This window comes from Arcobacter sp. AHV-9/2010 (assembly GCF_004116575.1).
GTDB lineage: Bacteria > Campylobacterota > Campylobacteria > Campylobacterales > Arcobacteraceae > Aliarcobacter > Aliarcobacter skirrowii.
In genome coordinates this window covers 288,357-337,004 of record NZ_PDKH01000003.1, presented here as the reverse complement: position 1 = coordinate 337,004, position 48,648 = coordinate 288,357, and the positions used below count along the sequence as shown (strand labels likewise).

General features: G+C 28.4%; 45 protein-coding genes (1 of these 45 cut by a window edge). 25 read left to right on the top strand and 20 right to left on the bottom strand.

What is annotated here, in order from left to right; genetic code table 11:
* Positions 1-574: 574 nt before the first annotated feature.
* The 7 genes from CRU94_RS07275 to mreC are packed head-to-tail and all read left to right on the top strand — an operon-like array spanning position 575 to position 7,026.
* On the top strand, positions 575-1,648 hold the full coding sequence (locus CRU94_RS07275; RefSeq protein ID WP_129106113.1) for an epoxyqueuosine reductase QueH: 1,074 nt from the start codon (positions 575-577) through the stop codon (positions 1,646-1,648).
* A complete protein-coding gene (gene lpxB / locus CRU94_RS07270) occupies positions 1,645-2,688 on the top strand; it encodes a lipid-A-disaccharide synthase (RefSeq protein ID WP_129106112.1) in 1,044 nt (347 codons plus the stop codon). Before CRU94_RS07275 ends, lpxB begins: the two co-directional genes overlap by 4 nt.
* Before the next feature lie 50 nt (positions 2,689-2,738).
* Positions 2,739-3,182 carry a 3-hydroxyacyl-ACP dehydratase FabZ gene (gene fabZ, locus CRU94_RS07265; RefSeq protein ID WP_129106111.1) on the top strand — a complete coding sequence of 148 codons (444 nt, stop codon included), beginning with the start codon at positions 2,739-2,741 and terminating at the stop codon, positions 3,180-3,182.
* An 11-nt stretch (positions 3,183-3,193) separates the two neighbouring features.
* Positions 3,194-3,997 (top strand): acyl-ACP--UDP-N-acetylglucosamine O-acyltransferase, encoded by an 804-nt coding sequence (lpxA, locus tag CRU94_RS07260; RefSeq protein WP_129106110.1) that lies wholly within the window; start codon positions 3,194-3,196, stop codon positions 3,995-3,997.
* Positions 3,990-5,213, top strand: a complete 1,224-nt coding sequence (gene clpX, locus CRU94_RS07255; protein ID WP_129106109.1) for an ATP-dependent Clp protease ATP-binding subunit ClpX — start codon at positions 3,990-3,992, stop codon at positions 5,211-5,213. Before lpxA ends, clpX begins: the two co-directional genes overlap by 8 nt.
* A 3-nt stretch (positions 5,214-5,216) precedes the next feature.
* Positions 5,217-6,254 (top strand): rod shape-determining protein, encoded by a 1,038-nt coding sequence (locus CRU94_RS07250; protein WP_129106108.1) that lies wholly within the window; start codon positions 5,217-5,219, stop codon positions 6,252-6,254.
* 7 nt (positions 6,255-6,261) lie between these two features.
* On the top strand, positions 6,262-7,026 hold the full coding sequence (gene mreC / locus CRU94_RS07245) for a rod shape-determining protein MreC (RefSeq protein ID WP_129106107.1): 765 nt from the start codon (positions 6,262-6,264) through the stop codon (positions 7,024-7,026).
* On the opposite strand, the gene ribE is transcribed toward mreC, so the two are convergent.
* Positions 7,023-7,631, bottom strand: a complete 609-nt coding sequence (gene ribE / locus CRU94_RS07240; protein ID WP_129106106.1) for a riboflavin synthase — start codon at positions 7,629-7,631, stop codon at positions 7,023-7,025. The genes mreC and ribE overlap by 4 nt on opposite strands.
* Positions 7,632-7,737: 106 nt before the next feature.
* Here ribE and mnmG point away from each other — a divergent pair, with 106 nt between their 5' ends.
* The gene (gene mnmG / locus CRU94_RS07235) at positions 7,738-9,606 is read left to right on the top strand and encodes a tRNA uridine-5-carboxymethylaminomethyl(34) synthesis enzyme MnmG (protein WP_129106105.1); all 1,869 of its coding nucleotides are present in this window, start codon (positions 7,738-7,740) and stop codon (positions 9,604-9,606) included.
* Positions 9,607-9,620: 14 nt separating this feature from the next.
* Here the strand turns inward: mnmG and CRU94_RS07230 are convergent, their stop codons facing one another.
* The 13 genes from CRU94_RS07230 to CRU94_RS07170 form a co-directional block, all read right to left on the bottom strand.
* Positions 9,621-10,346: an AMIN domain-containing protein gene (locus CRU94_RS07230; protein ID WP_129106104.1), complete on the bottom strand. Its 726-nt coding sequence runs from the start codon at positions 10,344-10,346 to the stop codon at positions 9,621-9,623.
* Complete coding sequence (locus CRU94_RS07225) at positions 10,343-10,585, bottom strand: FtsB family cell division protein (protein ID WP_129106103.1); 243 nt, start codon at positions 10,583-10,585, stop codon at positions 10,343-10,345. The genes CRU94_RS07230 and CRU94_RS07225 overlap by 4 nt, the downstream gene beginning before the upstream one ends.
* Positions 10,585-11,865, bottom strand: coding sequence for a phosphopyruvate hydratase (eno, locus tag CRU94_RS07220; RefSeq protein ID WP_129106102.1), 1,281 nt, complete (start codon positions 11,863-11,865; stop codon positions 10,585-10,587). The genes CRU94_RS07225 and eno overlap by 1 nt, the downstream gene beginning before the upstream one ends.
* Before the next feature lie 106 nt (positions 11,866-11,971).
* A complete protein-coding gene (locus tag CRU94_RS07215; protein ID WP_129106101.1) occupies positions 11,972-12,841 on the bottom strand; it encodes a biotin synthase in 870 nt (289 codons plus the stop codon).
* A complete protein-coding gene (locus CRU94_RS07210; RefSeq protein ID WP_129106100.1) occupies positions 12,831-13,343 on the bottom strand; it encodes a YfcE family phosphodiesterase in 513 nt (170 codons plus the stop codon). The genes CRU94_RS07215 and CRU94_RS07210 overlap by 11 nt, the downstream gene beginning before the upstream one ends.
* The gene (gene topA / locus CRU94_RS07205) at positions 13,344-15,677 is read right to left on the bottom strand and encodes a type I DNA topoisomerase (protein ID WP_129106099.1); all 2,334 of its coding nucleotides are present in this window, start codon (positions 15,675-15,677) and stop codon (positions 13,344-13,346) included. It abuts the gene before it with no gap.
* Between the two features lie 85 nt (positions 15,678-15,762).
* Positions 15,763-16,548 carry a UDP-N-acetylmuramate dehydrogenase gene (locus CRU94_RS07200; protein WP_129106098.1) on the bottom strand — a complete coding sequence of 262 codons (786 nt, stop codon included), beginning with the start codon at positions 16,546-16,548 and terminating at the stop codon, positions 15,763-15,765.
* Positions 16,548-17,423 carry a menaquinone biosynthesis family protein gene (locus tag CRU94_RS07195; protein WP_129106097.1) on the bottom strand — a complete coding sequence of 292 codons (876 nt, stop codon included), beginning with the start codon at positions 17,421-17,423 and terminating at the stop codon, positions 16,548-16,550. The genes CRU94_RS07200 and CRU94_RS07195 overlap by 1 nt, the downstream gene beginning before the upstream one ends.
* Positions 17,423-18,199 (bottom strand): hypothetical protein, encoded by a 777-nt coding sequence (locus tag CRU94_RS07190; protein ID WP_129106096.1) that lies wholly within the window; start codon positions 18,197-18,199, stop codon positions 17,423-17,425. The genes CRU94_RS07195 and CRU94_RS07190 overlap by 1 nt, the downstream gene beginning before the upstream one ends.
* Before the next feature lie 12 nt (positions 18,200-18,211).
* Entirely contained in the window at positions 18,212-19,375 is a 1,164-nt protein-coding gene (locus CRU94_RS07185; RefSeq protein WP_129106095.1) for a restriction endonuclease, read from the bottom strand.
* Positions 19,372-19,749, bottom strand: a complete 378-nt coding sequence (locus CRU94_RS07180; RefSeq protein WP_129106094.1) for a hypothetical protein — start codon at positions 19,747-19,749, stop codon at positions 19,372-19,374. Before CRU94_RS07180 ends, CRU94_RS07185 begins: the two co-directional genes overlap by 4 nt.
* Positions 19,750-19,785: 36 nt before the next feature.
* On the bottom strand, positions 19,786-22,311 hold the full coding sequence (locus CRU94_RS07175) for a DNA cytosine methyltransferase (RefSeq protein ID WP_129106093.1): 2,526 nt from the start codon (positions 22,309-22,311) through the stop codon (positions 19,786-19,788).
* Positions 22,312-22,323: 12 nt separating this feature from the next.
* Positions 22,324-24,057, bottom strand: coding sequence for an ATP-binding protein (locus CRU94_RS07170; protein WP_129106092.1), 1,734 nt, complete (start codon positions 24,055-24,057; stop codon positions 22,324-22,326).
* A 112-nt stretch (positions 24,058-24,169) separates the two neighbouring features.
* Here CRU94_RS07170 and CRU94_RS07165 point away from each other — a divergent pair, with 112 nt between their 5' ends.
* Both CRU94_RS07165 and dauA read left to right on the top strand, forming a co-directional pair.
* On the top strand, positions 24,170-24,778 hold the full coding sequence (locus tag CRU94_RS07165) for a tetratricopeptide repeat protein (protein ID WP_129106091.1): 609 nt from the start codon (positions 24,170-24,172) through the stop codon (positions 24,776-24,778).
* Positions 24,779-24,781: 3 nt separating this feature from the next.
* Positions 24,782-26,404: a C4-dicarboxylic acid transporter DauA gene (dauA, locus tag CRU94_RS07160; protein ID WP_258237423.1), complete on the top strand. Its 1,623-nt coding sequence runs from the start codon at positions 24,782-24,784 to the stop codon at positions 26,402-26,404.
* Between the two features lie 11 nt (positions 26,405-26,415).
* On the opposite strand, the gene nfo is transcribed toward dauA, so the two are convergent.
* Complete coding sequence (gene nfo, locus CRU94_RS07155) at positions 26,416-27,261, bottom strand: deoxyribonuclease IV (protein WP_129106090.1); 846 nt, start codon at positions 27,259-27,261, stop codon at positions 26,416-26,418.
* 108 nt (positions 27,262-27,369) lie between these two features.
* Here nfo and CRU94_RS07150 point away from each other — a divergent pair, with 108 nt between their 5' ends.
* Positions 27,370-28,716, top strand: a complete 1,347-nt coding sequence (locus CRU94_RS07150) for a sodium-dependent transporter (protein ID WP_129106089.1) — start codon at positions 27,370-27,372, stop codon at positions 28,714-28,716.
* A 36-nt stretch (positions 28,717-28,752) separates the two neighbouring features.
* On the opposite strand, the gene recA is transcribed toward CRU94_RS07150, so the two are convergent.
* Both recA and CRU94_RS07140 read right to left on the bottom strand, forming a co-directional pair.
* Entirely contained in the window at positions 28,753-29,802 is a 1,050-nt protein-coding gene (recA, locus tag CRU94_RS07145; protein WP_109065703.1) for a recombinase RecA, read from the bottom strand.
* A gap of 95 nt (positions 29,803-29,897) precedes the next feature.
* On the bottom strand, positions 29,898-30,086 hold the full coding sequence (locus CRU94_RS07140) for a hypothetical protein (RefSeq protein WP_066162194.1): 189 nt from the start codon (positions 30,084-30,086) through the stop codon (positions 29,898-29,900).
* A gap of 109 nt (positions 30,087-30,195) precedes the next feature.
* Between CRU94_RS07140 and pseB the strand changes: the two genes are divergently transcribed.
* The 9 genes from pseB to CRU94_RS07095 are packed head-to-tail and all read left to right on the top strand — an operon-like array spanning position 30,196 to position 38,848.
* Positions 30,196-31,188 carry a UDP-N-acetylglucosamine 4,6-dehydratase (inverting) gene (gene pseB, locus CRU94_RS07135; protein ID WP_129106088.1) on the top strand — a complete coding sequence of 331 codons (993 nt, stop codon included), beginning with the start codon at positions 30,196-30,198 and terminating at the stop codon, positions 31,186-31,188.
* Complete coding sequence (gene pseC, locus CRU94_RS07130) at positions 31,185-32,315, top strand: UDP-4-amino-4,6-dideoxy-N-acetyl-beta-L-altrosamine transaminase (RefSeq protein WP_129106087.1); 1,131 nt, start codon at positions 31,185-31,187, stop codon at positions 32,313-32,315. Before pseB ends, pseC begins: the two co-directional genes overlap by 4 nt.
* The gene (gene pseF, locus CRU94_RS07125) at positions 32,308-33,003 is read left to right on the top strand and encodes a pseudaminic acid cytidylyltransferase (RefSeq protein WP_129106086.1); all 696 of its coding nucleotides are present in this window, start codon (positions 32,308-32,310) and stop codon (positions 33,001-33,003) included. Before pseC ends, pseF begins: the two co-directional genes overlap by 8 nt.
* The gene (gene pseG, locus CRU94_RS07120; protein WP_129106085.1) at positions 33,003-33,920 is read left to right on the top strand and encodes a UDP-2,4-diacetamido-2,4,6-trideoxy-beta-L-altropyranose hydrolase; all 918 of its coding nucleotides are present in this window, start codon (positions 33,003-33,005) and stop codon (positions 33,918-33,920) included. The genes pseF and pseG overlap by 1 nt, the downstream gene beginning before the upstream one ends.
* Entirely contained in the window at positions 33,920-34,615 is a 696-nt protein-coding gene (locus tag CRU94_RS07115; RefSeq protein ID WP_129106084.1) for a methionyl-tRNA formyltransferase, read from the top strand. Before pseG ends, CRU94_RS07115 begins: the two co-directional genes overlap by 1 nt.
* Positions 34,608-35,288, top strand: coding sequence for a PIG-L deacetylase family protein (locus CRU94_RS07110; RefSeq protein WP_129106083.1), 681 nt, complete (start codon positions 34,608-34,610; stop codon positions 35,286-35,288). The genes CRU94_RS07115 and CRU94_RS07110 overlap by 8 nt, the downstream gene beginning before the upstream one ends.
* A complete protein-coding gene (gene pseH, locus CRU94_RS07105) occupies positions 35,285-35,785 on the top strand; it encodes a UDP-4-amino-4,6-dideoxy-N-acetyl-beta-L-altrosamine N-acetyltransferase (protein ID WP_129106082.1) in 501 nt (166 codons plus the stop codon). The genes CRU94_RS07110 and pseH overlap by 4 nt, the downstream gene beginning before the upstream one ends.
* Positions 35,782-36,825: a pseudaminic acid synthase gene (pseI, locus tag CRU94_RS07100; RefSeq protein WP_129106081.1), complete on the top strand. Its 1,044-nt coding sequence runs from the start codon at positions 35,782-35,784 to the stop codon at positions 36,823-36,825. Before pseH ends, pseI begins: the two co-directional genes overlap by 4 nt.
* On the top strand, positions 36,818-38,848 hold the full coding sequence (locus CRU94_RS07095) for a 6-hydroxymethylpterin diphosphokinase MptE-like protein (protein WP_129106080.1): 2,031 nt from the start codon (positions 36,818-36,820) through the stop codon (positions 38,846-38,848). Before pseI ends, CRU94_RS07095 begins: the two co-directional genes overlap by 8 nt.
* 45 nt (positions 38,849-38,893) lie before the next feature.
* On the opposite strand, the gene CRU94_RS07090 is transcribed toward CRU94_RS07095, so the two are convergent.
* From CRU94_RS07090 to trmA, 3 genes are all read right to left on the bottom strand, one after another.
* The gene (locus CRU94_RS07090; RefSeq protein ID WP_129106079.1) at positions 38,894-39,817 is read right to left on the bottom strand and encodes a flagellin; all 924 of its coding nucleotides are present in this window, start codon (positions 39,815-39,817) and stop codon (positions 38,894-38,896) included.
* 157 nt (positions 39,818-39,974) lie between these two features.
* Positions 39,975-40,898, bottom strand: coding sequence for a flagellin (locus CRU94_RS07085; RefSeq protein ID WP_129106078.1), 924 nt, complete (start codon positions 40,896-40,898; stop codon positions 39,975-39,977).
* Positions 40,899-41,093: 195 nt separating this feature from the next.
* Entirely contained in the window at positions 41,094-42,230 is a 1,137-nt protein-coding gene (trmA, locus tag CRU94_RS07080) for a tRNA (uridine(54)-C5)-methyltransferase TrmA (RefSeq protein ID WP_129106077.1), read from the bottom strand.
* Between the two features lie 87 nt (positions 42,231-42,317).
* On the opposite strand from trmA, the gene CRU94_RS07075 reads away from it, so the two are divergent.
* The 5 genes in view from CRU94_RS07075 to CRU94_RS07055 are tightly spaced (at most 49 nt apart) and all read left to right on the top strand, a layout consistent with a single transcriptional unit that may run on beyond the window.
* Positions 42,318-43,913 carry a helicase-related protein gene (locus CRU94_RS07075; RefSeq protein WP_129106076.1) on the top strand — a complete coding sequence of 532 codons (1,596 nt, stop codon included), beginning with the start codon at positions 42,318-42,320 and terminating at the stop codon, positions 43,911-43,913.
* Positions 43,914-43,962: 49 nt separating this feature from the next.
* Positions 43,963-45,897 (top strand): ankyrin repeat domain-containing protein, encoded by a 1,935-nt coding sequence (locus tag CRU94_RS07070; RefSeq protein ID WP_129106075.1) that lies wholly within the window; start codon positions 43,963-43,965, stop codon positions 45,895-45,897.
* A gap of 12 nt (positions 45,898-45,909) precedes the next feature.
* A complete protein-coding gene (glmU, locus tag CRU94_RS07065) occupies positions 45,910-47,226 on the top strand; it encodes a bifunctional UDP-N-acetylglucosamine diphosphorylase/glucosamine-1-phosphate N-acetyltransferase GlmU (RefSeq protein WP_129106074.1) in 1,317 nt (438 codons plus the stop codon).
* Between the two features lie 3 nt (positions 47,227-47,229).
* The gene (gene coaBC, locus CRU94_RS07060; RefSeq protein ID WP_129106073.1) at positions 47,230-48,444 is read left to right on the top strand and encodes a bifunctional phosphopantothenoylcysteine decarboxylase/phosphopantothenate--cysteine ligase CoaBC; all 1,215 of its coding nucleotides are present in this window, start codon (positions 47,230-47,232) and stop codon (positions 48,442-48,444) included.
* Positions 48,437-48,648, top strand: the beginning of a protein-coding gene (locus tag CRU94_RS07055; protein WP_129106072.1) for a di-trans,poly-cis-decaprenylcistransferase. 475 nt of this gene lie beyond the right edge of the window; 212 of the gene's 687 nt are visible here — the first part of the coding sequence; it begins with the start codon at positions 48,437-48,439; its stop codon lies beyond the right edge, outside the window. Before coaBC ends, CRU94_RS07055 begins: the two co-directional genes overlap by 8 nt.

Here is a 48,648-nt window from a genome sequence, read left to right as displayed (position 1 = left end):
CATCGCCGATAATACTGCTGGGTCCCCCGGTGGAAACGTAGGTCGCTGCCAGCTCTTTTGAGTTTTATTCAAGCCTTTATCTATTCACTTATCTCTTAAGTGTTTAGCTGAAGGCTTTTTTTATTTAATCTCTTATTACTCTTATTGTTATCTGATTCTTATCATCTTTAAAGTAGCTTGTTCTTTTATTCTCATCCAATAAACTTTTTAAAAAATTATTGTCATACTCTTCACTCAAGTACTCTTTATTAAATGTTTCTAAATCTTGACATTTAAAAATGCCTTTACATATTTTATCATTATAAATATCTACATCAAAAATTAAATTTCCTAAACTAAATACTTGAAGTTTAGTATAGTTTTTATATTTATAGATAAAACCTCTATCATGAAATTTTATATTTGGAGTTTTAAACAGAATTGTTGCACTGTTTGATGATATTTGAGGCTCTTTTATACTGCAGGCTGTAAATATTGAAGCAATAAGTGATATTTTGATTATATTTTTGATAAGAAACCCTTTATTAAAATTTTTTTAACTATAATTATACCTTATTTAAAAAAAAGGACAAAATTGTTAGTACATATTTGTTGCTCTGTTGATAGCCACTATTTTTTAGAAAAGATTCAAGAAGATTTTCCAAATGAGAAGCTTATTGGATACTTTTATGATCCAAATATTCATCCATATAGTGAATATAGACTTAGATATTTAGATGTTGAATACTCTTGTAAAAAATTAGGAATTCCGCTTATTGAGGGACCATATAATCTTGAAGAGTGGTTAAAAAAAGTAAAAGGGATGGAGCATCTTCCTGAAAAAGGTGATAGATGTACCGTTTGTTATGATGATAGGCTTGAAAATAGTGTAAAAAAAGCTATTGAGCTAGGTGAAAGTAGTTTTACTACTACTTTGTTGATATCACCAAAGAAATCTCAAGAAAAGCTTGAGCTTATTGGAAACAATTTAGAAAACAAAACAGGCATAAGGTTTATTTTTAAAGATTATAGAAGTGGAAATGGAGCTCAGATTCAAGGATTAAGAGTAAAAGAGAATAGCTTGTATAGGCAAAATTATTGTGGATGTCTATTTGGATTGTCTTCTCAAAGAGAACATCAAAAGAAGATTATGGATGAGATGTTTAATCCTATTTCAAATCAAATAATGCCCGAATCAATTGAACAAAGATTAGAATTATATAAAAAAAGAGATCAATTTGAAGAGAGTAATAAAGAGTACAAAATAATTAAACAAAGATTTTTAAACTATAGATTACTAAGTGGTAAAGTTGTAGCAAATAAAGAGATTATTCCCTCTTACATTTTTGCCTATTCAACAATAAATAAAAATCAAACGAGTTCAAAAATAGAGTATGTAAAAAATGGAATAAATTATTTAGCTAAAGATGAAGTGAAAATTATTACTATAGATAAATTTAATGAAATCTCTAATAGTAGATATAAATCAACAAAAGAGTTGATATTTAATCCACTTAAATTTGAAGATGAGATTGTAGTTAGAAATAAGATATTAAACAATCCTTTTGATTTAAGTGCTTTGATTGTTGTTGATAAAATTATTGATGAAAAGTATGAGATTTTTATAAATAGTGTTGTTTATGAAGATATAAAAGAGGAGATTATATGAAAATTTTAGTAAGTGCAATGGAAGCATCATCAAATATTCATCTAAAAGAGTTAAAAAAATATTTAGGTGAGAATGTTGAGCTTGTTGGAGTGTTTGATAAAGATTTAGGAAATCCTCTTTATGATTTAAGTCATCTTGCTATTATGGGGATAGTTGATGCTTTAAAAAAACTCAGATTCTTTTTTCGTCTAAGAGATGAGCTAGTCAAGTTGGCAAAAGATTGCGACAAAGTTCTTTTGATGGATAGTAGTGGATTTAATCTTCCATTGGCAAAAAAACTAAGAGAAGTTTATCCAAATAAAGAGATTATTTACTATATTCTTCCACAAGCTTGGGCTTGGAAAAGAAAAAGAGTTAAAGTTTTAGAGGCAACTTGCTCAAAGCTTTGTTCTATTATTCCATTTGAAAGTGAGTTATATAGTAATAAAGAGAAAATTACTTATGTAGGACATCCTCTTTTAGATGAGATAAAAGAGTTTAAAAAAGAGCTTTCAAGCACAGAAAAAATTGTATTTATGGCTGGAAGTAGAAAAACAGAGATAAGAAACTTAATGCCTATATTTAAAGAGTTAATAAAACATATTCCAAACAAAGAGTACATTTTAGTAATTCCATCAAAATTTGATGATAATTATATAAAAGAAATTTATGGAGATATTAGCAAATTTACAATATCAAAAGATGCTCACAAATCACTTTTAGAAGCTGAGTATGCATTTATTTGTAGTGGAACTGCAACACTTGAAGCAGCACTTATTGGAACTCCTTTTACTCTTGCTTATATTGCAAAAAAAATAGATTTTTTTATTGGAAGAGTCTTTGTAAAACTTCCTTATGTAGGTCTTGCAAATATATTTTTTGAAAAAATGTATAACAGACCACTTCATAGTGAATTTCTACAAAAAGATGTAACTGTGGAGAATCTTTTAAATGATTATAAAAGTATGAATAGAGAAGATTTTTTTAAAAACTCTAAGCTTTTAAAAGATTATCTAAAAGAGGGAAGTTCTCAAAATGTTGCAAAGATTATAAAAAACTAAACTTCTTTTAGATATAATCTTTAGCAATTTTCAATTTTTAGGATAAAAATATGTTTGATATTATGCAAATTCAAGAGATTTTACCACATAGATACCCGATGCTATTAGTAGATAGAATTACAGATATGGAAGAGGGAAAAGTTATAAAAGGTTATAAAAATATATCAATTTCAGAACCATCATTTCAAGGACATTTTCCAGGTCATCCAATCTATCCAGGAGTTATGATTTTAGAAGGAATGGCACAATGCGGTGGAGTTTTAGCACTAAAAAGTTCAGGCTTAAGTGATGAGGAGCTTAAAAATAAAGTTATCTATTTCATGAGCATAGATAAGGCTAAATTTAGAAATCCTGTTCGTCCTGGAGATAGATTAGATTATGAGTTAACAGCAATAAAGATGAAGAGTACTCTAATGGTTTTTGAAGGTAAAGCTTATGTTGATGGTAAACTTACAGCCGAAGCTGAATTTAAAGCAATGATTGTTGATAAATAATTAGGAATAAAATGAATAATATTCACAAAACTGCCATTATAGAAGATGGTGCAAAACTAGGGAACAATGTAACAATTGGTGCATATACGATAATTGGCAAAGATGTTATTATTGGCGATGGAACGATAGTGGATTCTCACTCTTTAATAACTGGAAAAACAACAATTGGAAAAAATAATCATATATTTTCTCACGCTTCAATTGGATCAATTCCACAAGATTTAAAGTTCAACAACGAAGAAGAGGTTGAGCTAATAATTGGTGATAATAATAAAATTAGAGAGTTTACACTTTTTAATCCTGGAACTGTTACTGGAAATATTAAAACTATTATTGGAAGTAATAATTTATTTATGGGTTATGTTCATGTGGCTCATGATTGTATTATTGGAGATAACTGTATATTTGCAAATGGAGCAACGCTTGCTGGTCATGTTGAGTGTGAAGATTTTGTTGTAGTTGGCGGATTAACACCAATTCATCAATTTTGTAAAATAGGAACACAAGCGATGATTGGAGGAGCTAGTGCTGTTGCTCAAGATATTCCACCATTTTGTTTAGCAGAGGGAAATAAAGCAACAATTAAAGGTTTAAATTTAGTAGGACTTAGAAGAAGATTAGATAATAAAGATGATATAAATGCTTTAAAACATGCTTATAAAGTTCTATTTAGTATGGGAAATCCACTTCAAGAGGCTGCTAAAAATCTTTTTGAAAATGATTCAAATGAGTTAGTTAAAAAACTTGCAAGTTTTATAATTGAAACAAAAAGAGGAATTCCTTTTGAGAGAAATTTAAAGAGTGAAAATGAGTAAGATAGTTTGTGATTTTTGTGGTGCAAATGATACAAAAGCAAATCCAATAATAACTGGAGATAATGCTTGTATATGTAAAGCTTGTGTGGGTGCTGCTTATGATATTATGAATACACAATTAGATGATATCTCTATTAAAAGTGAAACTAAAATAAAACCTGAAGAGCTAAAAATAAAAACTCCTTCAGAGTTAAAAGCAATTTTAGATGAGTATGTAATAGGACAAGAGAGAGCTAAAAAAGTTCTATCTGTTGCTGTTTATAATCACTATAAAAGAATTTTTAGAAAAGATGAGTTAGGTGATGATATTGAACTTAATAAATCAAATGTACTTCTAATTGGACCTACTGGAAGTGGAAAAACTCTTCTTGCTCAAACAATATCAAAATACCTTGATGTTCCTTTGGCAATTGCAGATGCAACTAGTTTAACTGAAGCTGGATATGTTGGAGATGATGTTGAAAATGTTGTAACAAGATTGGTTCAAGCTGCTGGTGGGGATATAGAAAAAGCTCAAAGAGGAATTATTTTTATTGATGAAATAGATAAAATTGCAAGAATGAGTGAGAATAGAAGTATTACTAGAGATGTTTCAGGAGAGGGAGTTCAACAAGCACTTTTAAAAATAGTTGAGGGTGCTATTGTAAATGTACCTCCAAAAGGTGGAAGAAAACATCCAGGACAAGACTCCCTTCAAGTTGATACAACAAATATTTTATTTATTTGTGGTGGAGCTTTTGATGGACTTGAAGATATTATTAGAAGAAAACAGGGTTCTAATGTTTTAGGATTTAATCAAGATAAAAAATCAAAATCTGATAGTGATAAACTTATTTCAAAAGTTGAAACAGATGATTTAGTAAAATATGGTTTAATTCCAGAACTTATTGGAAGACTTCATATGATAGCAACTTTAAATGAGATCTCAAAAGAGGATATGGTACATATTTTAACTGAACCAAAAAATGCTTTAATCAAACAGTATATAAAACTTTTCTCTATGGATAAAGTAGATTTAGAGTTTGATAAAGATGCTTTACTTGAACTTGCTGATTTGGCCATAAAGAGAAAAACAGGGGCTAGAGGACTTAGGTCAATTTTGGAAGATATTATGCTTGATATTATGTTTGACCTTCCAAAGTTTAAAAATAAAAAAATTACAATTACAAAAAAGGTTATTCTAAAAGAGGAAGAACCAAAAGTAAGCAAAGGATAACAAATGATTTTAGATAAACTAATCGGATTTTTTTCAAGTGATATGGCGATAGATTTAGGAACTGCTAACACTATTGTTTCTGTAAAAGGTAAAGGTATTATTATAAATGAGCCTTCTGTTGTTGCTGTTCAAGTTGATAAACAAGGGAAAGATAAAATTTTAGCCGTAGGTCAAGAGGCTAAAAGAATGCTTGGAAAAACACCACTAAATATCCAAGCTGTTCGTCCAATGCAAGATGGAGTTATCGCTGATTTTGAGATGACTGAAAGAATGATTAGATATTTTATCGAAAAAGCTCATTCAAGAAAATCATTTATTAGACCTAGAGTAATTATCTGTATTCCTTATGGAATTACACAAGTTGAGAGAAAAGCTGTTGAAGAGTCAGCTATGAGTGCAGGAGCTAGAGAGGTATTTTTAGTTGAAGAGCCAATGGCAGCGGCTATTGGAGCTGGAATTCCAGTTAGTGATCCAGATGGTCATGTGGTTGTTGATATTGGTGGTGGAACAACTGAGATTGGGGTTACATCTTTAGGTGGATTAGTTTTATGTAAAAGTGTAAAAGTTGGTGGAGATAAAGTAGATAGATCTATTGTTGAGTATGTAAGACAAAACTATAATCTATTTATTGGTGAGAGAACTGCTGAAACAATTAAGATTGAAGTAGGAGCTGCTGTTAAACTAGAGCCTGAGCTTAAAATTCAAATTAAAGGTAAAGATCACTCTGGATACCTTTCAACTATCGAGTTAGGAAGCGAAGGTGTTAGAATTGCTATAAAAGAGCCTCTAAAAGAGATTGCAAGTGCAATTAGAACTGTTTTAGAAAATATGCCACCTGATTTAGCTGGAGATGTTGTTGATAATGGAATTATAATAACAGGTGGGGGAGCCTTGATTAGAGGAATTGATAAATATCTAGCTGAAATTGTAAGAATTCCAGTAAGAATTGCAGAAGATCCACTTTTATCTGTTGCTTATGGTACAAGTCAAGTATTAGATGAGCCAGAACTATTAAAAATTATAGAAGAGATGAAAAATTAATTTCTAAATGAAGAGATTTTTATTTCTATCTTTATTTATCTTTGCAGGATTAATCTATTTGTTTGAAGTGGATGAATATATTTCAAAACAGTTTGGATTTTTTGCAGGGTTAAAAAACTCTTATATAAATGGTTATATAAATTTTTCTCAAAATATTAAAAACCATTTTAATCAAGAAGCTTTAATAAAAGAGCTTCAGTCTGAAAATTTAAAATTAAAAGAGTACAAATATCTGTATGAATCAACAATTTCAAAGATAGATTCATTAAAAGAGTTTTTAATAAATGTTGAAATACCAAATATAAATGCAAAAATTGATATTGTAAGAGTTTTGTCTTATATAAATTTTGATGACTTTACAACAGTGTTAATTGATAAAGAGTTAGATGAAAAAATAGTTGGTTTAATCTCTGAAAATTATGCTGCTGGAATAGCTTTAAAAAGAGGAGCTAAAAATATTGGACTTTTAAATGGAAATGAAGATTGTACATACGCAGTTTTTATTGGAAATAGTAAAAGTTCTGGAATTTTAACATCAAAAGATGACAATCATAATCTTTTACAAGTTAAATTTATACCAATTTGGGCCAATATAAATATTGGTGATGAGGTTATAACATCTGGACTTGATAATATCTTTTATGAGGGACTTAGAGTTGGAAAAGTTGTTGAGATAAAAGAGTATCCTGATATGAAAGTTGCTACAATAGAGCCTTATGCAAAACCTCTTGAAAAGAGATTTTTTTATATATATGAGGAAATTTTAGATTAGTAAGATGCCATAATTCTATCAACATCGCCCCACGATAGATTCTCTTTTTTATTAAACATATTGTAAATATATCTAGCAAACATATCCGTTTCAATATTAACTCTACTTCCTACTTTATAAGTTCTAAAAAGCGTATTTTGAATTGTGTGAGGAATAATTGTAAGTCTAAAACTACTTTTTAAAACTTCATTTATAGTCAGTGATACACCATCAATTGCAACACTACCTTTTGAAATCATATATTTTAAAAACTCTTTAGGTACTTTGATATAAAAATCTGCTGAATTACCATTTTTCTCTATTTTTTCAACTATCCCAACACAATCAATATGTCCTTGAACTATATGACCTTCAAATCTATCACCGAGCAGCATTGCTGGTTCTATATGAACTTCATTTTTATAATTTTCTAGTGCTAAAATAGAACTACTTTCAGGAGATAACTCTACACTAAAATTTTTATTTCCTATTTTTATAACAGTTAAACAAGCTCCATTTACAGCAATAGAATCTCCAATTTTAGGTCTATATTCTGCTTTTAGAGTTAAAATATTATTTGAAAAGTTCTCAACCTTTGCCATCTCTCTTATTAAACCTGTAAACACTTAAAAAACCTTTAGATAAAATTTGGTTATAATAGCCAAAAATTCATAAGAAGCTAATTTTAACTCTTATTTAAAAATTCTAATACTCTTTAAAAAGGAAAATTAAATGCAATACGATATAATCGTTGTTGGTGCTGGTCATGCTGGTATTGAAGCAGCATTAGCAGGTGCAAGACTTGGTAAAAAAACACTATTAATAACAATGCTAGTTGAGCAAATTGGAGCGGCTAGTTGTAATCCTGCAATTGGTGGTTTAGCAAAAGGACATTTAGTAAAAGAGATCGATGCTCTTGGTGGAGAGATGGGACTTTGTACAGATGCCTCAGGAATTCAATTTAGAGTTTTAAACGGCTCAAAAGGAGCTGCTGTTCAAGGGACAAGGGCTCAAATTGATATGGATGAGTATAAAGAGTATATGAGAAAAGTTTGTCATAGCACTCCAAATTTAGATATTTATCAAGATGAAGTAAGCTCTTTAATAGTTGAAAATAGTGAAGTTTTAGGAGTAAAAACAAAACTAGGGGAAGAGTTTAGATCTTTAAAAACTATTCTTACAGTTGGAACTTTTATGAGAGGTTTAATTCATATTGGAGAGAATACTTATGAAGCTGGAAGGGCTTGGGAGTTGCCATCTAGTACTCTATCTATTCAACTAAAAGAGTTGGGATTAAATGTAGGAAGACTAAAAACTGGAACTCCATCAAGACTTGATGCAAATAGTATTGATTTTTCAGTAATGGAGACTCATGGTGGTGATGTAAAACCTACACCATTTTCATTTAGAACATCAAAAAAGGATTTTAATCCAACACAATACCCTTGTTATGTAACTTATACAAATTTAAGCACTCATGAGTTAATTGCTGCAAATTTTCATAGAGCTCCTATTTATACAGGACAGATTCAAGGTTCAGGTCCAAGATATTGTCCAAGTATTGAAGATAAGGTAAAAAGATTTAGCGAAAGAGAGAGACATCAACTATTTTTAGAGCCACAAACTGCTAAATGTACAGAGTATTATGTAAATGGTATGTCAAGTTCACTTCCTATTGAGATTCAAAAGCAAATGATTGCTAGCGTAAAAGGTTTAGAGAATGCAAGAATTGTAAGATATGGATATGCTATTGAGTATGATTATGTTGATCCAACTGAGTTAAAACACACTCTTGAGACTAAAAAGATAAAAAATCTTTATCATGCTGGACAGATAAATGCAACAACTGGATATGAAGAGGCTGCAGCTCAAGGCTTGATGGCAAGTATAAATGCAACTTTAGCAATAGATAATAAAGAGCCATTTATTTTAAGACGAGATGAGGCATATATTGGTGTTTTAATTGATGATTTAGTTACAAAAGGAACGCACGAACCATATAGAATGTTTACAAGCCGTGCTGAGTATAGACTTCTATTAAGAGAAGAGAATGCTGATATAAGACTTAGTCAATATGGACATCAATTAGGACTTATAGATGATGAAACATTTGCAAAAGTTGAGAATAAAAGAAAAGTTTTAGAAGATGCAATTAATTATATGGCATCTACATGGATAACTTCAAAAAAAGAGACTTTAGAGCTTTTAGAATCTATTGGCGAAGAGAAAATAAATGATAAGGTTTTACTGGTTGATTTAATAGGAAGAAATACAATTGATATTGAAAAATTAGATATTTTGGTTCCTAGTTTAAAAGAGCTTGATGAGTATTTAAAAGAGCAAATAATTGTAGAAGCAAAATATTATAGATATATTCAAAAGCAACAAAAACAGATAGAAAAAATGAAGAAAATGCTAAAACTAAATATACCTGAAAACTTCTCTTACAAAGGTCTTCCAGGGCTTTCAAATGAGGTTATAGAGAAGCTTGAAAAACACAGACCACCAACACTTTATAATGCAAGTCTAATTTCTGGAATTACACCTGCTGCTTTGGATATTATACATTTAAATTTGAATATGTTTTTAAAACAAAAGTAGATAGTTTTACCTATCTACTTTAAAGAGATTGTAATATTTCCCGTAGTTACATCTACATTGTATTTAGATGGATTATCGCTAAGTTCTACAGCAACTCTAAAGAAACCTGCATTTTTATGATTTCCTACAGTTAAGCTTTTGAAATTTGTATCTAAAAAAGTCTCTCTTTGTGTTGCAAAATCAGTTTTTGCTTTGAAATCAAAAACAATTTTATTCTCTTTATCAAGATTAAACTTTTTTGTAACCTTGTAATCAGTCATAATATGAAGTTTATTATCAGCAATTGATATCTTTAAAAAAGGTAAAACAGTTTTTTCAATACTAAAAGTTCTAACACTCTCTTGAGTAGTTTCATCTTCGCTAAGTATATCTGCTCTAGGTTTTACAAAAACAACTTGTTCTGGCTCTTTTTTGATATTTTCGAGCTCTTTTTTAATATTTTCAAGCTCTTTTGCTTTTTGCTCATTTTGTTTGTTTGTTTTTGAAATTATCGCATCAAGCTCTTTTTTAGTAACAACTCTCTCTTCAGGTTTTTTTACAACTGGTGTTACTGGCTCTTTTGGTGAAGTTTTTTCATCAATCTCTTTTTGGATTTTTTGAATATACATCTCTTCTTGAATTGACTCTTTAATCTCTAAGCTATTATCAACATTTTCATCATAATTTGAAAAGGGGTTTTCCCTAGCTTCTAATGAGATTGTTAAAATAGCTAATAACAAAATTTTAGGTAATTTTTTCATTCTTCTGGCTCCAAGTTTTTAAGTTCAAAATACTCTTTTTGTAATCTAGCATTTTCTTGTTGTAGGCGTAAATTTTCACTCTCTAAGTATACTTTTTTATACTTTAATGAATTATAAACTTTAAGAGAATTGTCTCCAACTAAAAGAAGATTTACAAAGTGATATGCAAGAAATATTGTAAATATAGCCAAAAATATGGTAAAAACTATAAATCTTGCTTTCTCACTTAGTTTTTTCATTATTTTTTAGAGAAAGGTTGTTTCCCTAAATATTCACTATAAGCAATCTCTGAACCAATTTCAAGAAGTCTATTATATTTTGCAATTCTATCGCTTCTTGCTGTGCTTCCTGTTTTAATTTGTCCACAATTTAATGCAACAGCAAAATCAGCAATAAATGCATCTTCACTCTCTCCACTTCTGTGACTCATAATACAGTTGTAGTTATTTCTTTGAGCAAGTCTAATTGTTTGCATTGTTTCACTTACAGTTCCAATTTGATTTGGTTTAATTAACACAGCGTTTGCAATCTGTTTTTTGATACCTTCAGCAACAATAGCTGCATTTGTAACAAACAGATCATCTCCAACTAATTGAACTTTGTTTCCAAGTTTTTGCGTTAAAATTTTCCATCCATCCCAATCATCTTCACTTAAACCATCTTCAATTGAAACAATTGGATATTTAGAACATAAATCAGCATAATAATCAACAAGCTGTGCTGAAGTTAATTCTCTATTTTCACCTTTTAAAACATATTTTTTTGTTTTTTCATCAATTAATTCAGAAGCTGCAACATCAAGAGCAATAGAGATTTGTTCACCAGCTTTATATCCAGCTTTCTCAATTGCACTCATGATAACTGCTATTGGTTCTTCATTTGATTTTAAGTTTGGAGCAAATCCACCCTCATCACCAACTGCTGTGCTCTCACCCATTGCATCAATAATTTTTTTAAGGTGTTGATAAATCTCTGCAACTGCTCTTAAACCTTCATTGAAGTTTTCAAAACCAGTTGGCATAATCATATACTCTTGGAAATCTACAGAGTTATTTGCATGCTCTCCACCATTTATAATATTAAACATAGGAACAGGCATAGTCATAGCATTTGCTCCACCAAGGTATCTATAAAGTGGCATATTAAGTGAAGTTGCAGCTGCTCTTGCTACTGCCATAGAAACACCTAAAACAGCATTTGCTCCAAGATTTGAGTAGTTGTGTGTTCCATCGATCTCTTTCATAATTGCATCAATCTCAGCTTGGTTAAATGGACTTTGACCAATTAGCTCATCTGCAATTTTTGTATTTACATTTTCAACAGCTTTTAGAACACCTTTTCCTAAAAATCTATTATCCCCATCTCTTAACTCTAGGGCTTCTCTTTTACCTGTACTTGCACCACTTGGAACTATTGCATTTGCTTTTGTACCATCACTTAAAATTACAGTTGCTCTTACAGTTGGATTTCCTCTTGAATCCATAACTTCATCAGCATAAATATTGTCAATATATACCACAAGGTCTCCTAAATTAAAATTTTTTGCTACGATTATATCTAAAAAAAAATTGGGATTTCCTTTATTACTTATATTTAAATATATAAAGGAAAAAGTCTAAAAAACTCTATTTTTCGTCTGGCATTAAATGCATATGTTTAGCAATTTTAAAACCAAGTTTTTCAAGTGCTTCAACATCATCTTTTGGAGTTTTTCCAGCAGTTGTAAGATAATCTCCAATTACAAAAGCATTTGCTCCACGCTTAAAAATCTCATATTGTCTATCACCAAACATTAACTCTCTTCCACCTGCAACCATTATTTTATGTGCATTTGGAATCATTTTTCTAGCAAGTTCTACTAAATCAAAAGCTTGTTCAATATCTATTGAATTTTCCACAATTGGTAGAGCTTCATTTGGGTGAAAAAAGTTTAAAGGTACATTCATAGGATCAAGTGAATTTATAGCTTCAAGCATAGATATTCTATCCTCTTGAGTCTCTCCCATTCCAAAAATTCCACCACAAACAAGTTTTAATCCAGCCTCTTTTACATTTAGACAAGTTTGGTATCTCTCATCCCATGTATGAGTCGTACAGATTGTTGGATAAAAATCTCTTGAAGTCTCTAAATTATGGTTATAGTTATCAACTCCAGCAGCTTTTAGCTCTTTTAGTTGCTCAACAGTTGCAATACCATTACAAGCAATTAATCTTAATCCTAAATTTGCAGCCTTAACAGCTTTTGCAGCCTCTGCAATAAATTTAGTTTTTTTATCTGTAAGTCCAGCTCCAGCAGTAACCAAACAAAATCCAACAGCACCGTTTGCTCTTGCAACTGTTGCCTCTTTTACAATTTGTTCAATACTTTTTAGTTTATATCTTTGAATATCGGCTTTATACTTTACGCTTTGTGTACAAAATTTGCAATCTTCGTTGCAAGTTCCACTCTCAACATTACAAATAGCACATAAAAAAATCTCTTCATTATTGTTCATATTTAATCTCTTCTTTCATAAAATTATCTTCATCTAACTTTTTAAAATATCTTGTGATTATATACTCATTTGCATTAATCTCTAGTTTTACACACTCTACAAACTCTTTTTCTCTAGCACAAATTTCACCAGGATTTAAAAATAGTTTTTTGTTTATATATTGGTAACTAAACTCATGAGTATGACCAAAAATTATGATATCTGTATCAGGAGTTAAGTGCATTGGAAGGTGCATAAGTTTAAAACTTTTATCTTTTATTTTAAAATAATATGGCTCTTTTTTTATATTGTAGTTATTGCTAAATTCATAAAGATTTTTGTCATTATTTCCAAAAACACAAATATATTTTAAACCACAATTTTTCAAAACTTCCAAAGAGTCAACCGTGCAAATATCTCCAGCATGAATTAGATATTCACAATCCTCTTTTTTTAAAAATTCAATAGCATTTTTTAAATAATCTACTTTAAAGTGGCTATCTGAAACAATTGCTATTTTCATCTACTCTTTTTTAGCCTTAGTAGTCTTTTTTGTAGTTGTACTTTTTGAAGCTACTTTTCTAGTAGTTTTTTTAGCACCTTTGCTATCTTTTTCAATAATCTCTAAACACTCTTCTAAAGTAAGATTTGAAGCCTCTTTTGTTTTTGGTATTTTGAAATTTTTTCTACCTTGTTTTATATAAGCTCCATATTGACCATCTAAAACTTGAATTTTCTCTTTTTCAAACTCTTTTATTAAAGCTTTACTTTTAGCCTCATCAATCTCTTTTATAATCTCTTTTGCTCTTATCTCATCAACTGTATAAGGGTCATCAGTTTTTAGTGAGTAATATTTTGTTTTAACTTGTAAATATGGACCAAATCTTCCAATATTTGCTTTAATCTCATTTCCACTATCATCAACTCCAACAACTCTTGGAAGATTGAATAAAAATAGTGCCTCTTCAAGTGTAATAGTATCCATATTTAGTTTTTCAGGAATTGCCACAAATTTTGGTTTCTCTTCATCATCTTTTGTTCCAATTTGAACAAAAGGTCCAAATCTTCCAACTCTAGCACTTACAGGTTTTCCAGATTTTGGGTCAATTCCAAGCTCTCTTACTTGAGAATAATCAGATTTACTAATATTCTCCTCTTTATCTTTTATAGTCTCTTTAAAATCTCCATAAAAGTTTCTCATTACATCAACCCAAGCTTTTTTACCCTCTGCTATATCATCAAACTGCTCTTCAATTTTAGCTGTAAATCCAAGGTCAATAATATTTGAGAAGTGATCAGTTAAAAAACTATTTACAATCTCTCCTGTTGGTGTTGGTGCTAATTTTTTATCTTCTGTTTTTACTACATACTCTCTTGCTTGAATAGTTGAAATTGTTGGAGCATAAGTTGAAGGTCTTCCAATTCCTTCACTCTCAAGTTTTTTAACCAAAGAAGCTTCAGTGTATCTTGAAGGTGGTTTTGTAAAGTTTTGTTCACTACTTAAATTTTCTAGTTCTAAAACTGTTCCAACTTTTATATTTGGAAGAATTTTTTCAGCACTATCAAGTGCAGCCTCTGGATTATCACTACCTTCTGTGTAAGCTTTCATAAATCCAGCAAAAATAATTCTTTGACCTTTTGTTTGAAACTCAAACTCTTTTTTAGCACCAGCTTCTATTTTATAAGTTGTATTTGCAATTTTTGCAGTAGCCATTTGAGTAGCTATTGTTCTTTTCCAAATTAAGCTATAAAGTCTATATTGTGAAGGTTCTAAATATGTTTTTACATCAGATGGTTTTAAACTCATATCAACAGGTCTTATAGCTTCGTGAGCTTCTTGTGCACCTTTTGCAGTTGATTTAAAAGCTCTTGGTTTAGAAAGTGAATAATCACTTCCATACTCATCTTCAATAACTTTTTTAGCAGCAGTTGTTGCAACAGTTGAAAGATTTAAAGAGTCAGTTCTCATATAAGTAATCAAACCACCTGTATGATTTGGAATATTTGCTGTATTTCCTTCATATAGCTGTTGAGCTATCATCATAGTTTGAGCAACACTAAGACCTATTTTTCTACTTGCTTCTTGTTGTAGTGTTGAGGTTGTAAATGGTGGGGCTGGATTTCTAGTGCTCTCTTTCTCTTCAATATCTACAAGTTTATATGAACCACTATTTAAAGAGTTTTCAATATCTCTTGCCTCTTGTTCATTTTTTACTTTAATATTTTTACCATTTTTCTTTGCTAATTCACTTGAAAGCTCTGGATTTATAAAATCAGCTTTTATTTTCCAATACTCTTCAGGAACAAAAGCTCTTATCTCATTCTCTCTATCTACAATTATTTTAACAGCAACACTTTGAACTCTTCCAGCACTTAAACCATATCTTACTTTTTTCCAAAGTAATGGTGAAAGCTCATATCCAACAGCCCTATCAAGTATTCTTCTTGCTTGTTGAGCATCAACTAAATTTTGATCCACATCTCTTGGATTTTGTAAGGCTTTAAGTATTGCATCTTTTGTAATTTCGTGAAAAACTATTCTTTTTATTGGATTTTTCTCAATCTTTAGTGCTGGAATTAAGTGCCAAGCAATAGCCTCTCCCTCTCTATCCTCATCGGCCGCTAGGTAGATTGTTGTATCTTTTGAGATCTGTTTTTTTAAATCAGCTATTACCTTTTTTTTATCACTACTTACTTGATAGCTTGGTTTAAAATTATCTTCAGGATCAAATCCTAAAGTTGATTTTGGCAGATCTCTTACATGCCCCATAGATGCCATAACTACATAATCAGAACCCAAGAATTTTGATATTGTTTTTGCTTTTGCTGGTGATTCCACTATTACTAAATTTTTCACTTAAATTGCCTTCATATTTTCTAAAAGTGTGCATTCTAACATAAAAAATGTAAGGTTTTCTTAATAGTGTGAATTTTAATCTAGCTTATTCAAAAATTATAATCTCAGTTTCCAACTCTATATCAAACTGCTCTTTTACTTTTTGTTTCGCAAGATTTATTAAGCTAATAGCTTCATCAAAAGTTCCAGAGCCATGATTTACTAAAAAATTTGCATGAGTATTTGAAAACTCCATATCTCCTATCTTTTTACCTTTAAGCCCAACAGCTTCTATTAATCTTCCTGCAAAATCACCTTTTGGATTTTTAAAACAGCTTCCAGCACTAGCCATTTGTGGTTGATTATCTCTCATTTTCACAAACTCATTTTGCATCTCTTTACTAAAACCTTTTTGGATATAAAAAACTGCTTCATAAATAATAGAGTTGATATTTGTATGCCTATATGAAAAATCTATATCCTCTTTTTTTATATACCCATCTTTTGTCTTTATACTATGAAGATAGTTGAAAATTTCCCACTCTTTTAATCCAGCATTCATCTTTACAAGTCCACCAATATTTCCTGGCAGTTTTGCTAAAAACTCTAAAGATGCAATATCATTTTTTCTTGTATATGTAAGAAGTTTTCCACTACTAGTAGCGCAACCAACATACAAAAGATTATTTTCCTCTTTGATATAATCAAACTCTTCACCCAAAACGGCAAATTTTTTTTCACATTTTGGTGAAATAAGTAGATTATTTCCACGACCAATTATTTGAAAATCACTATAATCGCCTATTTCATTTATAACTAAAACCTCTTTTACGCAACCTATATGAATAGAAGAGTATTTTTTAAAATCAATTGTTTTAAAGTAGTTTTGCATTAGCTATTTCTTAAATCTTCGTACTCGCTTGGAATTGTAAAATCTTGTGAACGAAGAAGATTTTCATAGTGACCACTTTTGTAACCCAATTCAAATAGTTTATCTATAGCTTTATATTGAATTGGGCTTAATTTTACAGAGTTATCATTTGCATATAAATCCAAATATTTATCTAAAGTTTTGGCATCTACTCTTATAAGTCCTTTTTCAAGCAACATTACAGCCAAAGTTTTTCTATTTTTATTTGCTACATCAACTGCTTTTATAAGTGCATTCTCATATTTTATAGCATCATTAAGTGGAATTGAACGACGAAGACACATTCCGCCAAGTGGAAGTGGCAACTCTTCACCGTTGCATAGTTCTGTCCAAATATCCCAAATCTCACGCTCTACTTCTAAATCTTGGCTATAAGTTAAAATTGATTCATGAATTAAAACTCCAGCATCAACATCACCATTTAGTACAGCATTTTCAATATCCAAAAAGTTCATATATGAAATTCTTGCTTCTGGATATGCAATTTTAAACAAAAGTGCATTTGTAGTAAACTCTCCACTAAGAGCAACTTTGAAGTTTTTCTTTAGTTTAGTTCCTTTTTTTTTGATAAGTTTTGGACCATAACCCTCTCCAAATGAAACAGCAGTTTTTAAAAGTGCAAAATCATCTTTTACAAAAGGATAAAGAGCAAAAGATATTGCACAAATATCGTAAACTCCTTTTAGTGTTGCTTGATTTAAAGTCTCTATATCAAGTGCTATATTTTCAAATTTTGTATTCTCTATACTAATCCAACCAAATTTAATAGCATAATACATAAAAATATCATCAGCATCAGGTGAGTGCCCTACACTAATAGTTTTAATTTGTTGCATTATTTTTGCTCCTTTTTAAGTCCTATTTTTCTAAATTTATAATCTGAAATATCTTCATTTATTAAAGCGATTGTTCCTAAAAGATTGTTATCTAAAACTATTTGTTTTTTAAACTCTTTGTTATTGCAACTAAAAGTTACAAAATCATTGTTTGCTACTTTTGCAACATTTAAAAAAGTTTGACTTGCAATAATTTTTGAATCATCTTCTAAGCTATTTTTTCCTAAAAAATAAAGAACAGTTCCATTAAAACTCTCAAGATTTTTAGGTTCAACTAACTTCTTTTCTGAACTATTTTTTACCATATTCTCTAATTCTAGTGAAGTAAAAATAGGATTTAAATCTGTATATTTTTCTATATTTTTTACTAATTGAACAATATTTTCAATACTTCTATGATTTAGTAAATCATCTCCTAAAATCAAAGCTTTTTTCAAAGAGTTTTCATAAATTTCAAAAGCTTCTTCAAACTCATCCTCTCCAGCACTACTTTCAGCAGATAAATAACCAATATCAAGATCTTCTAAATAGTTTGAGATAATCTTTTTATCTTTTGAGAAAAAGTATAAAATCAGGGCTAAAATAGCCTCTTCACTTCCAACTTCATACTTTATAAAAAAGTGATAAAAATCTTTTAATTCATATTTATCTATTGGGTGCATATAGATTATTTTAGTTCCATTTTTTGAAGAGTTTTTTAAATCTTCCAATAGATTTTTATCTTCAAAAAATGTTCCAAGAGTTAAAATATAATCATAATTTTTTATAATTTTCACTAATCTTCCTTTTTATTTTAAATAAGCTTTTAGGATTTCATGTTTTAATGTTTCAAAATCTAAAGTATGAGAAAAGTCTTTCTCTAATCCAATATTGACAATATCAATAAACTTTTCCTTAGAATAATTACCTAATTCTTTTATATAATCTATTTCAATACTATCCAATTTAGATATTAAACAAATAGCTTGATAGGATTTATCTAATAAAGCAGTTTTATTATTTGGATGAGCACGATAAAAATGTTGATTAGGTGTAATGGCAATAATATTTTCAGGAATATCAGCTAATTCTGGAAATTCAGATGAAAGAAATATATGATGAGCTTGTGTTGCTGGATATGTTTCAAATCTATGAATTTCACTACATTTATGGATAGATTTAATAAATTTCTTTGCTTTTTCTATTTGATATTTATAGAATTTATCATTATCTATCTCTTTTTCAAAAAAGTTAGTATTAAATTCTTCTCTTGTGAGAGATTTATCTTTTTTTACATCTCTCCAATTTGGTCTATTGTAAAGTAAATCATCATAATTAATAACAGATACTTCCCCATCGAGTGTACCTAGTTTTTTCAACTTAAAAGCTATGGTTCTTAATAGTGGGTTAAATATTCTAATAGGTTCTTTATCTTTTTTTATTTTCGTATGTTCTTTAATAAAAGTAATATACTTATCTCTTAATTCATACAATGAATTTTTATCTTGTTTGTTAAAAAAATTATCAAAATATTTCCAAATATCACTATCTTTTAAAACTTTTTCAAGATAAAAAGCTAAAAAATAAAAAGCATTTCTATCTCGTAAAGAAATATATTCTATAAAATCTTTATGAATAATAGTATATTCATTTGTACGACCTTTTTTATTTTCTTGAAGCAAACCGCAATAAGCTAACATTTTAAGTGGTTGTGCAAAAAACTTATCATATTCATTTTGAGCTTTTTGAATATCTGGTTTATTGAATATTTCAGTAACTAATTCATTTGAATATGGACAAAACCGTATATCATTAACTGTAAAAATAGTTTTATTTTCAGTACAATTAAGAATACATTCACAAACTGCACTTAAAACATCTGGTTGAACTTTCTGATCAAAAAATCTTGCATTTTTTGTTTTTTTAATATCTAAATCTAAACTTTCTAAATAACTTTTAATCTTGCTTATCAAAGTGTTAGTCCATAATTAAAATCACTAATAAATTTTGGCGGTATAGTGGCTCTTATATTAGTAACATTTTGAGTGCCTCCCATAACAAACATATTATTAGTCACTATATTTTGTATAAATTCATTACAGTTGGTTCTATTTATAACATTACCAGTTCCTTCTGTTAATTTAAAATAGCCAGGTATTGGTGGATTGCTTATATAAAAATGAATTCTTCCTTCACTTCCCCAAGCACCTTGATTTTCATTATGTTCCCAATGAATCGATGATGTTCCATCCGATTTTGCTAAATAACCTAAAGCTTTATAGTATTGACTTTCAGAAGTAAATTGAATTTGGGGAGGAGTGTTTGTTCCAAAATTTGCTCTATACATAATTATCCTTTTAAAATAAATTTACAAGATTATTACTTATTCTAACTTAAGTAATCCAAAAAACTTAGCTGAATTATTATCTATATTTAAAGACCTTGTTCCTCTATTTCTGGCTATTCTATAATATTCCGTAAACTCTTCACTACTATAATAATCCAAATGTTTTTTTGTAATTTCAATACCATTTTTTGGTTTTAAAATAGCAACTGAACCATCGACAATACTATTTCTAGGTAAAAATGTTGCTCTTGGATAATATGTTAAATTTGGGATTAAAACAATATTGTTTTGATTTAGATATTTTGATACTGTAAAACTATCTATTTCATTTATAAAACAATCATAATTTTCTATATTTTTAATACCATTATTTTTAATATTTCTTGATTTTAAAACTCTAAATTTTCCACTATTTAAGGTATGTTTTTTCGTAATTTGTCTATCTCTAAAAGTTTCAAATATATCTAGTTGCATTTTTTCAACAACCATATCAAAAAACTCATTTCTATATAGCAACCAATATGGAAATCTTTTTGAAAAGATGTAATCTTTATTTTGATAAAAAATAGTATCTGTGATATAGCTTTCCACTTTTATTTGCTCAAATTTTTCTTTTTTGTAAGTATCTAATAAAAAACTTACTGTTTCAATTTTAACACCCTTGAAAGCTTTTTCTCCATAATCAGTAATTGAATGTAAATTTTTATTTTCTAAAATTTCTCTTGTTTTATTGAATTCAGGAGCATTTATCAAACTTTTTGGAACTATTAAAGAAATATATTTAGCTAAATTTATAGTTTTTTCTATAAAAAATGAGAATAGATTGTTAGTTTCTTTATTTTGTGAAATAGCTTTATAAGAATCTAATAAATTCTTTTCATTAATAACTTTTCCATAGGGAGGATTTCCCACAACTAAATCATATAAATACTCATTTTTCCATAATAAAAAATCTTCATTGATAAAATTGATAATAAAATTTTTAGGTATTTTTGTCTTTTCTAATAATAGTTTTAAAATTTCAAGTGAATTTTTATCTATATCAATCACATCTAAAATTACTTTTGGAACATTTTTATATTTTTTAAATAATAAAGGCAAAAAATTTCCAATTCCTACACATGGTTCTAATATTTTAATCAATTTTTTATCATCAAAATTGGGCAATTTTGAAACCATATTAAAAACTATATCTTCTCTTGTAAAATATGCTTTAGTTTCATTTCTATTTACATTTGATAACTCTGCAATGCTATAAAGAGTATTTATATCATACTTACAAGGATTATTTTTAATGAAAATTTTTAAATTACTTAAATCTTGTAAATTATATTCATTTATAATTTTATTAATCTCATTAATAGACAAAATTTTTTGATTTAAAACTTTTTTAATATTTTGTGCAATTTGTTCAAATATTTTTGTTGGAACGGCTTCCCCAATACAATGTCTTATATTTAACTCTTCTTGTTTTAAAAACTTCTTTTTTTCTTCAAATGTTAAGTTATTTAAAATTTCAAATTCAATATTTGACCATTTAAATTCATTAGGAATTGTCATCATTAACATTAGTTCTCTAATGCTAAAAACTCTATTGTCACTTGGATGAATTGTATTTTGACTAGCTAAAATATCATTTCGTGTATGAATACAAGGAGCAACTTTATCCCAATACCATCGTGAATATTTATCACCATTTTTATTTTTGTTAAAAACAATTTTTCCATTTTCTATTTTATGTGGAATTCTTTCTTTTTCTATATTATCAAAAGCAGATTGACCCTCTTTTATATTTTCAATCCAAGGTAACATTTTTATATCAAAATTTCTATATGAGTGATAAATATCACTTTCTGAAATTTCACCCATATTTTTTAAAGGTTCCAAATCAGATATAAGTTTTCTTAGAGTTTTTGCATTTTGTTCTTTTGGAAAAAGTTGTTCAGGGCTTATATTTATTAAATCTTTTCTAACACCAATAACTAAGGTTCTTGTTCTGCTTGATTGAGCTCCATAATCCTTAAGATTTAAAACCTTTGATAATATATTATAGTTGCCTCCAAGATTTAAATATATTGCTTCTTGTATAGGTTTATCAATATTATCAATATCTGTACAAATAGTATTTAAAAAAGCCCTTACATTCTCAAAAATAAAAAACTTTGGCTTTATCTCTTTAACTATTTTTATAGACTCAACAACTAAAGAATTTCTTTTTATTTCATCATCATTTTTTTTGTGATTAGCTATAGACATTCCTTGACAAGGAGGAGTTGCTATTAAAACATCTAAATCACAAATATTATTATTGTCTAATTCTTTATATATTTTTTCTTGTATTTCTTTTTTAGATAAATCACCTTGGATGTATCCACTATTAAATTCACATTTTTTATTATATTTTTGAATCCTAATTCTTTTTTCAAGATATTCATTTGTTGCTATACATTTAAAACCTTGTTGTTTAAATCCATAACAACCAATCCCAGCACTACTAAAAAGGGAGATATAAGTTAAATATTTGTTATTTTTATTGTAAATTAATTGATTTAAATGTTTCATCTTAAATCCTTATTAAAAAAATCCTACTTTTATATCACTGTCAAATTGACCCTTCTTCTCTTTTGTAATCTGCTCTTCAAAATCTTTTAGAGTAAATATTGCATTTTCACTAATTGCTAGTTTATAAGCTGTATTTTTAATCACAAGCTCAATTTGTCCACCTGTTAGTTCGTGTTGTGCAATTTTTTCAAAGTCAAAATCCTTTTCTAAAGGTAAAGCCTGTGGAATTAGTTTTTTCCAAAGCTCTACTCTTTGCTCTTTGTTTGGTTTTACAAACTCAATTTTGTAGTTAAATCTTCTTGAAAATGCTTTATCAAGATTTTCAAGCAAGTTTGTAGTTGCTATTAAGATTCCATCAAATTTTTCAATCTGCTCTAAAAATATATTTTGCATTTGATTATGCATCTTATCAGCACTACTTCCTGCACCACTACTTCTTGAACTTAAAAATTGATCAGCTTCATTTAAAAGCAAAACAGGTTCGCTTTTTGTCTGCTCTTTTATCTCTTTATATTTATCAAAAATATTTCTAACATTTTTTTCACTCTCACCAATATACATTGACAATATTTTTGAGCAATCAAAGCTTAAAACCTCTTTTTTTAAAGATTTTGCCAAAGCTAAAGCTGTTATTGTTTTTCCAGTTCCAGCGTGTCCATAAAATATTATTTTTGCCTCTATTCCTCTTTTTTTATCTTTTATTCCCCAAGTTTTAAGTCTATTTATAACACTTTTATCAACTTGTTTTAAAAGATTATTTAAAGTCTCTTTTGTTTTTGGATTTAAAACAACATCATCTAAGTTTTTAGTTGTAGTGCTTAATTCAAAAATCTCTTGCTCTTTGATTATTGTTTCAAGTTTAATTTTTGAAACAGGTGAGCCTTTTTTATTTGGATGAGATATTTTGTATAAAATCTCATCAGGAATATAGAAATTTCTATTTATTCCTCCAAAAGGAGTTAAAACTTCATCATAATCAATTAAATTTTTTGATACCAAAGTTGAACTCTCTTCAAGCAAACTTCTATATTTTATCTTCTCATAATCATCATTTGATACAAGTTCAAGAAGATAGTTCATCTCTCTTAATGTTCCATCTCCACCGCTATACTCCTCTTTTAATAGTGCCAAAAATAGAATTTTTTCCTGTTCATCAAGATTATGCTCTTTAAAAAACTCTTCAAGAACTATCTTATTTGTAGTTGCATTTATTCTCTCTTTTATTCTATTTTCTACTAGAAGAAGTTTGTTTTTAAGCCTACTTGAACTAGGTGAGTTTATATCAAAATTTCTTTTTACGCTATTTAGTTGTTGAGTTATATCTATTTTTAAAAACTGGTCTTGAAGATACTCTAAATGGTCACTATAATCTTTTATTTCAGGTAAAACAAACTCACTACTTCCGCTTTCAAGCATCTTTAAATAAGAGCTAGAGAGGCAAACACTTGTATTTATTAGCTCAAACTTTGAAGCTTCGTTTAGTTTTACTTGGTCAAAAGCTATTTGAACAATCCAACCAAACTCTAAAAGAGATTTTATAATGTTTAATTTCTCTAAGTGCTCATATTTTTCAATATTATAAAATTGACCTAAAATATCAATTACACTTAAAACATCTCTTCCGTTCATATACTCTTTTGATAGATATTGAAGTATTTTTGCCTCTTCAACACTACATTTTAATTGATTAAAAAAGTTTGTTTTCTCTATATCTTTTGTTTTTAAAAAATCTATTACCTCTTGCATAAAGCTCCGTAAATTTAAATAATATTAAGTTTATATGGTATCTTAAAACTTCTTAACTACAAATGAATAAAAAAATGATAAAATCGTAAGATATTTTTTTGGGAGTGATATTATGTTTGGGTTGTTGAGATTTTCTTCTATTTTTATAATATCTTTTATATTTATCTCTTGTTCTAGCTATAAAAGTGATAGCTCTTTGCAAAGTGAGTTAGATATTGCAAATAGTTGTAAAAATAAGAGTATTAAACTAGAGATGAGTTGTTATGATTTAGTAGCATATAAAACTAGCTTTGCAAATATAAGACTTGGAATTTATGAGCTAAAAATTGGTGAATCAAAATCAGCAAAAAATAGATTTGAACTAGCTAAACAAAGTGGAAATTTTTATGCAAATGCCTTACTTGCAAATCTGTATGAAAATGCAATTACTGTAAAAGAGGATAGAGCTTTGGCAATTAAACTTCTACAAGAGGTTGAATATAAAGATCCAATTGCAGCTTATAAAATATCTTTTTTCTATTTTTCAAATGACAATATAAAAAAAGGGATAAAACTTTTAGAGTTTGCTGCAAATAGCGGAGTTAAAGAGGCTCAAAAAGAGTTAGTTTTGATATATACAAACAATCAATATATAAATGAAGATAGCCAAAAAGCTATGTTTTATGACAATTTATATCAGGATAAAAAAGAAGATTTTTCTGTAAAAATTTATGGAAGATAGAAGATGATACGAAGTAATATCTTCTCAGGACTTACAGTTGGAATTATTGCTCTGCCTTTATCAATGGCACTTGCAATTGCAACAGGAGTTCCGCCTGAACTTGGGCTTTATACGGCTATTGTTGCTGGAGTTTTAGCAGCTTTATTTGGAAGTAGTAAAGTAAATATCTCAGGACCAACTGCAGCTTTTATCGTAATTTTAATTCCAATTGTTCAAGAGTTTGGAATATCTGGACTTCTTCTTTGTGGACTTATGTCAGGAGCTATTTTAATTTTAGTTGGACTTTTTAGACTTGGAAATTTAATAGAGCTAGTTCCTTATCCAGTAACAGTTGGATTTACTTCAGGAATTGCAGTTGTAATTGCAACTTTTCAAATAAAAGATTTTTTTGGTTTAACTATTGAGAACTTTACAGGAAGCTATATTGATAAGATTCTTCTTTTGGCAAAGAATTTTACTACTTTTAATATCTATGAATTTTTAACAGCATTTGCAACACTTTTAATATTGATTTATTGGAGAAAAACAAAAAGTAAAGTACCAGCAGCTTTGATTGCTTTGGGATCTATTACTTTAGTTGTTGCATATGTTAATTATAAGTTTGGATTAAATATTTCAACAATTCACTCAACTTTTTCATATAGTGTTGGAAATTTACAAGGAAGTGGAATACCACCTGTTGCTTTACAATTTACACTTCCTTGGGGATTTTTAGCTCCACATGAGATAAATTTAGATCTTATAAAAGCTTTGTTGCCTCACGCAATTGCTATTGCAATATTAGGGGCTTTGGAGTCACTTTTGTGTGCAGTTATTAGTGATGGTATGACGGGAAATAAAACAGATCCAAACAAAGAGTTAATAGGTCAAGGAATTACAAATATAGTAGTTCCTTTTTTTGGAGGAATTCCAGCAACTGCAGCGATTGCTCGAACGGTAGCAAATATAAATTCAGGTGGAACAACAAAACTATCTTCAATTATTCACTCTTTGTTTATTTTAGTTTCAATTTTATTTATAGCTTCTTACATCTCATATTTACCAATGGCTGGGTTATCGGCACTTTTACTTATGGTTGCTTGGAATATGAGTGAAGTTAAACACTTTATAAATATCTTAAAAACTGCTCCAAAAGATGATATTTATGTTCTTTTAGCTTGTTTTAGTTTAACAGTTTTAATAGATATGCAAGTTGCTGTTACAGTTGGAATTGGACTAGCTTCCATACTATTTATAAAAAGAACAATTGATCTATACTCTATTGAGCTTGTAAGTGAGGATTTAACTTTGCATCCTGATTTGCCAAAAGATGTTTTAATATATGATATAAATGGTCCTATGTTTTTTGGTGCTGCTCAAAAAGCTATGAAAATTCTTTTAAGCTCAAGTGATAAAAGAGATATTGTAATTTTAAATATGAAAAATGTATCTTTAATAGATATGACTGCAATGGTTGCACTTAAATCTATAATTGATAGTTTTGAAACAAAAAACAAAAAGCTAATACTATCAGGTTTAAACAGTAGAGTTCAAAGAAAAATAGAGAGACATATGAATTATGTTACAAGTTTTTCAAATATAAATGATGCAATAGAGTATGCAAAACATTTTAAAAATGTAGTATAAAGTAGAGAGTTTTAATTCTCTACAAAACTATATAAAGTCTCTATCTCTTTTGCCCAAATAGATTCATCAATAGTCTCTAAAATAAGTGGAATATCATCCATTCTGTGATCATTCATCAAAAATTTAAAAGCATCCCAACCAATTTGCCCAGCTCCTAAACTATCGTGTCTATCAACCCTGCTTCCTAGTTCTGGTTTAGAGTCATTTATATGCATTCCACTTAAATACTCAAATCCTATAATTTTAGAGAACTCATCCCAAGTTTTATCATAAGCTTCACGCGTTCTTATATCATAACCAGCTGTAAACATATGACAAGTATCAATACATACTCCAACTCTAGTCTTATCTTCAATTTTATCAATTATATAAGCTAGATGCTCAAATTTATAACCTAAGTTACTTCCTTGCCCAGCTGTGTTTTCAAGTACAAGTTTTACACCTCTAGTCTTATCAAGAGCATAGTTCATAGATTCTGCAATATTATTTAAACACTCCTCTTCGCTAATCTCTCTTAAATGGCTTCCTGGATGAAAATTTAATCTATCTAAAGCTAAAATTTCGCATCTTTGAACTTCATCAATAAAACTATTTAATGATTTCTCTCTAGCATCACTATTTGGATGTCCAAGATTTATCAAATAAGAGTCATGTGGCAAAATATGCTTTGGTTCTATTTTTGATTTTTCTAACTCTTTAAACCATAAATCAATTGTTTTATTATCAAGAGCTTTTGCACTCCATTGTCTTTGATTTTTTGTAAATAGTGCAAAAGCCTTTGCACCAATTTCAACAGCATTTTTTGGGGCATTAAAAACCCCTCCACTAGCACTTACATGCGCACCTACAAATTTCATAATAATTACCTAATAGATTTTTATTTTCATTATACCCAAGATATAGTTAAGTAAAATTTATAATTAAATTTTAGATAAAATCTATTTTTAATAATAAAAAGGATTTTTTTGCATAAAAATAGATTTTCAAAAATAGGATATGTTTTAGCGATTGCAGGAAGTGCAATTGGACTTGGTAATATTTGGAAATTTCCATATATAACTGGAGAAAATGGTGGTGGAGCTTTTGTTTTAGTATTTTTACTCTCTGTTTTCACAATTGGAATTTCAATCTTTATAGCTGAGGTTATTTTAGGAAAAATAGTAAAAAAAGATGCTGTTACAACTTTTGAAGTTTTATCTCCAAAAAAGCATAAATATTTTAAGTATATTGGGTTTACTTTTATAACAGGAGTTTTAATAATATCTTTTTATCCAATAGTTATAGCTTGGATTTTGCACTATACGGTATTAAGTTTTACATCACTTCCTACAACTGTAAATTTAGCAGAGGAGTATTTTTTAAACTACTCTCAAAATAGTTTAGCCTCTCAAATTTTTTATTTTAGTTTTGTTTTTGCTTTAATTATATTTATTATCTCAAAAGGGGTAAAAAAAGGGATAGAGAGATTAAATAATATACTTGTTCCTGCACTATTTATTATATTTATAGTGATGTTTTTTTACTCTACAACTTTAAGTGGATTTTCAAAAGCAATGGAGTTTATGTTTAAAGTAGATTTTGAGAGTTTTGATACAAATTCAATACTAATAGCAGTTGGTCATGCTTTCTTTTGTCTATCTGTTGGAGTTGTTACTATTTTGACATACTCGGCATCAATTAGTGAAGATACACATATTTTAAAAGCGACTATGTTTGTTGTAATTATGGATGTATTGACTGCTTTTGTCTCTGGATTGATTATTTTTACAATAATTTTTAGTGCAGGTTCAAATGTTGATAAAGGAGTAGGGTTGGTATTTATAACTCTTCCTGCAATTTTTTATCAGATGGGATTTGCTGGAACTATTTTTGCAATATTTTTCTTTATAGCTTTGGCTTTTGCTGCTATTACTTCAGCTGTTTCTATGATAGAACCAGCAATTATGTATCTAATTGAAAGAAGAGGTTTTAAAAGAGTAAAAGCAACTTTAACAGTATCATCTTTTGCATATATCTTAGGATTTATAGCAATTTTATCTTTTTCAAATGAGTTTAAAGAGTATCTTATTTTTTATGAAAAATCATTTTTTGAGTGGTTGGACTTTTTAACTTCAGCAATATTAATGCCACTTGGTGGAATTGCAATTTCAATTTTTGTAGCTTTTGTAGTGGATAAAACGATAATTAAAAAAGCATTAGTTCCATACTTAGGAGAGTTTTTATTTGTACTTTGGCTTATAGTTTTAAAATATATAACACCATTTGCTATCTTTGTTTTGATGTTAAAAGAGGCAGGATTTGTAAGTTTTTAAGAAGTTTGAGACAATTTTAAATTGTCTCAAAAAGTATTAATCTTCTAAAGAAGAGCTATCCTCTTCACCATCATCGCTTCCAGTTATAATTGCATCATTTATTCCCATAGAGTTTAAAATTTTATCTTCAATCTCTTTTGCAATAGCTGGATTATCTCTTAAGAAGACTTTAGAGTTCTCTCTTCCTTGTCCAATTTTTGTATCACCGTAGCTAAACCAAGCTCCAGCTTTATCAATAATATCAAGCTTAACACCATAATCAACAAGCTCACCAGTTTTTGAAATACCCTCACCAAACATAATATCAAACTCAGCTTGTTTAAAAGGAGCTGCAACTTTATTTTTAACAACTTTTACTTTTACTCTATTTCCAATTGAGTTTTCACCCTGCTTTAAAGTTGCAATTCTTCTAATATCAAGTCTTACTGATGAGTAGAATTTTAAAGCATTTCCACCTGTTGTTGTCTCTGGACTTCCATATCCTGTCATTCCAATTTTCATTCTTATTTGGTTAATAAATATAACTGTACAGTTCATTTTATTTAAAAGTCCAGTAATTTTTCTTAAAGCCTTACTCATAAGTCTAGCTTGAACTCCAACTTGTTGGTCATCCATATCACCATCAATTTCTACTTTTGGTGTTAAGGCAGCAACTGAATCCACAACAACTAAATCAACAGCACCACTTCTAATAACAGTTTCAAGTATCTCTAAAGCTTGTTCTCCAAAATCAGGTTGAGAAACAAGTAAATTGTCTGTATCAACTCCAATATCTCTTGCATATTTTACATCAAGTGCGTGTTCTGCATCAATAAATGCACACACACCTCCAGCTTTTTGAGCTTCTGCAATTGCATGAAGTGTTAAAGTTGTTTTTCCAGAACTTTCAGGTCCATAGATTTCAATAACTCTTCCTTTTGGTAAACCTCCAACACCAAGAGCTAAATCAAGACCAAGTGAGCCTGTACTAATAGCTTCAGTTGGAATTACCTCTTTATCTCCAAGTCTAATAAGTGTACCTTTTCCAAAAGCTTTATCTATTTGTTTAATAGCAAGTTCAAGTGATTTTTTTTGATTTTCATCCATGATTTTTACCTCTTCTTTTTGATTTTTTCTTTTTATGTCGAAATCTTAGCACATTTTTTTAAAAGTTGTTAGAAATATTACAATTTGCAATATTTTTACTCTTTATTTAGATTTTGAATAGTTTCAATTACCTTTATATGGGCTTTTACTCTTTGTTGCATAGTATGAGATTTTATATGTTTTGCTAATATTTTTGTATATTTTTTATAATTTCTTGAATCTTTTTGTAAAGTTGCAAGTTTTTTTTGAATTTTTAAAATATTTTCAGGTATTACTTCTCTCATCTTCTCTTTTTCCGTAAAATTTGAGTTTATTATTACATAATTAAATAAAATATTAAATAAATTAAAAATTTGATAGAATCTACTTCAAATATTAAAATAAGGTCTTTTTATGTTTAATGGAAAAAATATACTTATAACTGGTGGAACTGGTAGTTTTGGTAAAAAATATACTGAGATTTTATTATCAAAATATAAACCAAATAAGATAATTATTTTTAGTAGAGATGAGTTAAAACAGTATGAGATGGCTCAAGAGTTCAATGCTAAATGTATGAGATATTTTATAGGAGATGTAAGAGATAATCAAAGATTAAAACAAGCTACTAAAGATGTTGATTTTATAATTCATGCAGCTGCTTTAAAACATGTTCCAATAGCTGAATATAATCCTATGGAGTGCATTAAAACAAATATAGATGGCGCTCAAAATGTAATTGAAGCAGCATTAGAAAATGGTGTAAAAAGAGTAATAGCTCTTTCAACTGATAAGGCTGCTAATCCTGTAAATTTATATGGTGCTACAAAATTGGCTAGTGATAAACTTTTTGTTGCAGCAAATAATTTAGTTGGAAAAAGTGATATAAAATTTTCTGTTGTAAGATATGGAAATGTTGTAGGAAGCAGGGGTTCGGTTGTTCCTTTTTTTAAAAAACTAATAAGTGAAGGAGCAAAAGAGCTTCCAATAACAGATGAGAAGATGACAAGATTTTTTATAACACTTGAAGATGGAGTGAATTTTGTTTTAAAAAACTTTGAAAGAATGCAAGGTGGGGAGATATTTATTCCAAAAATTCCATCTATGAAAATAGTTGATATGGCAAAAGCTTTAGCTCCAAATTTACCTCATAAGATTATTGGAATTAGACCTGGTGAAAAACTTCATGAGATTATGTGCCCAGCAGATGATAGTCACTTAACTTTAGAGTTTGAAAATCATTATGTAATAAAACCAACTATTAAATTTACAAGTGGGGCAGATTTTTCAAAAAATCTTTTAGGTGAAGTAGGAGTTCCAGTATCTCAAGGATTTGAGTATAACTCTGGAAACAACACACAGTGGCTAAGTAGTGAAGAGTTTTTAAAAATGGTTGATAAATCATGATAAATTTTATTCCTTACGGTAAACAAAGCATTGATGAAGATGATATAAATAGTGTTGTTGAAGTTTTAAAATCGGACTTTTTAACAACGGGTCCAAAAATAAAAGAGTTTGAAGATGAACTTTGCAAATATACAAATGCAAAATATTGTGTAGCCCTAGCAAACGGAACAGCTGCACTTCACTTAGCTTCTTTAGTTTTACTAAACAAAGGTGATAAAGTTCTTACAACTGCTAACTCTTTTTTAGCAACTTCAAATTCAATTTTGTATGTAGAAGCGCAACCTATTTTTGTGGATATTTGTGAAGATGGAAATATAGATTTACATTTATGTGAAGAAGAGCTTAAAAAAGATAGTTCAATAAAAGCTATATATGTAGTTCATTTTTCAGGAAATCCAGTAAATCAGAAAAAATTAAAATATCTAAAAGAGACTTACAATATAAAAATCCTAGAAGATTGTGCTCACTCTTTAGGGGCAAGTTTTGGAAATATAAAAGCAGGAAGCTGTGAAAATAGTGATTGTAGTATCTTATCTTTTCATCCAGTAAAACATATAACAACAGGAGAGGGTGGTGCAATTACTACAAACTCTAAAGAGCTTTATGAAAAACTTTTAGAGTTAAGAGCTCATGGAATAAAAAGATTACCAGAGGTAGCTCCTTGGTACTATGAGATGCACTCTTTGGGATATAATTATAGAATTACAGATATGCAGTGTGCTTTGGGAATTAGCCAATTAAAAAAACTAGATAGTTTTGTAAAAAGAAGAAGAGAGTTAGCTTTAAAATATGATAAATCTTTTTTAAATAGTGTCATAAAACCACTTTATAGTTTTGATGCAAACTCTTCTTATCATCTTTTTGTTGTAAAAGTTGATTTTAGTAATTTAAGTATCTCAAAAATAGAGCTCTTTGATAAAATGAGAGAAAAAAATATTGGACTTCAGCTTCACTATATTCCTATAAATAAGCAACCATATTATAAATCTTTGGGGTATGGAGATGAAATAACACCTATTATGGATAAATATTATGAAGAGTGTTTCTCTCTTCCTATGTATCCAAGCTTGAGAGATGAAGAGCAAGAGTATGTTATTAAAACTTTGTTTGAGGTTTTAAATGCTTAATTGTGTTGCAATAATTCCAGCAAGAGGTGGGAGCAAAAGAATTCCCAAAAAAAACATAAAGCTATTTCATGGAAAGCCACTTATTGCTTATAGTATTGAAGCTGCTATTAAATCAAAACTCTTTTCTAAAGTAATTGTTTCAACAGATGATGAAGAGATAGCAAAAATTGCAAAAAGTTTTGGAGCAGATGTTCCATTTTTAAGACCAAAAGATCTAAGCGATGATTTTACAGGAACAGGTGCTGTTGTAAATCATGCAATAGAGTTTTTAAAACAAAGTGGAGAGAAAATAGATTTTGTTTGTACAATCTATGCAACAGCTCCATTTTTGCAAGAGAAATATTTAAAAGAAGGCTTTCTTAAGCTAAAAAACTCAAATGCAAGAAATGCTTTTTCATGCACATCTATGCCATTTCCAATCCAAAGAACTTTTAAAATCACAAAAGATGAAAGATGTGAAATGTTTTGGCCAGAGAATTTTTCTAAACGAAGTCAAGATTTAGAAGAAGCCTACCAAGATGCTGGACAGTTTTACTGGACAAATTTAAATGTAAAATCAGGTGAAATAACATTTGGTAAAGATAGTATTCCAATAGTTCTTCCAAGACATTTGGTTCAAGATATTGATACACAAGAGGATTGGACTAGAGCTGAGTTTATGTATGAAGCTATAAAAAGAGAATTGTAATGAATATTTTAATAAGAGCTGATTCATCTTCATATATTGGAACTGGGCATATTATGAGAGATTTAGTTTTAGTTAAGCAATATACAAATGAAAATATTATTTTTGCTACACAAAATTTAGATGGAAATATAAATCATAAAATTATTGAAGCTGGTTATAAAATAGAGCTTTTAAAATCAAATGATTTTGAAGAGTTAAATGAATTGATCAAAAAACTAAATATTGATATGATAATAATTGATAATTATGATATAGATTATGATTTTGAAAAGAGATTAAAAGAAGAAAACAAAAATCTAAAAATTTTTGTTTTTGATGATACCTATGAAAAACATTTTTGTGATATTTTATTAAATCATAATATCTATGCAGATGAAAAAAAGTATAAAAAAAAGGTGCCAAATAATTGTGAATTAAGATGTGGAAGTAAATATACACTTTTAAGAGATGAGTTTTTGGAAGCTAAAAAAGCTAAAAAGAGAGTAAAGAAAAAAAATAAAACAATATTTTTGGCAATGGGTGGAGCTGACCATAAAAATTTAAATATAAAAATTTTAAAGGTAGTAGAAAAGTTTAAAAAATCTTTGAAAGTAAATTTAGTAACTACAACAGCAAATAAAAATTTAGAAGAGCTAAAAGGGTATTGTAAAGATAAAAAGTGGATAAATCTACAAATAAATTCAAATGAAGTTGCAAAACTTATGAGCAAGAGTGATTTTGCAATTGTAACTCCAAGTGTTACAGCAAATGAGATTTTTTATTTAGATTTACCTATGATTGCTATAAAAACAGCAGAAAATCAGATAGATATGTATGAGTACTTGAAAAAGAAAAGATATTTAGTTTTGAAAAAATTTAATACTATAAAATTAGAAAAAAGTATTTATTCATTGTTAAAAAGTTTTAAAGGTCAGTAATGGAAAATATTATAATAGCAACAATCAAAGAATGGAATATAGAAAACTATTTTAAATTAAAAGAAAGACTTAAGAGTAAATACAATTTTTATTTAATAACAGACAAAGAAGAACTAAACTTAGAAAATATAAAAAAAATTAATCCTAAGTTCATATTCTTTCCCCACTGGTCTTGGATTATCAAAGAAGATATTTATAATAGTTTTGATTGTATTGTATTTCATATGACAGATTTACCTTATGGAAGAGGAGGAAGCCCTTTTCAGAATTTGATTATTAATGAAGTGTATGACACAAAAATATCTGCTTTAAAAGTTGATGGTGGCTTAGATACAGGTGATATATATTTAAAGGAAGATTTTAATATAAATATAGGAAGTGCAGAGGAAAATTTTATAAAACTTTCTAATATTATATTTGAGAAAATGATACCAACTTTACTATCTAATGATTTAGTACCAAGAAAGCAAAGTGGGGAAATCATAGAATTTAAACGACGGAAACCAGAGGAAAGTGATATCTTTAATCTTAAGAAAAAGAATTTACATAAACTTTATGATTTTATTAGAATGCTAGATGCAGAGGGATACCCAAAAGCCTATATAGAACTAGATAAGATAAAAATAGAATTTAGCGAAGTACACCATAAAAATAAAAAACTTGTAGGAAGGTTTGAGGTATTTGAAAATGAATAAAAAAATATTAATCATTGCAGCACACCCCGATGATGAAGTGTTAGGGTGTTTTGGAACAGTTGCAAGACTTATAAAAGAAGGTTATGAATCCTATACCCTTATTCTTGGTGAAGGTAAAACAAGTAGAGATGAGAAAAGAGTTGTAGAAAATAAAAAAGATGAGATAGAAATTTTAAATACCGAGATACAAAAAGCAAATAATGTAATAGGTGTAAAAAAAGTTTTTGTTGAATCATTTCCTGATAATAGATTTGATAGTGTAGATCTACTTGATATTATAAAAGTTATATCAAAAGTAAAAGAGGAGATAAAACCAGATATTATATTTACCCATTATGAGCACGATTTAAATATAGATCATCAAATAACTTACAAAGCAGTTATAACAGCTACTAGACCTATGGAAGATGAGTGTGTAAAAGAGATATATAGTTTTGAAATACTCTCATCTACAGAGTGGAACTATCCACTTTCTTTTTCACCTGATACATTTTTTGATATAAGTGACACATTAGATTTGAAAATCAAAGCTATGAAAGAATACACATCAGAATTATGTGAATATCCTCATCCTAGAAGTTTAGAAGGTATAAAACTAAATGCAAAATACCAAGGGATGAGAGTGGGTAAAAAATATGTTGAAGCTTTTAAAAGTGTTAGGATTATAAAATGAATTTAAATGACATCAGATTAAAAAAATTTATTGATTTAGAAACAGATGAAAAATTAATGGTTTTATCATGGAGAAATAATATAAACAATCGAAAATGGATGTATAATTCTGAAATGATATCAGAAAAAGAACATTTTCACTTTTTAGATACTCTAATTAAGAGAGAAAGTGAACAGTATTTTTTAGTGCAAAATAATAAGCAAAATATAGGTGTAGTTTATTTTAATCAAATTAATAAAAAAACTAATAGTTGCTATTTTGGTCTTTATTCAAACCCATTTGAAAAAGTAGCAGGAGTTGGTAGAATACTTGAAGAGATATGTATAAAATATGCTTTTGAAGTGTTAAAACTAGATACTTTAAAACTTGAGGTATTTTATGAAAATGAAAAGGCAAAAGCTTTATATAAAAAATATAATTTTCAAGAAACAGGTTATAAAATAGTAAATGGTAAAAATGTTATTTGTATGGAATTAGAACGAAAAGGAAAAATATGAAAATAGGTAATTTTGATTTAAATAAAGATGGAGTTTATATAATTGCAGAGCTTAGTGCAAACCATAATGGAAGCTTGCAAACGGCACTTGATACTATAAAAGCTGCTAAAGAGATTGGTGCAAATGCAATAAAACTTCAAACATATCGTGCAGATACTATAACTCTAGATAGTGATAAAGAAGATTTTATCATCAAAGGTGGGACACTATGGGATGGTAAAAAGCTTTATGATTTGTATAAAGAAGCTTATACTCCTTGGGAGTGGCACAAAGAGCTATTTGAATATGCAAGAAGCATAGATATTGATATTTTTTCAACACCTTTTGATAAAAGTGCTGTTGATTTTCTTGAACAATTTAATCCAAGTGCTTATAAAATCGCCTCTTTTGAAATAACTGACTATGAGCTTGTAAGATATACAGCTTCTAAAATGAAACCAATTATTATAAGCACAGGAATTGCAACAATTGATGAGATTCAAGATGTTGTAGATATTTGTAGAAGTGTTGGAAACCACGATATAATATTACTTAAATGCACAAGTGAATATCCAGCACCACTTGAAGAGGCAAATTTAAAAACAATACCAAATATGAAAGAAACTTTTGGTGTTGAGCTTGGATTTTCTGATCATACATTAGGAATTGTTGCACCAGTAGTTGCGGTAACTTTAGGAGCAAAAGTTATAGAGAAACACTTCATCTTGGATAAGTCTATAGGTGGAGCTGATGCAGATTTTTCTATGGATAAGCAAGAGTTTAGTGAGATGATAAAAGCCATAAGAGATGTAGAAAAGCTTATAGGAAAAGTTGACTATAGTATGACTCCTAAAAAGAAAAAAAGTAGACAGTTTAGTCGAAGTCTTTATATTGCAAAAGATATCAAAAAAGGTGAGGTTTTCACAGAAGAAAACATAAGAAGTGTAAGACCAGGATATGGACTTCATCCAAAATATTTGTATGATATTTTAGGTAAACAAGCAAGATATGATTTAACCTTTGGTAATCCTTTAAGAATAGGAGATATAGAAAATGACTGAAGCACAAATACAATTACAAAATGCACTTACAACAACTTTTTTAGCAAATTTAGTGTTTTTAAGTGAATATGATAAAAAGCTCTATGATAGAATTGATGAATTATCAAGAATGATAGAAAATGGTACATATGAAGAGAAATATTATCTAGAGTTTATTATGGAAGATGGTGATTTTGATATATATGATGTTGTAAATGAAAAATACCTATATAATAGAAAACCAAAAAAGAAGAATGAAGAATTAATAAAAAAGGTAGATTTTGATTTAAAACAATCTATTTTTGAACTACAACCATACTTTACTATAAAAGATAAGTATAAAGTAGATTATGAAAAAAGATTTGAATTAGAAAAGCTAAGTGATTTGAATCATCTTACATTAATGGATGCTCAAGATTATACAGAGATTACTAAGGAGTATTTAGAAAAAAGAGATCAAAAAAAATTCAAAAAAATAAACAAATTTATATTTCTAGGAACACTTCTTGGAAGACACATACCAAAAATTGCAGAAAAAATAGATGCTAGTTCTTATTTGATTTTAGAGAGAAATTTAGAGATATTCAGATTGTCTTTATTTACAGTAGATTATACAATTTTAGGAAAAAAAGGGGCGATTTTTTCTATTATGGATGATGTTTTGATTGAAGAAGGAAAAGTGTATGATTTTTTAAATATATATAGAACAGATAACTACCTTTTAAAACTATCTATTACAAATATTAATATAAATAGATATATTGATACAATTTTAAATATGCTAAATACTATGAATCCAACAGCTTATGATTATAATAGAAGAGTATATATTCATACAAACAGAACTACAAAAAGAGTTCAAGATAAGTATAAATTTTTAGATTTTTCTAAAATAAAAAAAAGTAACTATTTTAAAGAAATTTCGATTTTATACATAGCAGCTGGACCATCATTGGATGAAAATATAGATTGGATAAAACAAAATCAAGATAAGTTTTTTATAGTTTGTATAGGAAGAGCTCTAAAAAAATTAATTGATAATAATATAAAGGTTCATATAGTAGTTACTGTTGATGAGCAAGAGTTTTTAGAAAAAACACAATTTGATGATGAGACTATAGAAAAAATGCCTAAAGATACAACTCTTTTTGCAAGTTCTATAACAAATACAAATGTATTAGATAAATTTGATAAGAAAAATATATTTTTATTTGAAGTTTTCTATCCATTTTTTCAAGGAAATATCTCTTATTCTGGATTTAGTGTGGGTGAGATTGGATTAGATATTTTACTTAAATTTAATCCTAAAGATATATTTATAATAGGATTAGACTTAGCAGTTAATCAAAAAACTGGAGATACACACTCCTCTGGAGATAAAACAGGAACAACTAAAATAAATCTTGATGAAAAACAAGATAGAAGCGAATTTAGAATAAGAAGTAGTTTAGTAAAAGTAAAAGGTAATTTCAAAAAAGAGGTTTATACTACACCTCTTTTTTATGGTTCAATTAAAATGGTTGAAGATAAATTAAGAATAAAAAGCAACTCAACAAAAATTTATAATTTATCTGAAAATGGAGCAAAATTTGAAGGTACAATCTCAAAAAAAATAGATAAAATTAATCTCTCTAATCATAAAAAGATATTTTTGAGTATGAATAATAATGATTTTTTTAGTTTAAACTCTTTAGATGCTCTAAATGATAGTTCAAGAGATACTATAAAAACTGAAGTTGAATATATAGAATCAAATTTAAAAGATATATTAAATAATATTATTGAAAAAGAGAATATTTTGTATGAGGAATTTTTAAAAGAACTTGAAAAACTTTTTTCAGAATTAAACAAAAATAATCTACTAAATTTAAGCCAAATAATCAATTTATATTGTGAAATATATATACCATATTTATCATACTATTTTAATGATAAGCAAATAAAAGCTGAAAGAAACAAAGTTAAAAAAATTAAAGATATATTAATAAAACATATTAAGAATATTTCAGAAGATTATAAAACTTCTTTAAAAAGAGTTATCTAACCAAGATTCAAATAGAATCTTGGTTGATAGCAATAAAAATTTTATTTATTGTAGAAGTCTAAGAACATTTTGTGATACAGCATTTGACTGACTAATAGCGTATGAACCAGCTTGAGAAATGATATTTAGCTTATTAAAGTTTGCACTTTCAGCTGCATAATCAACATCTCTGATTACAGACTCAGCATTTTTAATATTTGTAGCTTGAGTCATTAAGTTTCTAATAGCTGATTCAACTTGGTTTTGAGTAGAACCTATATCTCCTCTATATCCATTTAATTGAGTGATAGCTTTATCAATTGCACTTTGACCACTTTGAGCCATAGTTCTTGTAAATACTCCAGTTGTACCAGCAGTAGCTCCTGCAGACATATCAGCACCACTTCTAACAGCTCTTGCAAGAGCTGTTAAACCAAGACCAGCCACATTTGAGTTAATAGATTGAGTTGTTATTAAATCTCCAGTTCCCTCACCAACTTGAAAAGATAAGCCACCTTTTGAACTTCTTGCTGCAGTAAGATTTGCAATATTTGAAGCATCAGCAGTTGTTCTGCTTGCTTGTAAAAGATTAGTGCCGTTGTAGTTTGTTTGCTCACCAATATTGTTTAACTGTTGTAAAAGTTTTGTAATATCTTTTGCAATAGCAGTTCTACCTGCTGTTGATGTTGTATCAGTATTAGCTTGAATTAGTTTTGCTTTGATAGTATCTAAAATAGTTGATTGCTCAGCCATAGATTTATCTGTGATTTGAAGTAAAGCAACAGCAGAGTTACCATTGGCAATACCTTGGTTTATAGATGTAGCTTGAGTTCTTAATTTATCAGCAATAGCAAGACCAGAAGCATCATCACTAGCTTTATTGATTTTTAATCCAGTAGAAAGTTTCTCTAAAGAGTTTTTAATACTATTATTAGTATTTGTTGCTGCTTCTTGAGCTGTTAAAGATGAAACGTTCGTATTAATTTTCATAAATATGTCCTTAGTTTTGGTTTATTTTGGTGTAAATAAAACTTAATGACACAATTATTGCAAACTAATTCATAAAATTAGTTTAAATTAAAATTAAAATTGAAAAAAGTGGAGAAAAACTCCACTTTTTTATAAAAGAGAACTTAAGACTAGTTAACTATTGAAGTAGTCTTAGAACATTTTGTTGAGTTGCATTAGCCTGACTGATTGCATAAGATCCAGCTTGAGAAATGATATTTAGCTTATTAAAGTTTGCAGACTCTTGTGCATAATCAACGTCTCTAATTACAGACTCAGCTGCTTTAATATTTGTTGATTGAGTCATTAGGTTTCTAATAGCTGATTCAACTTGGTTTTGAGTAGAACCTATATCTCCTCTATATCCATTTAGTTTTGTAATTGCAGTATCAATAGATTTTTGACCATTTTGAGCCATAGTTCTTGTAAATACTCCAGTTGTACCAGCAGTAGCTCCTGCAGACACACCAGCTCCACTTCTAACAGCTTGCGCAAGAGTTGTTAAACCAAGACCAGCTACATTTGAGTTAATAGTTTTAGTTTGTATTAAATCTTGAGTTCCTTCTCCAATTTGGAAAGATAATCCACCTAATGCAGTTCTTCCTGCAGTAAGATTTGCAATATTTGAAGCATTAGCAGTTGTTCTGCTTGCTTGAAGCAGTGTTGTACCGTTGTAGTTTGTTTGCTCACCAATATTGTTTAGCTGTTGTAAAAGTTTTGTAATATCTTTTGCAATAGCAGTTCTACCAGCAACAGAAGTTGTATCAGTATTTGCTTGAATTAATTTAGATTTAATTGTATCAAGAATAGTTGATTGCTCAGCCATAGATTTATCTGTAATTTGAAGTAAAGCAACAGCAGAGTTACCGTTTGAAATACCTTGATTAATAGATGTAGCTTGAGTTCTAAGTTTATCTGCAATTGCAAGACCAGAAGCATCATCAGAAGCTTTGTTGATTCTTAAACCAGTACTTAATTTTTCTAAAGAGTTAGAAATGTTTTTATTTGTGTTTATTGAAGCTTCTTGAGCTCCCAGTGAAGATATGTTTGTATTAATTCTCATTGTAAATCCTTTTAGATTTTTAAACAATTTGTAATATCTTTAAAATATTACAACCTAAAACCTTCTTGTCTCTTTTTATAAAAAAGGTTCAAGCATAGAGAGTAAAAAAATTTCTCTCTTCGGATTGAATCCAACCCTAAATTGATAAGAGAATTATTATATAACTTTTCTTAAAATTAGATTAAATTCAAATAGCTATTTTAGTTTTTCTAAAATAACTCCAGACTCAATATGTTCACTATATGCAAATTGGTCAAATATGGCAAATTTTACTATCTTATGAGTTTTTAAAAGCTCTTCTAAATCTCTATGTAGAGTTTCTGGGTTACAAGATATATATATAATATTTTCGAAATTTTTTGCTAAAGCTCTTGTTGTATCATCAAGTCCACTTCTTGGTGGATCCATAAAAATAGTTTCAAAGTCGTATGATTTTAAATCTATATTTTTTAATCTATTAAAAGCTCTAACTTCATTTAAAGCTTCAACAAACTCTTCAGAGCTCATTCTTATAAATTCAATATTGTTTATACCATTTAAACTACAATTTCTCAAAGCAGATTTTATAGATGTTTTTGAAATTTCTGTAGCTAGTACTTTTCTAAATCTTTTAGATAATGGAATTGTAAAATTTCCACCTCCACAGTAAAGCTCGCATAAATCTTTATTTGAATCTTTAATATTTTCTAAAACCCACTCAATCATTTTTATATTTACACTTGTATTTGGTTGAGTAAAACCGTTCTCTTCATAGGCAAATTTAAACTCTTGATTGTTTATATTTAAGCTCTCATTTATAAAATCGCTACTTAAAACTATTTTTTGTTTTCTACTTCTTCCAATTATTTTTATATTTAATTTTTGCTCAATCTCTTTTGCCAAACTTATCCACTCATCTTCAAGTTTTTTGTGATAAATCAAAGTTACAAGCATATCAGAAGTTGAACTAACTAAAAACTCAATAGAAAAAAGCCTAAAAGATAAAATCATAGATTTTTGAAGTTCAGTTAAGAGTTTTGGCATAAGATTTTTTATATCTTCACTTACTATTTGACATGAATCGATTTTTAAAATCTCTTTATTAAAATCATTCATGGCATATGATAAAACATCCTTTTCACTATTTTCATCTTTTTCCCACCAAACTCTAAATTCAGCTCTATTTCTAAAGTTTGAATCTTTGCTTTTTATAATATCTAAGGTTATTTTTGAAAAATCAATCAAAGATGAAAATCTATCTTGTTCTCTTTTGATTTTATAGTTTAGTTGCTCTTCATAGTTTTTATTGTAGAGTGTACAAGAGGCGCAAAGCCCAAAATATTTACAATTCATAAAGTTTTATCCTTTGTTTAAAAGAGACATTATAAGAAAATATTGGTAAAAGTAGATATAATTTAACAATTTTAAAAAAGAAGAGATATGGAAAACAACTGGCAAGAACAACTAAAAGATTTATTAAATTGTGATTTAAAATCGCTTTATCCACTAGCAAGAACTATAAAAAGAGAGCTTGAATTTTATGTGGGTCCAACAAATAGTGGAAAAACATATAATGCAATGAAAAAATTAAAAGAGGCAAATAGTGGATTATATCTTGCACCTTTGAGACTTTTGGCACTTGAAGGATATGAGGATTTAAAAGAGTCAAATATTGATGCTTCATTAATCACAGGTGAAGAGCAGATTTTAAATGAAGAAGCGGCTCATATTTGCTCAACAATTGAGATGATAGATTTTGATTTGGAAGTTGATGTTGCTATTATTGATGAAGTTCAAATGCTTGAAGATATTGATAGGGGTTGGGCTTGGGTAAATGCAATTATTGGAGTTCCTGCTAAAAAAGTTATTATGACAGGAAGTGTAAATGCGCTTGATGCTGTTAAAAAAATAGCTTCATATTTGGGTGAAGATTTAAATATTATAAGACATAAAAGAAAAAATGAGTTAAAAGTTTTACAAAAGTGGACACCACTTGATAAGCTTGAAAATGCAACTGCTTTAATAGCATTCTCAAGAGCAGAAGTTTTAAAACTAAAACAAAAGCTTCAAAAAAAATATAAAGTATCAGTAATTTATGGAAATCTATCTCCAGAAGTTAGGCGTGATGAAGCTAGAAGATTTAGAGATGGACAAACTCAAATTTTAATTGCAACAGATGCTATAAGTATGGGCTTAAACCTTCCAATTAAAACAATACTTTTTACAACAGATACAAAATTTGATGGTATTTCAAAAAGAAAGATAAGCGTAAATGAGATAGTTCAAATAGCAGGTCGTGCTGGAAGGTTTGGAATTTTTGAAGCTGGATATTTGGGAGCTACACGAAGAGATGTTTTAGAGTATATCAAAGAGGAGTTTGAATCACCAATAAAAACAATAAAACCACCTTTTAAAGTAAAGATAAACAACTCTCAGCTAGAAAATCTTTCAATGCATTTAAAGACAAAATCCTTAACAAAAGTTTTAAACTATTTTGCTTTAAATATGAAATTTAATGGTCCTTTTGAGGCTGCAAATCTGTCAAGTATGCTTGAAGCTTCAAAAATTGTTGATAGTAAAGATGGTTTGAGTTTAGAAGAGAAATATCTTTTGGCTCAAGCTCCAATTACTACAAAATCAACTATTATTGTTCAAGCATTTAACTCATATATTGCAAGCGTAATAAAAAAACGACCAAACCACTATAAACCATCAATTACTTTACCAAAAAAGGCAATTACACAAAAAGATCTACTTTTGGTTGAAGATGAGGTAAAAAAAATATCACTATATCTTTGGCTTTCATATAAGCTACCAGATATTTTTCCAGATCATGACAAAGCCTATATTTTAAGAAACTCTTTTAACGCATTTATTGAAAAATCTTTAAAAGGTGTTTTAATAGATGATAGAGATTTTGAAAAACCACCTTTTAAAGATAGAAATACTAAAAATAGAGCTAGCACAAAAAAGCAAGAGGATAAAAGAGAATTTAATGATAAAAAAAGATATAGAAAAAGTTTTAATCGAAATTAGGTTAAAATAGAAGCTTATATAAAAATGGATTTGAATAAGGAATTTTATAGTGTTAAGCTACTTCAAAGCAGACAGTGAATCTTTGCTTAAAGAACTATTATCAGATAGTGTAAATGAAAACAAAGTAAAAAGTTATATAAATAAAGGTATAGATATAAATGCTATTGATGATAGAGGTAAAACTATACTATTTCAACTTGCTTTTAAGAAAAAATTCAACTCTATTAAACTTTTAATAAAACTAGGGGTAGATTTGTATAAAGAGGATAACACAGGAGCAACAGTATTAAGTAATGCTTGTGAAAAATATGATTTTGAAGCAGCAAAATTTTTATTACAAAATGGTTATGATATAAATAGTAAAAATAGTAAAGGAAGAACTGCTTTACAAGAACTTGTAAGAGTTGCAAATATAAAAGCATACTCTTTTTTACAAGATTTTAATCCAGATTTTGATTCAGTTGATAATAGTGGAAAAACAGTCCTATTTGATGCAATTTTAAGTAAAAATTTGGAACTTGTTGAAGATGTTGTAAAAAAGATAAAAGATATAAATGTAGTTGATAATAATGGTCAAAATGCACTTTTTTATTCTGTTTTGCAAGAAAATTTACGAATATCTTTAGTTCTAATGGCAAAAGGTATTAATATAAATGCTATTGATAAAAATGGTCAAAATGTTCTTTACAATGCCGTTCTTTTAGGTCACAGAAACAAAATTTTACTAAATCATTTAATTGATAGAAGAATTGATTTAGGTGTTGTTGATAATAGAGGAATGTCTATTGTTGATGAGATTTTTTACATTACAACTTTACAAAAGCATGATAAAGATATTACAGATAAAAAATATTTAATAATAAATCAAAATGATAACTATATATCTTTAGCAGAGCAAGTTTTAGGCTTTTCTTCAAGTGTAAACTCTATTGGAAAAGATGGCAAAACAACTTTACAAAAAGAGTTAGAGAAGAAAAATTTTGCTTTTGCAGAGATTTTAATAAAAAATAAAGCCGATATTGAAGTATTAGATGAAGATGGAAGAAGTATTTTACATCAAGAAATTTTAAAAGGTTTTTCAAGTAGAAGAGTTGTTGATTTTCTTTTGGTAAATGGTGCAAATGTAAATCAAGTAGATAATTACGGAAAATCTATTTTAGAGAATTTAATTGAACTTTATCTAGCTTCAACTGGACAAAAAACTCCTGAAAAACAGCTTGAAAAGTATGTTAAAGAGAATGGTGATTTTGATTTTTATATTAAAAAAATATTAGCTCAAGGAGTTAATGTAAATCTAAAAAAAGCCAATGGACGAAATATTTTATATGAGTTGGTAAATTATAGTTGTGAACCTATTATTAATACTCTTGTAGAGTATGGAGTAGATGTAAATTGTGTTGATGAGAATGGAATTACACCAATAGCTTATATGGTAGAAGAGGGTTTAAAACTTATTAATCCAAAAGAACAAGCAGAGTTTTTAAAAAATCTTCAACTATTTTTAAAATATAAAGTAAGTCTTGATATTCAAGATAAAGATGGAAAAACTGTAATTCATAAAGCTGTAATTGCTGATAATCTTCAAGTTGTTGAAAAACTTATGATAAAAAAAGCAAATCTTGATATAAAAGATAATCATGGAAGAACTGCTCTTCATCACACTCAATGGAAAGGAAACTATGAGATTGCAAGATGGCTAATTTCAGCAGGGGCTAATTTAAATGAAACTGATAATAGTGGTTTTAATATTTTAAATTATGCTGCAATTTTAGGTCATATTAGACTTGTAATTACTCTTATTTCATCTGGTGCTTTACTTTATAATAAACATCAAAAGAATAAAAAAATTGCACAATTTTTTAAAAGCAAAGAGAGAATTTTAGATAAATATCTTGAAGCTACAAATATAAGTGATGATAATATGCGAAATGCATTAAGTGAGCTTGTAATGAATTTTAGAAAAGAGATAAACGAAGCTTTATAAAAAGGAATAAATTTGAATAATAAATCAATAATAATACTTGCAGCTGGGCAAGGAACTAGAATGAAATCAAACTTGCCAAAAGTTTTACACAAAATTTCTGGAAAACCAATGCTTTACTACTCTATAAAAGAGGCTTTGAAATTAAGCAATGATATAACAGTTGTTTTATATCATCAATTTGAAAAAGTTAAATCTGAAATAGAAAAATATTTTTCAAATATAAATTTTGTAATTCAAGACCATAAAAACTACCCTGGAACTGGAGGGGCAGTTATGAATATAGTTCCAAAATACGAAAAAACTTTGGTTTTAAATGGTGATATGCCTTTAATTCAAGCAAGTGAATTGGAAAAATTTGATATACCAAATGCAACTATTGTTATGTCTGTTTTGAAGCTAGAAAATGCTGATGGTTATGGAAGAGTAATTATTGAAAATGGAGATGTAAAAAAAATAGTTGAACAAAAAGATGCAAACGAAGATGAGTTAAAAGTTAAAACTGCAAATGCAGGAATCTATCAGTTTGAAACAAATTTTTTACTTGAAAATTTACCAAAGTTAAATAACAATAATGCTCAAAAAGAGTACTACATCACAGATTTAGTGGAAATGGCTATAAATCAAGGTAAGGTTCTAAAACCATTAATTGTAAATGAAGAGAATTTTAAAGGAGTTAATTCTAAAGTTGAATTAGCTGATGCTGAAGTAATTCATCAAAATAGAGTTAAAAAAGAGTTTTTAAAAGCTGGTGTTATTATGAGATTGCCTGAAACTATCTATATAGAAGAGGGTGTAGAGATTGAGGGTGAAAGTATAATTGAAAATGGTGTAAGTTTGCTTGGAAATGCGAAAATTATAAACTCACATATAAAAACAAATAGTGTTGTTGAAGATTCAATCATTATTGATAGTGATGTTGGACCAATGGCACGAATAAGACCTCTAAGTGAAATAAATAAAACACATATAGGAAACTTTGTTGAGACAAAAAAAGCTAAATTAAATGGTGTAAAAGCTGGGCATTTGAGTTATTTAGGAGATTGTGTTATTGATGAGGGCACAAACATTGGTTGCGGAACAATTACTTGCAACTATGATGGGGTAAATAAATATGAAACAATAATTGGTAAAAATGTTTTTGTAGGAAGTGATACACAGTTTGTTGCACCTGTAAAAATTGAAGATGATGTATTAATAGCAGCTGGCTCAACTGTAACAACAGATGTAAAAAAAGGTGAACTTTATTTAACAAGGGCAAAAGCAAAAACAATCGATGGTTATTTTTATAAACATTTTGATAAAGCCAAAAAAGCAAAAGAAGAGAAATAGATAGTGATTTTAAAAGATAAAAAAATTCTTGTAGCAGTTACTGGCTCTATTGCTATATATAAAACTTTGGATTTGATAAGACTTTATGTAAAAGCAGGTGCAATTGTAAGAGTTCTTATGAGTGAAGCTGCAAAAAAATTTATAAATCCAATAACTTTTGAAGCAATTAGCCAAAATAAAATTTTAGATGAGAGTAGTGAAAGCTGGGATAAAAATAGTGATTATAATCATATAGATATAGCAAAGTGGACTGATATTTTTGTAATTGCACCAGCTAGTGCAAACACTATAAATAAAATATCTTGTGGAGTTGCTGATAATTTGCTACTTCAAACAGTTCTTGCTTGTAAAAAAAAGATTATCATAGCACCAGCTGCAAATACAAATATGATTGAAAATCCTATTACTATTCAAAGTATAAACAACTTAAAAAATTTAGGATTTGAAGTTTTACAAACTCAAACAAAAGAGCTTGTTTGTAAAGATGTTGGAAATGGTGCAATGCTTGAGCCAATTGATATTTTTCATAAAACTTGCAAAGAGCTTTTAAAAACTTCATATTGGAGCAATAGAAGAGCTGTTTTAAGTGGTGGGGGAACAGTAGAAAAAATTGATGATGTAAGATATATCTCAAATTTTTCAAGTGGAAAGATGGCTAGTAGTTTAGCAACAGCGCTTTACTATTTGGGTGCAGATGTTAGTTTGGTAAGTAGCAGAGGTTTTGAAAATATACCTTATGAGATTGATCTTAAAGTTTCATATAGTTCACAACAGATGTTTGAGAATTTGAAATTAGCTTTAGAGAAAAAATTAGATAAAAAAAGCTATTTATTTATGGTGGCTGCTATTAGTGATTATATTCCAAAAACAAATTTCAAAGGAAAACTAAAAAAAGAGAATTTGGGTGAAGATTGGAATTTAGAGCTTATTAAAAATATTGATATTTTGGCTTCAATAGATAAAAAAGATATATTTTCTATTGGTTTTAAAGCTGAGATGGATAAAGAATTTGCTAAAACAAATGCAAAAAATATGCTAAAAAATAAAAATCTTGATGCAGTTTGCTTAAATATTTTAGATGAGTCAAATAGTTTTGGAAGCAATACAAATAATATAGAACTTATTTTAAAAGATAAAAGTTTTGATTTTTCTGGGAATAAACTAAATATCTCTTTAGAAATTTTAAATAGATTTGAAAAAGAGTTTACAAATGAGTAGTTCAAATCCCCCTTCGCATATTGCAATAATTATGGATGGAAATGGAAGATGGGCAAAAGAGCGTGGACTTAAAAGAACATCTGGTCATGAAGCTGGAGCAAAAACTGTAAGAGAGATTACAGAGTATTGTGCAAAAATAGGTGTTAAATACCTTACTTTATATGCTTTTTCAACAGAAAATTGGAATAGACCAAAACTTGAAGT

What these genes read in the sequence shown, in the direction of transcription:
- lpxB (WP_129106112.1), top strand. Translation starts at nt 1,645, where the DNA reads ATGAAAATTTTAGTAAGTGCAATGGAAGCATCATCAAATATTCATCTA.
- fabZ (WP_129106111.1), top strand. Translation starts at nt 2,739, where the DNA reads ATGTTTGATATTATGCAAATTCAAGAGATTTTACCACATAGATACCCG.
- lpxA (WP_129106110.1), top strand. Translation starts at nt 3,194, where the DNA reads ATGAATAATATTCACAAAACTGCCATTATAGAAGATGGTGCAAAACTA.
- clpX (WP_129106109.1), top strand. Translation starts at nt 3,990, where the DNA reads ATGAGTAAGATAGTTTGTGATTTTTGTGGTGCAAATGATACAAAAGCA.
- CRU94_RS07250 (WP_129106108.1), top strand. Translation starts at nt 5,217, where the DNA reads ATGATTTTAGATAAACTAATCGGATTTTTTTCAAGTGATATGGCGATA.
- mreC (WP_129106107.1), top strand. Translation starts at nt 6,262, where the DNA reads ATGAAGAGATTTTTATTTCTATCTTTATTTATCTTTGCAGGATTAATC.
- mnmG (WP_129106105.1), top strand. Translation starts at nt 7,738, where the DNA reads ATGCAATACGATATAATCGTTGTTGGTGCTGGTCATGCTGGTATTGAA.
- CRU94_RS07230 (WP_129106104.1), bottom strand. Translation starts at nt 10,346, where the DNA reads ATGAAAAAATTACCTAAAATTTTGTTATTAGCTATTTTAACAATCTCA.
- CRU94_RS07225 (WP_129106103.1), bottom strand. Translation starts at nt 10,585, where the DNA reads ATGAAAAAACTAAGTGAGAAAGCAAGATTTATAGTTTTTACCATATTT.
- CRU94_RS07215 (WP_129106101.1), bottom strand. Translation starts at nt 12,841, where the DNA reads ATGAACAATAATGAAGAGATTTTTTTATGTGCTATTTGTAATGTTGAG.
- CRU94_RS07210 (WP_129106100.1), bottom strand. Translation starts at nt 13,343, where the DNA reads ATGAAAATAGCAATTGTTTCAGATAGCCACTTTAAAGTAGATTATTTA.
- CRU94_RS07200 (WP_129106098.1), bottom strand. Translation starts at nt 16,548, where the DNA reads ATGCAAAACTACTTTAAAACAATTGATTTTAAAAAATACTCTTCTATT.
- CRU94_RS07195 (WP_129106097.1), bottom strand. Translation starts at nt 17,423, where the DNA reads ATGCAACAAATTAAAACTATTAGTGTAGGGCACTCACCTGATGCTGAT.
- CRU94_RS07180 (WP_129106094.1), bottom strand. Translation starts at nt 19,749, where the DNA reads ATGTATAGAGCAAATTTTGGAACAAACACTCCTCCCCAAATTCAATTT.
- CRU94_RS07175 (WP_129106093.1), bottom strand. Translation starts at nt 22,311, where the DNA reads ATGAAACATTTAAATCAATTAATTTACAATAAAAATAACAAATATTTA.
- CRU94_RS07170 (WP_129106092.1), bottom strand. Translation starts at nt 24,057, where the DNA reads ATGCAAGAGGTAATAGATTTTTTAAAAACAAAAGATATAGAGAAAACA.
- CRU94_RS07165 (WP_129106091.1), top strand. Translation starts at nt 24,170, where the DNA reads ATGTTTGGGTTGTTGAGATTTTCTTCTATTTTTATAATATCTTTTATA.
- dauA (WP_258237423.1), top strand. Translation starts at nt 24,782, where the DNA reads ATGATACGAAGTAATATCTTCTCAGGACTTACAGTTGGAATTATTGCT.
- nfo (WP_129106090.1), bottom strand. Translation starts at nt 27,261, where the DNA reads ATGAAATTTGTAGGTGCGCATGTAAGTGCTAGTGGAGGGGTTTTTAAT.
- recA (WP_109065703.1), bottom strand. Translation starts at nt 29,802, where the DNA reads ATGGATGAAAATCAAAAAAAATCACTTGAACTTGCTATTAAACAAATA.
- CRU94_RS07140 (WP_066162194.1), bottom strand. Translation starts at nt 30,086, where the DNA reads ATGAGAGAAGTAATACCTGAAAATATTTTAAAAATTCAAAAAAAACTT.
- pseB (WP_129106088.1), top strand. Translation starts at nt 30,196, where the DNA reads ATGTTTAATGGAAAAAATATACTTATAACTGGTGGAACTGGTAGTTTT.
- pseC (WP_129106087.1), top strand. Translation starts at nt 31,185, where the DNA reads ATGATAAATTTTATTCCTTACGGTAAACAAAGCATTGATGAAGATGAT.
- pseF (WP_129106086.1), top strand. Translation starts at nt 32,308, where the DNA reads ATGCTTAATTGTGTTGCAATAATTCCAGCAAGAGGTGGGAGCAAAAGA.
- pseG (WP_129106085.1), top strand. Translation starts at nt 33,003, where the DNA reads ATGAATATTTTAATAAGAGCTGATTCATCTTCATATATTGGAACTGGG.
- CRU94_RS07115 (WP_129106084.1), top strand. Translation starts at nt 33,920, where the DNA reads ATGGAAAATATTATAATAGCAACAATCAAAGAATGGAATATAGAAAAC.
- CRU94_RS07110 (WP_129106083.1), top strand. Translation starts at nt 34,608, where the DNA reads ATGAATAAAAAAATATTAATCATTGCAGCACACCCCGATGATGAAGTG.
- pseH (WP_129106082.1), top strand. Translation starts at nt 35,285, where the DNA reads ATGAATTTAAATGACATCAGATTAAAAAAATTTATTGATTTAGAAACA.
- pseI (WP_129106081.1), top strand. Translation starts at nt 35,782, where the DNA reads ATGAAAATAGGTAATTTTGATTTAAATAAAGATGGAGTTTATATAATT.
- CRU94_RS07095 (WP_129106080.1), top strand. Translation starts at nt 36,818, where the DNA reads ATGACTGAAGCACAAATACAATTACAAAATGCACTTACAACAACTTTT.
- CRU94_RS07090 (WP_129106079.1), bottom strand. Translation starts at nt 39,817, where the DNA reads ATGAAAATTAATACGAACGTTTCATCTTTAACAGCTCAAGAAGCAGCA.
- CRU94_RS07085 (WP_129106078.1), bottom strand. Translation starts at nt 40,898, where the DNA reads ATGAGAATTAATACAAACATATCTTCACTGGGAGCTCAAGAAGCTTCA.
- trmA (WP_129106077.1), bottom strand. Translation starts at nt 42,230, where the DNA reads ATGAATTGTAAATATTTTGGGCTTTGCGCCTCTTGTACACTCTACAAT.
- CRU94_RS07075 (WP_129106076.1), top strand. Translation starts at nt 42,318, where the DNA reads ATGGAAAACAACTGGCAAGAACAACTAAAAGATTTATTAAATTGTGAT.